General features: G+C 67.2%; 56 protein-coding genes (1 of these 56 only partly in view). 17 read left to right on the top strand and 39 right to left on the bottom strand.

Translation table 11 applies throughout. The features are described from left to right. Together cysE and WS95_RS32335 are read right to left on the bottom strand one after the other, a co-directional pair. Positions 1-762: the 5' portion of a serine O-acetyltransferase gene (cysE, locus tag WS95_RS32340; protein WP_034207718.1), read on the bottom strand. Its footprint begins 12 nt before the window's first position; only the first 762 of its 774 coding nucleotides appear in the window; it begins with the start codon at positions 760-762; the stop codon falls past the left edge of the window. A 306-nt stretch (positions 763-1,068) separates the two neighbouring features. Beyond that, a complete protein-coding gene (locus WS95_RS32335; RefSeq protein ID WP_059782922.1) occupies positions 1,069-1,893 on the bottom strand; it encodes an RNA methyltransferase in 825 nt (274 codons plus the stop codon). 281 nt (positions 1,894-2,174) lie between these two features. Here WS95_RS32335 and WS95_RS32330 point away from each other — a divergent pair, with 281 nt between their 5' ends. Together WS95_RS32330 and WS95_RS32325 are read left to right on the top strand one after the other, a co-directional pair. Then, positions 2,175-2,978 (top strand): inositol monophosphatase family protein, encoded by an 804-nt coding sequence (locus tag WS95_RS32330; RefSeq protein ID WP_059608913.1) that lies wholly within the window; start codon positions 2,175-2,177, stop codon positions 2,976-2,978. A 304-nt stretch (positions 2,979-3,282) separates the two neighbouring features. Then, entirely contained in the window at positions 3,283-4,905 is a 1,623-nt protein-coding gene (locus tag WS95_RS32325; protein WP_059782927.1) for an NAD(P)/FAD-dependent oxidoreductase, read from the top strand. Positions 4,906-5,020: 115 nt separating this feature from the next. Here WS95_RS32325 and WS95_RS32320 read toward each other — a convergent pair whose 3' ends face one another. Both WS95_RS32320 and WS95_RS32315 read right to left on the bottom strand, forming a co-directional pair. Next, on the bottom strand, positions 5,021-5,656 hold the full coding sequence (locus tag WS95_RS32320; RefSeq protein WP_059828292.1) for a methyltransferase family protein: 636 nt from the start codon (positions 5,654-5,656) through the stop codon (positions 5,021-5,023). A 442-nt stretch (positions 5,657-6,098) separates the two neighbouring features. Beyond that, a complete protein-coding gene (locus tag WS95_RS32315; protein ID WP_034207723.1) occupies positions 6,099-6,425 on the bottom strand; it encodes an EthD family reductase in 327 nt (108 codons plus the stop codon). 385 nt (positions 6,426-6,810) lie between these two features. Here WS95_RS32315 and WS95_RS32310 point away from each other — a divergent pair, with 385 nt between their 5' ends. The 3 genes from WS95_RS32310 (at position 6,811) to WS95_RS32300 (ending at position 11,341) form a co-directional block, all read left to right on the top strand. Then, complete coding sequence (locus tag WS95_RS32310) at positions 6,811-7,302, top strand: hypothetical protein (RefSeq protein WP_059782930.1); 492 nt, start codon at positions 6,811-6,813, stop codon at positions 7,300-7,302. Positions 7,303-7,419: 117 nt separating this feature from the next. Then, positions 7,420-10,077 carry a DNA mismatch repair protein MutS gene (gene mutS, locus WS95_RS32305; protein WP_059828290.1) on the top strand — a complete coding sequence of 886 codons (2,658 nt, stop codon included), beginning with the start codon at positions 7,420-7,422 and terminating at the stop codon, positions 10,075-10,077. Next, a complete protein-coding gene (locus tag WS95_RS32300; RefSeq protein WP_179950250.1) occupies positions 10,058-11,341 on the top strand; it encodes a hypothetical protein in 1,284 nt (427 codons plus the stop codon). Before mutS ends, WS95_RS32300 begins: the two co-directional genes overlap by 20 nt. Here the strand turns inward: WS95_RS32300 and WS95_RS32295 are convergent. After that, entirely contained in the window at positions 11,321-11,863 is a 543-nt protein-coding gene (locus WS95_RS32295; protein WP_034207726.1) for an FKBP-type peptidyl-prolyl cis-trans isomerase, read from the bottom strand. The genes WS95_RS32300 and WS95_RS32295 overlap by 21 nt on opposite strands. 32 nt (positions 11,864-11,895) lie before the next feature. On the opposite strand from WS95_RS32295, the gene WS95_RS32290 reads away from it, so the two are divergent. Both WS95_RS32290 and WS95_RS36175 read left to right on the top strand, forming a co-directional pair. Next, positions 11,896-13,116, top strand: a complete 1,221-nt coding sequence (locus tag WS95_RS32290; RefSeq protein ID WP_059828288.1) for a cupin domain-containing protein — start codon at positions 11,896-11,898, stop codon at positions 13,114-13,116. 56 nt (positions 13,117-13,172) lie between these two features. Continuing rightward, entirely contained in the window at positions 13,173-13,418 is a 246-nt protein-coding gene (locus tag WS95_RS36175; RefSeq protein WP_011657350.1) for a hypothetical protein, read from the top strand. Here WS95_RS36175 and WS95_RS35450 read toward each other — a convergent pair whose 3' ends face one another. The 11 genes from WS95_RS35450 to WS95_RS32240 form a co-directional block, all read right to left on the bottom strand. Further along, positions 13,419-13,622 (bottom strand): hypothetical protein, encoded by a 204-nt coding sequence (locus tag WS95_RS35450; protein ID WP_006487056.1) that lies wholly within the window; start codon positions 13,620-13,622, stop codon positions 13,419-13,421. Between the two features lie 102 nt (positions 13,623-13,724). Then, the gene (locus WS95_RS32285) at positions 13,725-14,501 is read right to left on the bottom strand and encodes an MBL fold metallo-hydrolase (protein WP_059828287.1); all 777 of its coding nucleotides are present in this window, start codon (positions 14,499-14,501) and stop codon (positions 13,725-13,727) included. Between the two features lie 4 nt (positions 14,502-14,505). Beyond that, complete coding sequence (gene bamC, locus WS95_RS32280) at positions 14,506-15,651, bottom strand: outer membrane protein assembly factor BamC (protein WP_059782934.1); 1,146 nt, start codon at positions 15,649-15,651, stop codon at positions 14,506-14,508. 111 nt (positions 15,652-15,762) lie between these two features. Continuing rightward, complete coding sequence (gene dapA, locus WS95_RS32275) at positions 15,763-16,668, bottom strand: 4-hydroxy-tetrahydrodipicolinate synthase (protein ID WP_034207730.1); 906 nt, start codon at positions 16,666-16,668, stop codon at positions 15,763-15,765. Between the two features lie 46 nt (positions 16,669-16,714). Then, positions 16,715-17,317: a class I SAM-dependent methyltransferase gene (locus WS95_RS32270; RefSeq protein ID WP_059828285.1), complete on the bottom strand. Its 603-nt coding sequence runs from the start codon at positions 17,315-17,317 to the stop codon at positions 16,715-16,717. Between the two features lie 34 nt (positions 17,318-17,351). Beyond that, positions 17,352-18,554, bottom strand: coding sequence for a tryptophan--tRNA ligase (locus tag WS95_RS32265; protein WP_006487046.1), 1,203 nt, complete (start codon positions 18,552-18,554; stop codon positions 17,352-17,354). 8 nt (positions 18,555-18,562) lie between these two features. After that, complete coding sequence (locus WS95_RS32260; RefSeq protein ID WP_034207732.1) at positions 18,563-19,225, bottom strand: site-2 protease family protein; 663 nt, start codon at positions 19,223-19,225, stop codon at positions 18,563-18,565. Between the two features lie 47 nt (positions 19,226-19,272). Further along, a complete protein-coding gene (locus WS95_RS32255) occupies positions 19,273-19,905 on the bottom strand; it encodes an L-threonylcarbamoyladenylate synthase (RefSeq protein ID WP_006478414.1) in 633 nt (210 codons plus the stop codon). A 70-nt stretch (positions 19,906-19,975) separates the two neighbouring features. After that, positions 19,976-20,806: a 3',5'-nucleoside bisphosphate phosphatase gene (locus tag WS95_RS32250; RefSeq protein ID WP_034207938.1), complete on the bottom strand. Its 831-nt coding sequence runs from the start codon at positions 20,804-20,806 to the stop codon at positions 19,976-19,978. A gap of 82 nt (positions 20,807-20,888) precedes the next feature. Further along, positions 20,889-21,779, bottom strand: a complete 891-nt coding sequence (locus tag WS95_RS32245; protein WP_059828283.1) for an alpha/beta fold hydrolase — start codon at positions 21,777-21,779, stop codon at positions 20,889-20,891. A 180-nt stretch (positions 21,780-21,959) separates the two neighbouring features. Further along, positions 21,960-22,817, bottom strand: a complete 858-nt coding sequence (locus tag WS95_RS32240; protein WP_059828281.1) for a ferritin-like domain-containing protein — start codon at positions 22,815-22,817, stop codon at positions 21,960-21,962. A 143-nt stretch (positions 22,818-22,960) separates the two neighbouring features. On the opposite strand from WS95_RS32240, the gene WS95_RS32235 reads away from it, so the two are divergent. The 3 genes from WS95_RS32235 to WS95_RS32225 all read left to right on the top strand — a co-directional run bounded on the left by WS95_RS32235 (position 22,961) and on the right by WS95_RS32225 (position 24,964). Next, positions 22,961-23,485, top strand: coding sequence for a gamma carbonic anhydrase family protein (locus WS95_RS32235; protein WP_034207734.1), 525 nt, complete (start codon positions 22,961-22,963; stop codon positions 23,483-23,485). Positions 23,486-23,510: 25 nt separating this feature from the next. After that, a complete protein-coding gene (gene hslO / locus WS95_RS32230; RefSeq protein WP_059828279.1) occupies positions 23,511-24,461 on the top strand; it encodes an Hsp33 family molecular chaperone HslO in 951 nt (316 codons plus the stop codon). A 137-nt stretch (positions 24,462-24,598) separates the two neighbouring features. After that, a complete protein-coding gene (locus tag WS95_RS32225) occupies positions 24,599-24,964 on the top strand; it encodes a hypothetical protein (protein ID WP_034207736.1) in 366 nt (121 codons plus the stop codon). A 90-nt stretch (positions 24,965-25,054) separates the two neighbouring features. Here WS95_RS32225 and ftsB read toward each other — a convergent pair whose 3' ends face one another. The 9 genes from ftsB to WS95_RS32180 all read right to left on the bottom strand — a co-directional run bounded on the left by ftsB (position 25,055) and on the right by WS95_RS32180 (position 36,090). Next, positions 25,055-25,480 carry a cell division protein FtsB gene (gene ftsB / locus WS95_RS32220; RefSeq protein ID WP_034207737.1) on the bottom strand — a complete coding sequence of 142 codons (426 nt, stop codon included), beginning with the start codon at positions 25,478-25,480 and terminating at the stop codon, positions 25,055-25,057. Between the two features lie 81 nt (positions 25,481-25,561). Then, positions 25,562-26,845, bottom strand: coding sequence for a phosphopyruvate hydratase (eno, locus tag WS95_RS32215; RefSeq protein WP_006478406.1), 1,284 nt, complete (start codon positions 26,843-26,845; stop codon positions 25,562-25,564). A 106-nt stretch (positions 26,846-26,951) separates the two neighbouring features. Next, on the bottom strand, positions 26,952-27,806 hold the full coding sequence (gene kdsA / locus WS95_RS32210; RefSeq protein WP_047898480.1) for a 3-deoxy-8-phosphooctulonate synthase: 855 nt from the start codon (positions 27,804-27,806) through the stop codon (positions 26,952-26,954). Further along, complete coding sequence (locus WS95_RS32205) at positions 27,803-29,461, bottom strand: CTP synthase (protein WP_034207739.1); 1,659 nt, start codon at positions 29,459-29,461, stop codon at positions 27,803-27,805. Before WS95_RS32205 ends, kdsA begins: the two co-directional genes overlap by 4 nt. Before the next feature lie 180 nt (positions 29,462-29,641). Continuing rightward, positions 29,642-30,487 (bottom strand): alpha/beta fold hydrolase, encoded by an 846-nt coding sequence (locus WS95_RS32200; protein WP_059828277.1) that lies wholly within the window; start codon positions 30,485-30,487, stop codon positions 29,642-29,644. Between the two features lie 190 nt (positions 30,488-30,677). Continuing rightward, entirely contained in the window at positions 30,678-33,167 is a 2,490-nt protein-coding gene (locus tag WS95_RS32195; RefSeq protein ID WP_059828275.1) for a DNA internalization-related competence protein ComEC/Rec2, read from the bottom strand. Positions 33,168-33,224: 57 nt separating this feature from the next. Further along, a complete protein-coding gene (locus WS95_RS32190) occupies positions 33,225-34,013 on the bottom strand; it encodes a TatD family hydrolase (RefSeq protein ID WP_034207742.1) in 789 nt (262 codons plus the stop codon). Between the two features lie 66 nt (positions 34,014-34,079). Further along, a complete protein-coding gene (lolD, locus tag WS95_RS32185; RefSeq protein WP_179950249.1) occupies positions 34,080-34,844 on the bottom strand; it encodes a lipoprotein-releasing ABC transporter ATP-binding protein LolD in 765 nt (254 codons plus the stop codon). Then, positions 34,837-36,090 (bottom strand): lipoprotein-releasing ABC transporter permease subunit, encoded by a 1,254-nt coding sequence (locus WS95_RS32180; RefSeq protein WP_059828273.1) that lies wholly within the window; start codon positions 36,088-36,090, stop codon positions 34,837-34,839. The genes lolD and WS95_RS32180 overlap by 8 nt, the downstream gene beginning before the upstream one ends. Positions 36,091-36,238: 148 nt before the next feature. Here WS95_RS32180 and WS95_RS32175 point away from each other — a divergent pair, with 148 nt between their 5' ends. The 5 genes from WS95_RS32175 to WS95_RS32160 all read left to right on the top strand — a co-directional run bounded on the left by WS95_RS32175 (position 36,239) and on the right by WS95_RS32160 (position 42,960). Further along, positions 36,239-37,315, top strand: a complete 1,077-nt coding sequence (locus WS95_RS32175; RefSeq protein ID WP_034207745.1) for a hypothetical protein — start codon at positions 36,239-36,241, stop codon at positions 37,313-37,315. Between the two features lie 14 nt (positions 37,316-37,329). Continuing rightward, positions 37,330-39,027, top strand: coding sequence for a single-stranded-DNA-specific exonuclease RecJ (gene recJ / locus WS95_RS32170; protein WP_059828271.1), 1,698 nt, complete (start codon positions 37,330-37,332; stop codon positions 39,025-39,027). A 153-nt stretch (positions 39,028-39,180) separates the two neighbouring features. After that, a protein-coding gene (prfB, locus tag WS95_RS34510) for a peptide chain release factor 2 (protein ID WP_108041952.1) occupies positions 39,181-40,285 on the top strand; the annotation gives its coding sequence in 2 pieces (ribosomal slippage) (positions 39,181-39,261 and positions 39,263-40,285; 1,104 coding nt in all). 73 nt (positions 40,286-40,358) lie between these two features. Next, positions 40,359-41,885, top strand: a complete 1,527-nt coding sequence (gene lysS, locus WS95_RS32165; RefSeq protein ID WP_059828269.1) for a lysine--tRNA ligase — start codon at positions 40,359-40,361, stop codon at positions 41,883-41,885. Positions 41,886-42,231: 346 nt separating this feature from the next. Beyond that, positions 42,232-42,960 carry a glycine zipper 2TM domain-containing protein gene (locus tag WS95_RS32160; RefSeq protein ID WP_034207748.1) on the top strand — a complete coding sequence of 243 codons (729 nt, stop codon included), beginning with the start codon at positions 42,232-42,234 and terminating at the stop codon, positions 42,958-42,960. Positions 42,961-43,107: 147 nt separating this feature from the next. Here the strand turns inward: WS95_RS32160 and iscX are convergent, their stop codons facing one another. The 12 genes from iscX to WS95_RS32100 form a co-directional block, all read right to left on the bottom strand. Further along, positions 43,108-43,317 carry a Fe-S cluster assembly protein IscX gene (iscX, locus tag WS95_RS32155; RefSeq protein ID WP_034207749.1) on the bottom strand — a complete coding sequence of 70 codons (210 nt, stop codon included), beginning with the start codon at positions 43,315-43,317 and terminating at the stop codon, positions 43,108-43,110. Between the two features lie 19 nt (positions 43,318-43,336). Next, complete coding sequence (gene fdx / locus WS95_RS32150; RefSeq protein ID WP_040144570.1) at positions 43,337-43,678, bottom strand: ISC system 2Fe-2S type ferredoxin; 342 nt, start codon at positions 43,676-43,678, stop codon at positions 43,337-43,339. An 88-nt stretch (positions 43,679-43,766) separates the two neighbouring features. After that, a complete protein-coding gene (hscA, locus tag WS95_RS32145) occupies positions 43,767-45,635 on the bottom strand; it encodes a Fe-S protein assembly chaperone HscA (RefSeq protein WP_059828268.1) in 1,869 nt (622 codons plus the stop codon). Positions 45,636-45,689: 54 nt separating this feature from the next. After that, positions 45,690-46,217, bottom strand: a complete 528-nt coding sequence (gene hscB / locus WS95_RS32140) for a Fe-S protein assembly co-chaperone HscB (protein WP_011549462.1) — start codon at positions 46,215-46,217, stop codon at positions 45,690-45,692. A 96-nt stretch (positions 46,218-46,313) separates the two neighbouring features. Then, complete coding sequence (gene iscA, locus WS95_RS32135) at positions 46,314-46,637, bottom strand: iron-sulfur cluster assembly protein IscA (protein WP_011885413.1); 324 nt, start codon at positions 46,635-46,637, stop codon at positions 46,314-46,316. Between the two features lie 67 nt (positions 46,638-46,704). Beyond that, positions 46,705-47,112: a Fe-S cluster assembly scaffold IscU gene (iscU, locus tag WS95_RS32130; protein WP_059510856.1), complete on the bottom strand. Its 408-nt coding sequence runs from the start codon at positions 47,110-47,112 to the stop codon at positions 46,705-46,707. A gap of 67 nt (positions 47,113-47,179) precedes the next feature. Continuing rightward, positions 47,180-48,403, bottom strand: a complete 1,224-nt coding sequence (locus WS95_RS32125; RefSeq protein WP_059505759.1) for an IscS subfamily cysteine desulfurase — start codon at positions 48,401-48,403, stop codon at positions 47,180-47,182. A 64-nt stretch (positions 48,404-48,467) separates the two neighbouring features. Next, positions 48,468-49,007 carry a Fe-S cluster assembly transcriptional regulator IscR gene (gene iscR, locus WS95_RS32120; protein WP_009691731.1) on the bottom strand — a complete coding sequence of 180 codons (540 nt, stop codon included), beginning with the start codon at positions 49,005-49,007 and terminating at the stop codon, positions 48,468-48,470. Positions 49,008-49,121: 114 nt separating this feature from the next. After that, positions 49,122-49,604, bottom strand: a complete 483-nt coding sequence (locus tag WS95_RS32115) for a low molecular weight protein-tyrosine-phosphatase (RefSeq protein ID WP_034207754.1) — start codon at positions 49,602-49,604, stop codon at positions 49,122-49,124. 101 nt (positions 49,605-49,705) lie between these two features. Further along, positions 49,706-49,933 (bottom strand): hypothetical protein, encoded by a 228-nt coding sequence (locus WS95_RS32110; RefSeq protein WP_034207755.1) that lies wholly within the window; start codon positions 49,931-49,933, stop codon positions 49,706-49,708. Positions 49,934-50,061: 128 nt separating this feature from the next. Beyond that, entirely contained in the window at positions 50,062-51,474 is a 1,413-nt protein-coding gene (locus WS95_RS32105) for a lactate utilization protein B (protein ID WP_059828266.1), read from the bottom strand. Between the two features lie 35 nt (positions 51,475-51,509). Continuing rightward, positions 51,510-52,232, bottom strand: coding sequence for a (Fe-S)-binding protein (locus WS95_RS32100; protein ID WP_034207757.1), 723 nt, complete (start codon positions 52,230-52,232; stop codon positions 51,510-51,512). A 183-nt stretch (positions 52,233-52,415) separates the two neighbouring features. Here WS95_RS32100 and WS95_RS32095 point away from each other — a divergent pair, with 183 nt between their 5' ends. Next, complete coding sequence (locus WS95_RS32095) at positions 52,416-53,225, top strand: IclR family transcriptional regulator (protein WP_034207758.1); 810 nt, start codon at positions 52,416-52,418, stop codon at positions 53,223-53,225. 120 nt (positions 53,226-53,345) lie between these two features. Here WS95_RS32095 and pbpG read toward each other — a convergent pair whose 3' ends face one another. Both pbpG and WS95_RS35985 read right to left on the bottom strand, forming a co-directional pair. Next, positions 53,346-54,512 (bottom strand): D-alanyl-D-alanine endopeptidase, encoded by a 1,167-nt coding sequence (pbpG, locus tag WS95_RS32090; protein ID WP_034207759.1) that lies wholly within the window; start codon positions 54,510-54,512, stop codon positions 53,346-53,348. 232 nt (positions 54,513-54,744) lie between these two features. Then, a complete protein-coding gene (locus tag WS95_RS35985) occupies positions 54,745-54,879 on the bottom strand; it encodes a hypothetical protein (protein WP_257127825.1) in 135 nt (44 codons plus the stop codon). 287 nt (positions 54,880-55,166) lie between these two features. Here WS95_RS35985 and WS95_RS32085 point away from each other — a divergent pair, with 287 nt between their 5' ends. After that, complete coding sequence (locus tag WS95_RS32085) at positions 55,167-55,733, top strand: phasin family protein (RefSeq protein WP_006481973.1); 567 nt, start codon at positions 55,167-55,169, stop codon at positions 55,731-55,733. Positions 55,734-55,971: the final 238 nt, after the last annotated feature.

Genomic DNA, 55,971 nt, shown 5'->3' with positions numbered 1-55,971 from the left:
TTCGACCGTCCTGCCTTCCAGCACCGCGGACAGCCTGCGCAGGTCGAGGCCCGCCGCGTCGGCGCCCTGCAGCGTTTCCAGATGCGTGCCGAGCCGCTCGAGCGCCGCGACGATCTCGTCGACGCGGCGGCTTTCCTTCGCCGCGTGATCGATCAGCCCGTGAATCGCGAGCGACATCGGATCGTCGGCGTTCGGCGTGATCCCGTATGCGCAAAATGCCGCGCGTTCGGGTTGCGGCTTCGGCTGCGCCGGCATCACGATGCGCGCCGGATTGCCGACCGCCGTACCGCCCGCCGGCACCGGCTTGACGACCACCGCGTTCGAGCCGATCTTCGCGCCCGCGCCGACCGTGAACCCGCCGAGCACCTTCGCGCCCGCACCGACGATCACGCCGGCCTCGAGCGTCGGATGGCGTTTCGCGCCGCGCGTGAGCGACGTGCCGCCCAGCGTCACGCCCTGATAGATCGTGCAGTCGTCGCCGACGATCGCCGTCTCGCCGATCACGACGCCCATGCCGTGATCGATGAACACGCGCCGGCCGATCGTCGCGCCGGGGTGGATCTCGATCCCGGTCAGGAATCGACCGGCCTGCGACGCGAATCGCGCGAGCCAGTAGCGTTTCGCGCGCCAGCATGCATGCGCGAAACGGTGCAGCACGAGCGCATGCAGCCCCGGATAACAGGTCAGCACTTCCCACGCACTGCGAGCGGCGGGATCCCGCTCGCGAATCGTTGCAATGTCTTCGCGCAGTCTCGTGAACATGATGTGATCAGGGAAAAGGCCGGCGCGCATCGCCGGCAATGCCGGCCGTTATCGCGCCGGGTCATTTGCTTATGACGTCCGGCGATTGTAGGGCCAGTCGCGGCGGGCCGCACGCGGCCGCGCGTTCACCCCGCGGCCGGCACGGGTATTCGGCCGGTACGCGTGCTGCGGCGGGGTTTCCGCGGAGGGTCGATCGGGAGAAACAGCGGGTTCGGCGTGGCCGGTCGGTCGCTGCATGGCCTGTCCGGCCACACGCCGCCTTCATCGGCGAACTCCCCCGCGCCTGACAATCGGAGCGCGGGCCCCTTACGCGTCGCCGCCCGGCTTGCCCGATTTCAGCAGGATGTGCTTCGCGACACCGCGCAGGATGTTGACCTCCTCGCGCTCGAGGCCCGTGCGCGCGAACAGGCGCCGCAGCCGCGGCATCAGCTTCTTCGGGTTGCGCGGATCGAGGAAGTCGAGCGCGATCAGTGCGTTCTCGAGGTGCACGTACATCCGCTCGATTTCGTCGCTCTGCGCGAGCGTGCCGGCTTCGGCCTGCGGCTGCGCCGACGGCTCGCTCGCCTGCTCGAGAAACGCGACGCGCAACTCGTACGCGAGCACCTGCACGGCCTGCGCGAGATTCAGCGAACTGTAGGCCGGGTTGGCCGGAATGTGCGCGAGCGCGCTGCACTGCTCGACATGCTCGTTCGCAAGGCCGGTGCGCTCGTTGCCGAACACGAGCGCGATGTCGCCCGCGCCGACCTGCGCACTCGCCTGCGCGGCGGCCGCGCGCGGCGCAAGGCGCGGCGGTCCGTATTCGCGCGTGCGCGCAGTCAGCGCGATCGACCAGTGAACGCCGGACAGCGCTTCACCGAGCGTCGGCACGACGTGCGCGGACGCCAGGACGTCGTCCGCGCCGCTGGCCATCGCGATCGCCTCGGGGTCGCGCTGCACGTGCGGCACGCGCGGCGCGACCAGCACGAGGCGCGAGAAGCCCATCGTCTTCAGCGCGCGGGCGGCCGCCCCGACGTTGCCGGGATGGCTCGGCTCGACGAGCACGAAACGGGTGGACGTGAAGCCGCCGGTCGGCGGCGAGGACGAGGCCGCGCCCGATTCGGACGGCGCGGCGGGGTTCTGCGAGGTTTCCACTACGATACGACTCGGTTCATCAGAATGGCCGTATGGTATCGCCATCGCTCCCGCAAACCCACTCGTCCGGACGGCCAGTGGGGGTTTCCCCGCATGCCGGTCGCCTGAAAGCGCCGAAAATCGGGTAAAATCATGCTTTTACGCGTTGCGTTGCGCGCAGCGCGGGTCGTACCCCGCTCTTTGTCAATTCGCGTCTCACCTCGCCCCGGCACGCTTGCGCCGTGCCGGGCGGTTGTCCCACTTCGTGGCGGCCCGTGCCGCCGGCTACAGGATCCAGGCTCATGCATCCCATGCTCAATATTGCTGTCAAGGCTGCGCGCCGCGCCGGACAGATCATCAATCGCGCGTCCCTCGATCTCGACCTGATCGAGATCCGCAAGAAGCAACAGAACGACTTCGTCACCGAAGTGGACAAGGCCGCCGAAGACGCGATCATCGAGACGCTGAAGACCGCCTACCCCGACCACGCGATCCTCGCGGAGGAATCGGGCGAATCGGAGAACGAATCCGAATTCAAGTGGATCATCGATCCGCTCGACGGCACGACCAACTTCATCCACGGCTTCCCGTACTACTGCGTATCGATCGCGCTCGAGCACAAGGGCGTCGTCACGCAGGCCGTCGTCTACGATCCGAACAAGAACGACCTGTTCACGGCCACCCGCGGCCGCGGCGCGTACCTGAACGACCGCCGCATCCGCGTCGGCCGCCGCGACCGCCTGTCGGACGCGCTGGTCGGCACGGGCTTCCCGTTCCGCGAGAAGGACGGCCTCGACGCCTACGCGCGCCTCTTCACCGAGATGACGCAGGCCTGCACGGGCCTGCGCCGCCCGGGCGCGGCGGCGCTCGACCTCGCGAACGTCGCGGCCGGCCGCCTCGACGCGTTCTTCGAGCAAGGCATCAACGTGTGGGACATGGCGGCAGGCAGCCTGCTGATCACCGAGGCCGGCGGCCTCGTCGGCAACTACACGGGCGACGCCGATTTCCTGCATCGCCACGAGATCGTCGCCGCGAACCCGAAGATCTACGCGCAGATGATCCCGATCCTGAACCGCTACAGCCGCGTGCATCCGGCAGCGGAATGAGCCCGGGCCGCGCCCGCGTGGCGCGGCTTTCGCGCAAACCGCTCGCGCGGCATCGTCACGATGGCGCGCCGATCGCCCCAAGTGCGGGACAATCTTCCGTGCACACGGGTCGCTTCGTGCGCCTATCCTGAAGTTGCTCGCGTTGCCCGTGCGGGTCGGCGTACCGCCGCTCGCACCGCTCGTCCGGCAACGACAGCGCATGGTTTGCGTCCGGCATGCCCGCACGGCGAACAACGCCGCCGGCGTGCCGGCCCCGCCTGTATCAACACCGCCACGGCGCCGTGGCAATCGCATCCGAGTCCCCATGTTACGGCTAAGCGAAATCAAACTCCCTCTCGACCACCCCGACAGCGCGCTCGAGGCCGCGATTCGCGCGCGCCTCGCGGAGCTCGGCGTGGCGGCAGACGGACTGCTCCGTTACACCGTGTTCCGCCGCGCGCACGACGCACGCAAGCGCGCCGACATCAAGCTCACGTACATAGTCGACGTCGAAGTCGCCGACGAGGCGGCCGCGCTCGAGCGCATCGCCGGCAAGCCGCATTGCGGCGTGACGCCCGACATGACGTATCACTTCGTCACGAAGGCGCCCGAGCACGCCGATTTCCTGCGCCCGGTCGTCATCGGCATGGGGCCGTGCGGGCTGTTCGCGGGGCTGATCCTCGCGCAGATGGGCTTCCGTCCCATCATTCTCGAACGCGGCAAGGCCGTGCGCGAGCGCACCAAGGACACCTTCGGCCTGTGGCGCAAGAGCGTGCTCAACCCCGAATCCAACGTGCAGTTCGGCGAAGGCGGCGCGGGGACGTTCTCCGACGGCAAGCTGTACAGCCAGATCAAGGATCCGAACCACTATGGCCGCAAGGTGCTGGACGAATTCGTCAAGGCCGGCGCACCCGAGGACATCCTGTATCTGAGCCGGCCGCACATCGGCACGTTCCGACTCGTCAGCATGGTGGAAAAAATGCGCGCGTCGATCCACGAACTCGGCGGCGAAGTGCGTTTCGAAACCCGCGTCGACGACATCGACATCGACCAGGGCAAGGTGCGCGCGCTCAAGCTGTCGAACGGGGAAACGCTGCGGTGCGACCGCGTGGTGCTGGCCGTGGGCCACAGCGCGCGCGACACGTTCCAGATGCTGCACGACCGCGGCGTCTACATCGAAGCCAAGCCGTTCTCGCTCGGTTTTCGCATCGAACATCCGCAGGGGCTGATCGATCGCAGCCGCTTCGGCAAGTTCGCGGGCCACAAGCAGCTCGGCGCGGCCGACTACAAGGTGGTCCACCACGCAAGCAACGGGCGCGCCGTCTACAGCTTCTGCATGTGCCCGGGCGGCACGGTGGTCGCCGCGACCTCGGAGCCCGGCCGCGTGGTCACCAACGGGATGAGCCAGTATTCCCGCGCCGAGCGCAATGCGAATGCGGGCATCGTCGTCGGCATCACGCCGGACGACTATCCGGGCGGTCCGCTCGCCGGCATCGCGTTCCAGCGCAAATGGGAAGAACGCGCATTCGAACTCGGCGGCGGCGATTACCGCGCGCCGGGCCAATTGGTCGGCGATTTCATCGCGGGCCGGCCGTCGACGTCGCTGGGCACCGTGGAACCGTCGTACAAGCCCGGCGTGAATCCGACCGATCTCAGCACCGCGCTGCCGGACTACGCGATCGAAGCGATCCGCGAAGCGCTGCCCGAGATCGACAAGAAGATCGCCGGCTTCGCGATGCACGATGCCGTGCTCACCGGCGTGGAAACGCGCACGTCGTCGCCGATCCGGATTCGGCGCAAGGACGACTACCAGAGCTTGAACGTCGAAGGCCTGTATCCGGCCGGCGAAGGCGCCGGCTATGCGGGCGGCATCTATTCGGCAGCGATCGACGGGATCGAGGTCGCGCAGGCAGTGGCGCTCAGCCTGACGTCGGCGCACGCGTCCTGATCTGCGATACGGGGCCGGCGCGCGAAGGTCCGTGACCCGAGCGCGCCGGCTTTCGCGTGTCCGCCGCGCCCATGCGCGATCGGCGCCCGGCCGTCGTGCGCTTTCGGTGTTCCCGTCAAAACACGCCCGGAATCAACCGGTACCGCACCTTCGTCTTGTACGCACGATAATCGGCGTCTTCCGACAACACCCGCTCCTCCATGACGATTCGCGCGATCTGCAGCAGCATCCAGATGCCGATCGTGAGCAGGTTTCGGGTACTGAAATTCGCAAGCAGGAAGCCGATTTCGGACAACAGGTAACCGGCATAGATCGGATGACGCATGAACCGGTACGCCCCGGTCGAAACGACCCCGCGATTCGCCGGCAGCAGACCGAACGAGCGCCCCAGCGACAGCTTCGCGAACAGTTGCCACGCAATCCCGGAAATTTGCCAGACGCCGCCTGCCCATTCCGGAATCAGTTGCGTACTGGCGTTCAGCTGATAGGCAAGGCAGTAGAACGAACCGCCCAGCGCCACGATCACCGCGACGGGATGCCAGTCGCGCCGCTTCGGCAGTTTCGCGAAAGCCGACATTCCGACCGTCAGTCCCGCGGAAACCAGCAGCAGGATCAGCGTGATCCGGCTCGGGTTCAATCGCCACTGCATATAAATCAGATAAGCGAATGCGCCCAGCACGGTCACCGAAGACACGCGAGCGCCAAGCTCGATCGGATCGATCCGCTCCGACTTGCACGCGACCGCGGTCATGGGCGACACCGGCGTACTTTGCGCGCACGCTCCCCCGACATCCTGTACGGCCTGCTTCATGTTCGTGCCCCGTTAATCTATTGTATTTTTATACATCGACGTTTCAGCGTAGCACGCCGATCTCGTCGACACGGGCCCAAGTTTCAGTTTTGCGACGCGAATCGGTGTAAGTCCCGAGCGTATCGGCCAGCAGAAAGACGGATGGGCCGGATGACGCAGTTTGCCAAACGTTTCGCAGGTCATGGCGTTTCCGGACGGATCCGATTCTCCCCGCTCGCCCGCAATACGCCGGCTTGCATCCCCGACGAAATGAGGGCCGGTCAAGGCGACGTACCGGTGGCCATGACGGAAACCGGACATCGGCACCGCGGGGCGAGGCGCGGCGTGGCCAGGCCGCGTACGTCGCGCGCGCATGCAATGCCTGACGATATCGGAACCTGGATCAGGTTTCCGAACGCTCCACGACCACCTCGCTGATCTGCAGCACGGGGCGTATATCCGTGTAATTGGCAATGTCGGCCATGATCTCCTGCGCATGCGGATCGCGGGCCGCCTGGAAAGCTTCGAAGGAAGTACAGACGAAGTCGCACTTGGCCACGTACACGGGATCCATGCCTGGAGCGCCACCGGCGATTCCCTTGTCCACCGTGTAGTACAGGCATGCGGCGCCGAGGCGCTGTTTCACCATCGGCATATGCCGCTCGCGATAGTAAGCATGATCGAATCGCGCGCCTGCGGCGTACGGGTACATGACACTGACTTTGATCATCGGGTTCTCCTGTTGCTCCAAGGTAATCGACGCGGCGGCGCCCGCGAGACGAAATCGAGTCGCCGATACGGGGCGTTGGGGAAAGTCTTTCGGAATCGGCGCACGCATTGGTCTGATTGTAGGCACCGGTGAACCCATCTTGCCAGTTTGGTGGCGCGGGGTATCCAGCGATGCGGGAGCGGTCCGGCGACGTCGGACGCTTTGCTTTGTGGGCTGGCAGTCGAGTGGGCACGTCTCTCACATGGCAGCCGATCGCCATCGCCGACAACCGACCGAATGGCGAACTGCGAGCGGTCCCGTTTGGACCGCTGGTAAACTCGTGCGGTCGAAAGCAACTTTCCCGGTCATATGAGCGCTCGGCTCTGACCTATCCGCCCCCACTATCATGCTTACCGCCTTCGAACTCGCTGGTTTTATTGCGGCTCATGCCGTCTGGTGTGTCTCCGACGCAGATGGCCTTACCCCCATCGCGGCATTTCAGACCGACGACGGTCAACGGAAAATCGAGCGGCTGGTGTTCGACGATGCAGCCGAGGCAGTCGCGCAAGGTCGAAAGCGTCTCGACTGCGATCCGTCCAACGCAAGCGACGGCGTACTGGCGTACGACGGCCGGCTCGCGACTCCCGATGGCAAAAAGCTCGATGCGATCGTTCTGGAAGCGCGGTCCTACGCTTTCCCGTCGGCAAGGGCGGCCATTGCGGTCGCATACACGCCGAAGAGCACCGGCGACTTCCGCGTACACAAACCCAAACTCGTCTTGTGGGACAAGTGTGACGACTTCGATATGCGCGCCGCCATCGAGTCGTTCTTCAAAGGCGTTGCCTCGCACGAGCGGGGCGCGAAGGTCTGGAACGACGCGCTGGACGAGAGCAAGTAGGCATCGCCCGCTGCCGCTCGCCATCGCTTGCACCTGGCCAAACGGCGAACTTCGCGCGTGGACGTCGAAGCCACTGGTAAACTCGGGCAACCCAAGCAACAACTTCATGCCTGACCTATGACCACGCTGTCGCCCGAGGCCTTTGCCGGCCACACTCCGATGATGCAGCAGTACCTGCGCATCAAGGCCGATCATCCGGACACGCTCGTCTTCTACCGGATGGGCGACTTCTACGAGCTGTTCTTCGAGGATGCGGAAAAAGCGGCGCGCCTGCTCGACCTGACCCTCACGCAGCGCGGCGCGTCGGCCGGCACGCCGATCAAGATGGCCGGCGTCCCGCATCACGCGGTCGAGCAGTATCTCGCGAAGCTCGTGAAGATGGGCGAATCGGTCGCGATCTGCGAGCAGATCGGCGATCCGGCCACGTCGAAGGGGCCGGTCGAGCGCAAGGTCGTACGCGTCGTCACACCCGGCACGCTGACCGATGCCGCGCTGCTGTCCGACAAGAACGACGTCTACCTGCTCGCGATGTGCACCGGCCACAACAAGCGCGGCGTCGCGGTCAATATCGGCCTTGCGTGGCTGAACCTCGCGAGCGGCGCATTGCGGCTCGCCGAAATCGAGCCCGAGCAGCTTGCCGCCGCGCTCGAACGCATCCGGCCGGCCGAAATCCTGACGCCGGACGGTGCAACCGACGCCATTCCCGCCGGCGCGGGCGCAAGCAAGCGCGTGCCGGCCTGGCACTTCGACATCGCGTCGGGCACGCAGCGCCTGTGCGACCAGCTCGACGTCGCGAGCCTCGACGGTTTCGGCGCGCATTCGCTGACGAGCGCGTGCGGCGCGGCCGGCGCGCTGCTGCTCTACGCAGCGGCCACACAAGGCCAGCAACTGCGGCACGTGCGCAGCCTGAAGGTCGAGAACGAAACCGAATACATCGGTCTCGATCCGGCCACGCGCCGCAACCTCGAACTCACCGAGACGCTGCGCGGCACCGAGTCGCCCACGCTGTATTCGCTGCTCGACACCTGCTGCACGACGATGGGCAGCCGCCTGCTGCGCCACTGGCTGCATCACCCGCCGCGCGCGTCGGTTGCCGCGCAGTCGCGCCAACAGGCGATCGGCGCGCTGCTCGATGCACCAGCCAACGCGAGCCTCGATGCGCTGCGCAGCGCGCTGCGCCAGATCGCCGACGTCGAACGGATCACCGGGCGTCTCGCGCTGCTGTCGGCGCGTCCGCGCGACCTGTCGAGCCTGCGCGATACGTTCGCCGCGCTGCCGGCGCTGCGCGAGCGCATCAGCGCGATCGTCGCGAACGCGGATGCGCTCGCTCGCATCGACGCGGCGCTCGCGCCGCCCGCCGAATGCCTCGACCTGCTGACGAGCGCGATCGCCACCGAGCCGGCCGCGATGGTGCGCGACGGCGGCGTGATCGCGCGCGGCTACGATGCCGAGCTCGACGAGCTGCGCGACATTTCGGAGAACTGCGGGCAGTTCCTGATCGATCTCGAAGCGCGCGAGCGCGCGCGCACCGGCATCGCGAACCTGCGCGTCGAATACAACAAGGTGCACGGCTTCTACATCGAGGTCACGCGCGGCCAGACCGACAAGGTGCCCGACGATTACCGCCGCCGCCAGACGCTGAAGAACGCCGAGCGCTACATCACGCCGGAACTGAAAACCTTCGAGGACAAGGCGCTGTCCGCACAGGAGCGCGCGTTGGCGCGCGAGCGTGCGCTGTACGACTCGGTGTTGCAGGCGCTGCTGCCGTTCATCCCCGAGTGCCAGCGCGTCGCATCGGCCCTCGCCGAACTCGACCTGCTGGCCGCCTTCGCCGAACGCGCGCGTGCGCTCGACTGGGTCGCCCCGACCTTCACCGACGAGATCGGCATTGAAATCGAACAGGGTCGCCATCCGGTCGTCGAAGCGCAGGTCGAGCAGTTCATCGCGAACGACTGCCGGTTCGGCGCCGATCGCAAGCTGCTGCTGATCACCGGGCCGAACATGGGCGGTAAGTCCACGTTCATGCGGCAGACCGCGCTGATCGCGCTGATGGCGTACGTCGGCAGCTACGTGCCGGCGAAATCGGCGTGCTTCGGCCCGATCGACCGAATCTTCACGCGCATCGGCGCGGCCGACGATCTCGCGGGCGGCCGCTCGACGTTCATGGTCGAGATGACCGAAGCCGCGGCGATCCTCAACGACGCGACGCCGCAAAGCCTCGTGCTGATGGACGAGATCGGCCGCGGCACGTCGACCTTCGACGGCCTCGCGCTCGCCTGGGCCATCGCACGCCACCTGCTGGCGCACAACGCGTGCTACACGCTGTTCGCGACGCACTACTTCGAGCTGACGCAACTGCCGGCCGAATTCCCGCAGGCGGCCAACGTCCATCTGTCGGCCGTCGAACACGGCCACGGGATCGTATTCCTGCATGCGGTCAACGAAGGCCCGGCGAACCAGAGCTACGGCCTTCAGGTCGCGCAGCTCGCGGGCGTCCCGGCGCCCGTGATCCGCGCCGCGCGCAAGCACCTCGCGTATCTCGAACAGCAGTCGGCATCCCAGCACACGCCGCAACTCGATCTCTTCAGCGCGCCGCCGGCAGCCATCGACGATCTCGAATGCGCGGACGCGCCCGCGCTGCCCGCCGCGCCGCATCCGGCGCTCGACAAGCTGCGCGACATCGATCCCGACGATCTCAAGCCGCGCGAGGCGCTCGACCTGCTGTACGAATTGCGCACGCTGGTCCGGTCGTACGATGCCGACGGGCACGCGTAAGCGCATTCCGCGGGGCCTGCCGGCCCGCGCTGCCGCCGCGCTCGCCGCGACACTGCTTGCGCTGGCGCAGGCCGGCGCGCTGGCCGCGCCGCCCAAGCACAGCGCCGCACCCCACTCGTTCGCGGTGGTGTCGGGCGTCATCAACGGGCCGGCGGACGAACCGGCCGCGCAGCGGCTGCTCGATGCGATCGCACGCGAGCGCAATCTCGCGTTCGTGGTCTACGCGGGCGATCTCAAAGGCCCGAAGGAAGCATGCCGCGACACGCTGTATTCGCAGCGCGGCGCGATCCTGGATTCTGCGCGCGTGCCGCTCGTGTTCATTCCCGGCCACGACGACTGGATCGCGTGCAACACCGCGGCCGGCGGCGGCTACGATCCGGTCGAGCGGCTCGATTTCGTGCGACAGACGCTGCTCGCCGAGTCGGCGCTGCCCGACCCCGGTGCGCTGCAGATAACGAGGGAAAGCGAAGTCGCACGGTTCCGGCCATATCGCGAGAACGCACGCTGGATGCGCGACGACATCGTCTACGTCGCACTCAATGCGCCCGCGCCGAACAATCATTATTTGACGGCGGGCGGCCGCAACGGCGAATTCGAGGACCGCATCATCGCGAACGGCTTCTGGATCGACCACGCCGCCGAATATGCGAAGCGGCGCGAAGCCCGCGCGATGGTCGTGATTTTCGAGGGCGATCCGCAGTTCGAACGCTACGAACGCTCGGAGCGCTTCGCGTGGCTGCGTTTCAACCGGCCGCGCGTGCGCGACGGCTTCCGTGAATTGAAACGAACGCTGGTGAAGGCGGCGGCGACGTTCCGCGGCCCGATACTGGTGATGCACGCGAGCGGCGAACCGCTGGCGAACGGCTTTCTGATCGACCGTCCGCTGCATGCCGACGACGGTGAGCTGGTAGGAAACGTGACGCGCGTCGCGATCGGACCGCGCCATCCGGCGAATCAATGGGTCAAGGTGACCGTATCGCCGGCGCGACAGACGATCTTCAACGTGAGCCTGCAGGAGGTGCCGAAGAACCTGCCGGTGCCGCCCACGCTGCCGCTCGTGCCGCGCGACGACGTGCCGCTGCCGCAGATGCCGGAAATCCCCGCACTGCCGGCGCTGCCCGACGCGTCGTCGGTCGCGCCGCCGTTGCAGGGCGACGGCGCCGCACCGGGCGCCGCACCGGGCGGCGCGTCGTGGCCGGCACCGCCCGCCGCATCAGGGCCGGCGCCGGGCCTGCCGGCAAGCTCAGTGCAGCGTACGCCCTGACGGCGCTTCGCCGTCCTCGTCGTCGTCCTCGTCGACGATCTCGAGCCCTTCCGCGCCATGCGCGTGCTCGTGCTCGATTTCGTCTTCGGTGGCTTCGCGAACGTCCTTCACGGTCAGCGCGAAACGCAGCGCCATGCCCGCCAGCGGGTGATTGCCGTCGAGCACGACCTTGTCTTCGGCGATATCGGTGACCGTATAGATCAGCGAGTCGACTTCCTCGTCGGCGTCTTCCGGCGTGCCTTCGAACTGCATGCCCACTTCGAGCGGCTCGGGAAAACGATCGCGCGGCTCGATCTTCACGAGCTCGGGATCGTAGTCGCCGAACGCGTCCTCCGGCTCGAGCTGGATCTGCGCCTGGTAGCCCGCCTCGTGCCCGTCGAGCTGTTCCTCGATCTTGGGGAACGTGCCATCATAGCCGCCGTGCAGATAGACCATCGGCTCGTCGCTTTCCTCGATCAGATTGCCCTGTGCGTCCGACAGCTTGTAAGTGACCGATACGACGGTGTTTTTTGCGATTTTCATCCAATTCTCCCAAGTACAAGTCCCATTATACGATGCGCAACCGGTCTCAAGCCGAACCGCGGGATGCCGCTGCCGCCCCGCTCGGCGCGCCGCCCTCCGATCTTCCCACGCCGCTGCTCGGCGGCCTCACGCCGGCGCAATTCATGCGCGGCTACTGGCAGAAAAAGCCGCTGCTGATCCGCCGGGCAATTCCCGGCGTCGCGTCGCCGGTCACGCGCGACGCATTGTTCGAGCTCGCCGCCGACTATGACGCGGAATCGCGATTGATCACCCATTTTCGTAACAAGTGGCAACTGGCGCACGGTCCGTTCGAGCCCGACTCGCTGCCTGCGGTCACGCGCAAATCCTGGACCTTGCTCGTGCAGGGGCTCGATCTGCACGTCGACGCGGCCCGCGCGCTGCTCGACCGCTTCCGCTTCATCCCTGACGCGCGGCTGGACGATCTGATGATCTCGTATGCGACGGACGGCGGCGGCGTCGGCCCGCACTTCGATTCATATGACGTATTCCTGCTGCAGGTCGAAGGCCGGCGCCGCTGGCGGGTCGGCGCGCAGAAGGATCTGTCGCTGCAGCCGGACGTGCCGCTGAAGATTCTCGAAAACTTCGAGCCGAGCGACGAATGGGTGCTGGAGCCCGGCGACATGCTGTACCTGCCGCCGCACATCGCGCACGACGGCGTCGCCGAAGGCGAGTGCATGACTTGCTCGATCGGCTTCCGGGCCCCGTCCGCCGGCGAGCTGGGCGCCCAGTTCCTGTACTACCTCGCGGAGCGCGGCGGCCTGCGCGACGCGCGCGGCGACGACCTCTACCGCGATCCGAAGCAGCCGGCCGTCGACGCGCCCGCGCAATTGCCGCCGGCCATGATTGACCGTGTCGCCGAGATCGTCGACGCGATCCGCTGGCGCAAGCGCGACGTCGCCGAATTCCTCGGCTGCTACCTGAGCGAGCCGAAACCGAGCGTCGTTTTCGACCCGCCCGAGCGTCCGCTGTCCGAGGCCGCGTTCGTCACGCAAGCGTCACGCCGTGGCGTGCGTCTCGACAGAAGGGCTGCATTGATGTATAACGCGCGCTCGTACTTCATTAATGGCGAGGAGGGGCCGCTCGAGCAAGCCGATGAATGGCTGCCCGAATTGGCCAATCGACGCCAGATGGAGGCGAAACGGTTTGTAACACTATCCCGGGTTCCGTCGATGACAGCTTTGTTGCACGAGTGGTATCGTGCGGGCTGGATACGGGTCGGAAGCCGGAATTAGTGTGAGTCGCCCCGTATGCCCGTACAGATCAAATTCTGTATGGGAAAGACAACGTATTGACCCCGCATTTGTCGACGGTCGATAGGAAAGTGCATATAATTTCCGCCCAAGCCGTAGGGAAGATTCACGCTCTAGAAGTGCGTCTCCACCAGCGGCCCAGGTCGGTGTTGGAGCACATTACCGGTATTGTTTCGCGCTGTTGCTTACCTTTAACCATAAAAGGACGTGATCATGAAGAAATCCCTCCTCGTAGCTTCCCTGTTGGCTGCTGTTGCACTGGCTGCTTGCAACAAGAGCGCTGATCAAGCTGCTTCGTCGGCTGCAAGCGACGCGGCTGCTGCTGCTTCGTCGGCTGCTTCGGCAGTTGCTGGTGCTGCGAGCGACGCTTCGGCTGCTGCTTCGTCGGCAACGGCTGCTGCGAGCGACGCTGCTGCTGCAGTGGCGTCGGCTGCTTCGGCAGCGACGGCTGCTCCGGCTTCGGGCGCAAGCCAGTAAGCCTTCAGCATCAGCTGAAAAAAACCGGCCCGAGGGCCGGTTTTTTTACGTCTGCCGCTTTCGAATCGAGCGCCCGGCAGCCGCTTGAAGCTGCCGCATCAACCCCTGCCCGCTCACACGAGCATCAGCCAGTCGAAGCCCGCGTCCTGCGAGGCCACGATCACGTCCTCCCCGTCCGTCCCCAGTACACCGCCAAACGCCTGGCGAGCCAGTTCCGGCAGGTTGTTCTGCTGGCTCAGATGGGCCGCGACCAGATGCTGGAGACGGCTGCGTTCGAGCGACGCGAGGATGTCCGCCGCCGCGGCGTTGCTCAGGTGGCCGTGGTTGCCGCCGATCCGCGCCTTCAACGACTGCGGATAGCGGCTGGCGGCCAGCATCGCGGTATCGTGGTTGGATTCGAGCACCAGCGCGTCACAGCCGCTCAGGACGGCCGTGATGTGCGGCGTGGCCATCCCGACGTCCGTCAGCACGCCAAGCCGGCGGCTTCCGTCCGTGAAGACGAACTGGAGCGGTTCCCGCGCATCGTGGGGGACTGTATAGGGCATCACGGCCAGGTCGCGTATCGCGGCCGTCTCGTCGCCCCACAGCACGTGGAGATCGACATCGGCCTCGTCCGCGCCGACCGCGCGCGCGGTGCCCCAGCTCATGTAGAGCGGCAGCGACGCACGGCGTGCGAGCGTCAGCGCACTGCCGACGTGGTCGCTGTGTTCATGGGTAATGAGGATCGCATCGAGATCGGCGATGCAGAGATTCAGTCGGCCGAGCCGGCGCTCGACCTCCTTGGCGGAAAAGCCGCAGTCGAGCAGCACGCGGGTGGTCGTCGTGCCGCTCGTGGCCTCGACGACCAGCGCGTTGCCTTCGCTGCCGCTTCCGAGGCTGGCGAATCGCACGCGCTCAGTTCAGTTGCGCGTGCAGCAGCGAGATGAGCCGCTGCGCGTCCGACGAGTTGTCGATCTGGCCATCCGCGCCGACCACGGCGACCTGCGTACCGCCATTGCCCTGCGCGCGCACGTTGATCAGATATTCCTTGCCGGGCTTGGCCGCCGACGGGCCGCCGTAGAACAGCTTGCCGAACAGACCGTCACGCTTGAGCTCTTCCATCGAGTTCGCGTAGCGCACGGTGTAGACCCCCTTCTCGCGGTCGCGATTGTCGACCGTGAAGTTGGTCCGGTCGAGCGCCAGGCCCACGCGCAGCCACGCGCGGTCGAACGACTCGGCCAGTTGCAGCGTCGCTGCACCGCCACTCGTGTCGGCGACCTGCGCCGGCGCCGTCGCGGGGCGCGCATCGGTCAGCAACTGCTTCGCCTGCGCGTCGGTCAGGCCGAACTTCTGCATCAGCTTCGACAGGAACACGGCTTCGAGCACCGGGTTGCGCGGACGCTCTTCCCAGCGCGACGACGTGCCGCCCTGCGGGCCGACCATCATTTCTTCCATCGCGCTGTGCGTGATCGAGATGTCGGTGTTGCCGTCCGACGTCCGGTTCACCAGCGTGCGGAAGCGGTCGCGCGTCCCCGACGAATAGGCGAAATCGATGACCTTGCCGATCGTGCGACGGAACCAGTCGTCCGGAATGTTCGCGCGGTTCTCGGCCCAGTCGGTGGCCATGATGCCCGTCGACGGCGCATCGGTCTTCAGCGAGAAGCCGTTCTCCTGCCAGAACTCCTTCAAGATCGGCCACAGCTGCTCGGGCGTCCGGCCGTCGACGACGAGCCAGCGGCGATCGCCGTCGCGCTCGATGTGCATGCCGAGCGGATCCTGCGCGCTCGGGATGCCGTCGGTCGCGTTGCCGGCCTGCGTCGTGGCCCGCGGCGGCAGCGTGCCGAGCCCGGCATTGGTCGGCGGCGCGACGAACTGCTGCGTCGTCGGCACCGGCTTCAGGTCGCTCGGCACCGCGAGCGGCGGCGCCGAGCCGGTGTTCTTGTAGTTGACCCGGTCAGGGGCCAGGTAGTCGTTCAGCGTATCGCAGCCGGCGAGCGCGCCCAGCGCCAGCGCCATCACCGACAACTGGACGGCACGAGAGGAAAAGGCGAAACGTTTCATGAAATCCTTCGTCTTGCTAGAACGCTCGTCAGGAGCGGCGCCGGACGGAGCCGGCCGGTGCGGGTTGATCAGGGGTCGAGCCGGCGGCCGCAGGACGCGGCCGCCTCGGCATCAGGCGAGAACGCCGGCCTCGACGAGGGCCGAACGCACGGCATCGTGGCAGCGCTCGTCGAGCGCCGTGAGCGGCAGCCGAATGCCGCCCTGCATCTTGCCCATCGCCTGCAGCGCCCACTTCACCGGGATCGGGTTCGCTTCGATGAACAGGTTCTTGTGCAGCGACAGCAGCTTCATGTGCAGCGTACGGGCCGTCTGCACGTCGCCGGCCAGCGCCGCGCGGCACAGCTCGCTCATCGCGCGCGGCGCGACGTTCGCGGTCACCGAGATGTTGCCGTGGCCGCCGAGCAGCATCAGCGCGATCGCGGTCGGATCGTCGCCGCTGTAGATCGCGAAATGCTTCGGCGCGGCCTTGATCAGGTGGGCGGCGCGATCGATGTTGCCGGTCGCTTCCTTCACGCCGATGATGCCCGGCACCTGCGCGAGGCGCAGCGTCGTCTCGTGCGCCATGTCCGCGACCGTCCGGCCCGGCACGTTGTACAGGATCACCGGCAGGTCGACCGCTTCGGCGATCGTCCGGAAGTGGCGGTACATGCCTTCCTGCGTCGGCTTGTTGTAGTACGGCACGACCTGCAGCGTCGCGTCCGCGCCGACCGCCTTCGCGTGCTTCGTCAGCTCGATCGCCTCCGCGGTCGAGTTGCCGCCCGCGCCCGCGATGATCGGGATGCGCTTGCCCGCATGCTCGACCGCCGTGCGGATCATCAGGATGTGCTCTTCGACGTTGAGCGTTGCCGACTCGCCGCTCGTACCGACGACGACGAGTGCATCGGTGCCTTCCGCGATGTGCCAGTCGATCAGTTTGCGAAACGCCGGCAGGTCGAGACTGCCGTCTTCGAGCATCGGGGTGACGATCGCGGGGATGCTGCCGCGGATTTGAATGCCGTCTTGGGTGCCGTTAGCCATGAAACGCGATTGATTGTGTACCGGTAAACATTGAGATTGTAGCGGATTAGCCGGGCAGTTCGTAACGTGGAATTCCCGCCCCCGCCTTTGGGGTCGCGCCCTCGCGCACTGCGCAAAGACGCTGGACGAACGCCTCGCGCGGCGCGGCGACGAAACCGTCCTCGTACGCGACCGCCCGCAGATGGCCGTGCACGGCGTCCAGCAACTCGCCCGGGGCGAGCAGGAACGCGGGGTTGGACGGCTTTCCGACCGTTTCGTTTCCTTGCGCGAAGGTTTCGTAGATCAGCACGCCGCCCGGCGCCACGGCAGCGAGCAGATGGGGCCAGAGCGGGCGATGCAGATAGTTCGTGACGATCACGGCCGCGAACCGCTCGCCGGCCGGCAGCGGCCATGGCGCGCCTTCGAGATCGGCCGCGCGAGCGGCGACGCCGGGAATCGCGCGCAACGCGGCCAGCGCGGCCGGATCGCGGTCGAGCGCGACGACCGGATGCCCGCGCGACGCGAACCAGCGCGCATGGCGGCCGCCGCCCGCCGCGACGTCGAGCACCGCCCCGCCGGCCGGCACGAGCCGCGCCCATTGCGCAACCCAGCGCGACGGCTCGGCCTGGCCGACGTGGCCGCCCGCGGCGGCGATGACGGACTCGCTCATGCGCCGGCGATGACGGACTCGCTCATGCGCCGGATCAGTTGTACGACAGGCCCATCGCGTCGCGCACGTCGCGCATCGTTTCCGTCGCGTACTTGCGCGCCTTGTCGCAACCGTCCGCGACGATCGCGCGCAACAGCGACGGATCGTCCATGTACTTCTGCGCACGCTCGAGCATCGGCTGCTGTTCGCGCAGGATGCCTTCGACGACCGGCTGCTTGCAGTCGAGACAGCCGATGCCCGCCGAGCGGCAGCCCTTCTGCACCCATTCGTGCGTCGCTTCGTCCGTATAGACCTGGTGAAGCTGCCACACCGGGCACTTGTCGGGATCGCCCGGATCGGTGCGGCGCACGCGCGCGGGATCGGTCGGCATCGTGCGGACCTTCTTCGTGATCGTCTCGGCGTCTTCACGCAGGCCGATCGTGTTGCCGTACGACTTGGACATCTTCTGCCCGTCGAGGCCCGGCATCCGCGACGCTTCGGTCAGCAGCGCCTGCGGCTCGACCAGGATGATCTTGCGTGCGCCTTCGAGATAGCCGAACAGGCGCTCGCGGTCGCTCATCGACAGGCTTTGCGATTCCTGCAGCATCGCGCGCGCCTGTTCGAGCGCCTCGTCGTCGCCTTCCTGCTGATACGCGTTACGCAACTCGTGATAGAGCTTCGCGCGCTTGCCGCCGAGCTTCTTCGCGGCTTCGAGCGCCTTCTCCTCGAAACCGGGCTCGCGGCCGTACAGGTAGTTGAAGCGGCGCGCGATCTCGCGCGTCATCTCGACGTGCGGCACCTGGTCCTCGCCGACCGGCACGAGCGAGCCGCGATACAGCAGGATGTCGGCGGCCATCAGCACCGGATAGCCGAGGAAGCCGTAGGTGGACAGATCCTTGTCCTTCAGCTTCTCCATCTGCTCCTTGTAGGTCGGCACGCGTTCGAGCCAGCCGAGCGGCGTGCTCATGCCGAGCAGCAGCGCGAGTTCCGCATGCTCGGGCACCTTGCTCTGGATGAACAGCGTCGCCTGCGCCGGGTCGATGCCCGACGCGAGCCAGTCGATCAGCACGTCCCACACGTTCTTCTCGATGACCTCGGGCGTCTCGTAGTGCGTCGTCAGCGCATGCCAGTCGACGACGCAGAAGAAGCACGGGTACTCGGACTGCAGCTTCACCCAGTTTTTCAGCACGCCGTGGTAATGACCGAGGTGCAGCGACCCGGTGGGTCGCATGCCGGAGAAAATACGTTCTGGGAACATGATTGTCGTTAGAAAAGCGAGGCGAAGGGAGACAGGACGGCGCTCAGGACGGCGTAACCGACGTTGACGAGCGGACGCAGCCAGAAATTCGTCAGCACGCCCGTCGTGACGAGCACGAGGACGATGATGAAACCGTACGGCTCGATGCGCGACAGCGCGATCGATTGCCTGGTCGGCAGCAGCGCCGCCAGGATGCGACCGCCGTCGAGCGGCGGCAGCGGGAACAGGTTCAGCACGCCGAGCACGAGGTTCGCGCTGACGCCGGCGAACGCCATCCGCGTGAAGAACGGCTCGTCGATGCCGACGGCCGGCAGCACGAGGGTCAGCAGGCCCCAGACCAGCGCCTGCACGAAGTTGCAGGCCGGCCCCGCGAGCGCGACCCACAGGCTGCCCCAGCGCGGATTGCGCAGGTTGCCGAACGACACCGGCACCGGCTTCGCATAGCCGAACAGGAACGCGCCGCCGGTCAGGAAGTACATCGCGAGCGGAATCGCGATCGTGCCGAGCGGGTCGATGTGGCGCATCGGATTGAACGACACGCGTCCCATCGCGTAGGCGGTGTTGTCGCCGAGCAGGCGCGCGGCGTAACCATGCGCGGCCTCGTGCAGCGTGATCGCGAAGATCACGGGCAGCGCGTAGACGGCGATGGTCTGTATCAGGGAAGCATCCATATCGCGTTATTGTAACAAGCGCACTCGCGCAAAAATGGCACGACACGTCATGCGGCCGAGAGCCCGAACGGTTCGAGCGCGCCGCGCCCCGCGCGGACGAGTTCGGGCGCATCGCCGGTCAGGTCGATCACCGTCGACGGTTCGCGCGGACACGCACCGCCGTCGATCACGAGGTCGACCTGCTTCTCGAGCCGCGTGCGGATTTCCTCGGGATCGTTCAGCGGTTCGTCGTCCGGCGGCAGGATCAGCGTCGTGCCGAGCAGCGGCTGGCCAAGCGACTCCAGCAACGCGAGCGTGATCGCGTGATCGGGCACGCGCAACCCGATCGTCTTGCGCGACGGGTGCGACAGCCGGCGCGGCACCTCCTTCGTCGCCTGCAGAATGAACACGTACGGGCCCGGCGTCACCGACTTGATCTGCCGATACTGGCGGTTGTCGACCATCGCGAAGTTGGCGAGCTCCGACAGGTCGCGCACGAGCAGCGACAGATGCTGCTTCTCGTCGAGGCCACGAATCCGGCGCACGCGCTCGACCGCATCCTTGTCGTCGAGATGGCACGCGAGCGCATAGCTCGAATCGGTCGGCATCGCGATCACGCCGCCCTTGCTGACGATCTCCACCGCCTGCTTGATCAGGCGCGGCTGCGGATTATCCGGATGAATCCTGAAGAACTGGGACATGGGGACACGTAAAGAGGGAGAAGTCGGATGCGCATCGGCGGCAACGCAGGCGGCCCGAAGCCGCCCTGCGTCAGAGCCAGCGCTCCCAGACCGGCGTCAGGTCGGGCGGCAACGGCGGCAGGCCGCCGAGCTCGATGCGGCCCTCGCCCGGCGCGTGGAAATCCGAGCCGCGCGACACCTCGAAGCCGAAGCGGCGCGCGACGTCCGCGTATTCGCGGTACTGGTCGGGCGTGTGACTGCCCGTCACGACCTCGATCGCGCGACCGCCGAGATCGATGAACTCGCCGAAGAACGCGTCGAATTCGACCGGCGTATAGCGATAGCGGCCCGGATGCGCGACCACCGCTTCGCCGCCCGCCGCACGGATCCAGCCGACCGCGTCGGACAAGGACGCCCAGCGATGCGGGACGAAGCCGGGCTTGCCGTCGCCGAGCAGGCGGTCGAACACGTCGGTCGTCGATTCGGCGTGGCCGTTCTCGACGAGAAAGCGCGCGAAGTGCGTGCGCGAGATCAGATCGGGATTCGATACGTATTTCAGCGCGCCTTCGTACGCGCCGGGTATGCCGAGCGTCGCGAGCTGCTCCGCGATCGCCAGCGCGCGCGCCGCGCGGCCGTGGCGGGTGCGGTACAGGCCGTCGACCAGCGCCGGATGGGCGGGATCGATGTGCAGACCGACGATGTGCACGGTGCGCGAAGCCCACGTGACCGAAATCTCCACGCCGCTCAGATAGCGCATGCCGAGCGCTTCCGCCTCGCTGCGCGCCGCCGCCTGACCGCCGATCTCGTCGTGGTCGGTCAGTGCCCACAGGGTCACGCCGCCCGCATGCGCGCGGCGCGCGACGTCGGCAGGCGACAGCAACCCGTCAGAAACATTGGAATGGCAGTGGAGATCGGCGTTCATCGTCGGCATGGCAGGTAAGGCCTCATTCTACTGCAACGCGGCAATTGCGCCGCCCGCCTGCCGTGCCGGCGCCGCCACGCGCCTACGCGCAGAACGCCTCGATCAGCGACGCGATCTGCTCGGGCTGGTCGTGATGCACCATGTGGCCGGCATCCTCGACGAGCTTCTCGCGCCAGTCGGGGAACGCGTCGAAGCGCGCCTTGAATTCGGGCAGCGGGATGTCGCCGGCGAGGTGCGCGAGCGTCGGCGAATTGACGGCCTCGACGTGCAGCACCTTCGCGCGCACCTGCTTCCAGATGGCCATCACTTCGTCGAGCCGGTACAACAGCGGGCCCGGCATCTTGTGCGCCGGGTCGGCCAGCAGGTGGTAGAGGCCGTCGTCGCCGCGTTTCGACCAGTGCGCGGCGAGAAACGCGGCGCGGCGCGGGTCGAGCCGCGGATTGGTCTTGATCAGGCGCGCCGCCACGTCGTCGAGGGACGCGTACGGCCGCAGCGCGGGCGGCTCGCGCAGCTCGTCGAGCCAGCCGCGCAGCCGGCGCGGCGCCTGTTCGGCGCGGGCCGGCGCAAGCCCGAACCCCTCGAGGTCGACCACGCGCCGCACCCGTTCCGGCCGCGCGCCGGCATACAGACACACGACGTTCGCGCCCATGCTGTGTCCGACCAGATTGACCTCGCCGGTCGGCGCATAGCGGTCGACGAGCGCATCGAGATCGCCCAGGTACTCGTGGAACCAGTAATGGCCGCCGCCCTGCCGCGCGACCGGCCAGTCGGACAGCCCGAAGCCGCGCGCGTCGGGCGCGATCACCTGCCAGTCGCCCGCGAGCGCGTCGACGACGAACTGGAACGACGCCGCGACGTCCATCCAGCCGTGCAGCATGAACAGCGTCGGCGCATCGGGCCGGCCCCAGCGCCGCACATGCAGCTGGACGCCGCGCACCGTGACGAAATCGGAAACAGAACTCGAGGCACTCATCGCAGCCGCCAAAAAAGAATGGTCGTTCGATTATAGCGGCGACAGTCCGGTCCCGGCGGCCGGCAATCGAAGTACCGCTCTAGTGGCAAGGTCGTCCCGGGGCCTGCCGGCAGCATGCCGTCGATCGGCCGTGCGAGCCGGCCGGCAGCCACCAAGGACGCACCCGAACGCGTGGTCCGGCTAAGGCGCGGGACGTCCGTCCGCCGCGTCCTGCGCGGCCAGTTCGTCGAGTTCGGCTTGCTCGAAGCCCGCGTCGCGGCGCGCATCGAAATTGAACGGGCCGCGCAGCCGCGGCGCGTGGTATTGCTCGGCGAGCTGCCGATAAGTCGGTACGGGATCGCGGCCGGCTGCGTCGCACAAATGGCGGAACCAGCGGTTGCCGATCGCGACGTGGCCGATTTCGTCGCGCAGGATCACGTCCAGGATCGCGGCCGACGCATCGTCGCCCGCCTGCACGAGCCGCGCGCGGATCGGCGGCGACGCATCGAGCCCGCGGGCCTCGAGCGTGCGCGGCACGAGCGCCATGCGCGCCAGCACATCGTCCTTGGTCCGCTCGCACATCTCCCACAGCCCGTTGTGCGCGGGAAAATTGCCGTATGCGTGTCCGAATGCCGCGAGCCGGTCGGACAGCAGCGTGAAGTGGTAGGCCTCCTCGGCCGCGACCTTCAGCCAGTCCGCATAGAACGCGTCCGGCAGGCCCGCGAAGCGCCAGACCGCATCGAGCGCCAGGTTGATCGCGTTGAACTCGATATGGGCGAGCGCGTGCAGCAGCACGGCGCGCCCTTCCGGCGACCGCATGCTGCGCCGCTCGAGCTGGCGCGGCTCGACGAGCGGCGGCCGCGCCGGGCGGCCGGGCAGACCGGCCGGTTCGCGCAGTCGAAGCGACGGGGCGATCGCGGCCTGCCCAGCCCGCAGCGCATCGTGCAGCGCGCGCACCTGCGCGGCCTTGGCCGCCGGCTCGGCGACACACAGCGCATCGAGCGCCATGCTGCGCACGCAGGCCGGCACCTGGCCGAAAGAAGAAGACACGATGCTCATAAACAGGGACACCTTGCGTACGCGTCGGGGGAGCACAGGCACGCGACGGTTTACAATATGCGTTTGTTCCGCGGCGCCACGCGCCGGGCAAACCGGACGCGCCATTCTACCGGCGCCCATCATCGAAGAGACAAGGAGACTCCGTGACGATCTACAAGCTGGGCGAGACGGCCCCGACGATCCACGAAAGCGTATTCGTCGCCGATACGGCGGCCATCATCGGCAAGGTCGTGCTCGAGGAAAACGCGAGCGTGTGGTTCGGCGCGACGATTCGCGGCGACAACGAGCCGATTACGGTCGGCGCCGGCAGCAACGTCCAGGAAGGCGCGGTCCTGCATACCGACCCGGGCTTTCCGCTGACGATTGCCGAGAACGTGACGATCGGGCACCAGGCCATGCTGCACGGCTGCACGATCGGCGAAGGTTCGCTGATCGGGATTCAGGCGGTGGTCTTGAATGGAGCGGTCATCGGCCGCAACTGTCTGGTCGGTGCCGGCGCGGTCGTGACGGAAGGCAAGACGTTCCCGGACAACTCGCTGATTCTCGGCGCACCGGCGAAAGTCGTGCGCGAGCTGTCGGCCGAAGACGTCGCGCGGCTGCGTGCGAACGCGAAGACGTATGTCGAGCGACGCGCGCATTTCAAGGAGCAACTCGTGCGGATCGGGTGATTCGCACGGATTTCAAGGAAGAAGAGTGAGCGACCAGTTACAGAAATTCATGTTCAATGCGGCGCCCGTGCGCGGCGAGATCGTTTCGCTGCGCAACACGTGGCAGGAAGTACTCACCCGCCGCGACTACCCTGCCCCCGTGCGCACGGTGCTCGGCGAGATGATGGCCGCGTGCGCGCTGCTGTCCGCGAACCTGAAATTTCACGGCACCCTGATCATGCAGATCTTCGGCGACGGGCCGGTCCAGATGCTGGTCGTCCAGTGCGGGTCCGATCTGTCGATGCGGGCCACCGCGAAGTTCTCGGGCGACGCCGCGCAGACGATCGGCGACGACACGCGTTTCGCGGCGCTCGTCAACGCGAGCGGCCACGGCCGCTGCGTGATCACGCTCGATCCGGCCGACAAACTGCCCGGCCAGCAGCCGTACCAGGGCATCGTGCCGCTGAACGGCGTCGACGGCCCGCTCGAATCGGTGTCGCAGGTACTCGAGCACTACATGCATCACTCGGAGCAGCTCGACACGCGGCTGTGGCTCGCGGCCGATCGCGACCGCGCGGTCGGCATGCTGCTGCAGAAGCTGCCGGGCGACGGCGGCATCGTGCCGCGCAACGCCGAAACCGATATCGACACGTGGGAGCGCGTGTGCACGCTCGGCGGCACGCTGTCCGCGAAGGAACTGCTCGAGGTCGAACCGGAAGTGGTGTTCCGCCGGCTGTTCTGGCAGGAAAACGTGCAGCACTTCGAACCGGCCGGCACGCGCTTCCAGTGCTCGTGCTCGCGCGAGAAGGTCGGCGCGATGCTGCGCATGCTCGGTCGCGAAGAAGTCGACAGCGTGATCGTCGAGCGCGGCCACGTCGAGATCCACTGCGAGTTCTGCAACCAGCGCTACGAGTTCGATCCGGTCGACGTCGCGCAGCTGTTCGCGGCGCCCGGCGTCGAAACCGGCATCGCACCCGCGACCGACCAGCGTCACTGAGCCGCGCGCCCGTGCCCGCCACCGGCGCGGCACGGGCGCATAATGACGCACGAGCGCCGCATGCGCGGCTCCGGCGCCGGAGGCCCGGCCTTCGGTGCCAGCCGCTTTCCACGGTCGGCGCGCCGCAGGAGAAACACATGAATCGCCCCCGCCCCTTTGGCACCCTCCGCAGCATTGTCGTGGCGAGTACGACCGCCGGCACGCTCGCGCTTGCCGGCTGCGCGATGCCGCCGCCGAGTTCCACGATCCTGAGCCGCCTGCCCGAACCGAGCGCGTCGGGTGGCCAGCCGCCGGTGCTGTCGAGCGCCGAACGCAAGCGTTATGACGAGATCGACCAGCAGGTCCTGCGCGAGCAGAACAGCGCGATGGCGGCCGAAGCGGCCGCACGCGCGTGGGCCTATTACTCGCCGCCGCCCGTGACGGTCTACGGCGGATACTACGGCGGTTGGGGCAATCGCTGGGGCACGGGCATCGGTTACGGCTATCCGGGCTGGTGGTGGTGAGCACGCATCGCCCCGACCGATTGAAAACTGGCAGGAAATAAAAAAGCGCGGCATTTCCCGCGCTTTTTCAATGCATCCAACGTATCGCGCTCAGTGATGCGCCGCCTTGCCCTTGTCGCCGCCATGATGGCGCGACGGCTTCGCGATCGACTGCGGATTCGGCACGACCCGCACGGGCGCCGCGGAGACGGCGCCGCGCGTCGACGTATTCGACGGCGTGTTGTTCGGCGGCCCCGCAGGCGCATTCGGCGACACGAACTGCACGAATACTTCGCCGTCCTTCACCATGCCCATCTCGTAGCGCGCACGCTCCTCGATCGCCGCGGTGCCGCTCTGCAGATCCTGCACTTCGCCGGCGGTGCGCTCGTTGCGCAGCTTCTCGTCCGCGTTCTTCTGGAGCTGGTCGTCGAGCTGCTGACGCAATTCGTGCACCCGCAGCCAGCCGCCGTGTCCCCACCATAGGGGGTACTGAATGAGCGCCAGCAAGGCAATCAGGACGACAGTGACAAGCCGCATGTAAGAGACGCAGATATAAGAAGCGCCGCTCCGCGCACAGGCACAGAGCGGCGTCGAGATGACGAACCCGATAGTAGCGCGTTAGCGCAGGTTATAGAAAGCCGATTTGCCCGGGTAGCTCGCGATGTCGCCGAGATCTTCCTCGATACGCAGCAACTGGTTGTACTTCGAGATGCGGTCGCTGCGCGACAGCGAACCCGTCTTGATCTGACCGGCGTTCAGGCCGACCGCGATGTCCGCGATCGTCGAATCTTCCGTTTCGCCCGAGCGGTGCGAGATCACGGCCGTGTAGCCCGCGCGCTTCGCCATTTCGATCGCCGCGAACGTTTCGGTCAGCGTACCGATCTGGTTGATCTTGATGAGGATCGAGTTCGCGATGCCCTTCTCGATGCCCTCCTTCAGGATGCGCGTGTTCGTGACGAACAGGTCGTCGCCGACGAGTTGCACCTTCTTGCCGAGGCGGTCGGTCAGCAGCTTCCAGCCGTCCCAGTCGCTTTCGTGCATGCCGTCCTCGATCGACACGATCGGGAACTTGTCGGCGAGCGTCGCGAGGTAGTCGGTGAATTCGGCCGACGACAGTTGCAGGCCTTCGCCCGCGAGCTGGTACTTGCCGTCGTGGTAGAACTCGGATGCCGCGCAGTCGAGCGCGAGCAGCACGTCTTCGCCCGCACGGTAGCCGGCCTTCTCGATCGCCTGCAGGATCGTCGACAGGCACTCGTCGTTGCTGCCGAAGTTCGGTGCGAAACCGCCTTCGTCGCCGACCGCCGTGCTCATGCCGCGGTCGCTCAGGATCTTCTTCAGCGCGTGGAACACTTCCGCGCCGCAACGCAGCGCTTCACGGAACGTCGGCTGGCTGACCGGAACGATCATGAATTCCTGGATGTCCAGGCTGTTGTTCGCGTGCGCGCCGCCGTTGACGATGTTCATCATCGGCACCGGCAGTTGCATCGCGCCCGACCCGCCGAAGTAGCGGTACAGCGGCAGGCCGGCTTCTTCGGCGGCGGCCTTCGCGACGGCCATCGACACGGCCAGCATCGCGTTCGCGCCCAGGCGCGACTTGTTGTCGGTGCCGTCCAGCTCGAGCAGCGTCTTGTCGAGGAACGCCTGTTCCGACGCGTCGAGGCCCATGATGGCTTCGGAGATTTCGGTGTTGATGTGCTCGACCGCCTTCAGCACGCCCTTGCCGTTGTAGCGGCCGGCTTCGCCGTCGCGCAGTTCGATCGCTTCACGCGAGCCGGTGGACGCGCCCGACGGCACCGCCGCGCGGCCCATCGTGCCCGATTCGAGCAGCACGTCGCATTCGACGGTGGGGTTGCCGCGCGAATCCAGAATCTCGCGGCCGATGATATCTACGATTGCACTCATGGGTTTCCTCTGAGAATGACGATGGATTCTTCAAACTGCGACGGCGGGCGCGCCGGAACCGCTTTCGCTACAGACGCGCAAAGCCGTCGCAAGGTTCATTCGATCTTTAATTGAAATCGTTTTCCAGGAACGGGTTGCGCTTCACCGCCTGGTCGAGCGTGACGAGCGTCTCCAGCAACGCACCCATCCGGTTCAGCGGCACCGCGTTCGGGCCATCGGACTTCGCCTCGGCCGGATTCGGATGCGTTTCCATGAAGAGGCCCGCGACGCCCGTCGCGACCGCCGCACGTGCGAGCACCGGCACGAATTCGCGCTGGCCGCCCGAGCTCGTGCCCTGCCCGCCCGGCAACTGCACCGAGTGGGTCGCATCGAACACGACCGGCGCGTTCGTCTCGCGCATGATCGCGAGCGAACGCATGTCCGACACGAGATTGTTGTAGCCGAACGAGACGCCGCGCTCGCACGCCATGAAGCGGTCTTCCGACAGACCGGCTTCACGCGCTGCGTCGCGCGCCTTGTCGATCACGTTCTTCATGTCGTGCGGCGCGAGGAACTGGCCCTTCTTGATGTTGACAGGCTTGCCCGAGCGCGCGCACGCATGGATGAAATCGGTCTGACGGCACAGGAACGCCGGCGTCTGCAGCACGTCGACGACCGACGCGACCTGCTCGATCTCGTCGATCGAATGCACGTCCGTCAGCACCGGCAGGCCGAGCTGGCGTTTCACCTCGGACAGGATCCGCAGGCCCTCGTCCATTCCGAGGCCGCGAAACGATTTGCCCGAGCTGCGGTTTGCCTTGTCGTAGGACGACTTGTAGATGAACGGAACGTTCAGCTTCTCGCAGATCTCCTTCAGGCGGCCGGCCGTGTCGATCGTCATTTGCTCCGATTCGACGACGCAGGTACCCGCGATCAGGAAGAAAGGCTTGTCGAGACCGACCTCGAAATCGCACAGCTTCATGCTTGCACTCCGCGCGCTTGCTTGTTGGCGAGCGCGGCTTCGACGAACGACTTGAACAGCGGATGGCCATCACGCGGCGTGGACGTGAATTCCGGGTGGAACTGGACGCCGACGAACCACGGGTGCATCGAGCGCGGCAGCTCCATCATTTCCGGCAGATCCTCGCTCGGGGTACGGGCGCTGATGATAAGGCCGCCGGCTTCGAGCTGGGGCACGAAGCGGTTATTGACTTCATAACGGTGGCGATGGCGCTCGTTCACGTCCTTGCCGTAGATTTCTTCCGCCATCGTGCCCGGCTTGATCGGGCAGCGCTGCGAACCCAGGCGCATCGTGCCGCCGAGGTCGGATTCCTCGGTGCGCGTCTCGACCTTGCCTTCGCGGTCGTACCATTCGGTGATCAGCGCGACCACGCGCTCCGGCGTGTCCGGATCGAATTCCGTGCTGTTCGCCTGCTTCAGGCCGACGACGTCGCGCGCGAATTCGATCACCGCGAGCTGCATGCCGAGGCAGATGCCGAGGTACGGCACCTTCGACTCGCGCGCATAGCGGACCGCCGCGATCTTGCCTTCCGTGCCGCGACGGCCGAAGCCGCCCGGCACCAGCACGGCGTCGAGGTGCTTCAGGCTGTCGACGCCGTTCGTCTCGAGCTCTTCCGAATCGATGTACTCGATGTTGACCTTGGTCGACGTGTGGATCGACGCATGGCGCAGCGCCTCGATCAGCGACTTGTACGACTCGGTCAGGTCGACGTACTTGCCGACCATGCCGATCGTCACTTCGTGCTGCGGGTTCTCGAGCTTTTCGACGAGCGTCGACCACATGCTCAGGTCGGCGTCCTTCGGCGACAGCTTCAGCTCTTCGCAGATGATCCGGTCGAGGCCCTGGTCGTGCAGCATCTGCGGAATCTTGTAGATGCTGTCGGCGTCCCACACCGAGATCACCGCGTCTTCGGGCACGTTCGAGAACATCGAGATCTTCTTCGATTCGTCGTCGGGGATGCGGCGATCCGCACGGCACAGCAGCACGTGCGGCAGGATGCCGATCTCGCGCAGCTTCTGCACGCTGTGCTGGGTCGGCTTCGTCTTCAGCTCGCCGGCCGTCGCGACGTACGGCACGAGCGTCAGGTGCACGAAGCACGCGCTGTTGCGGCCGAGGCGCAGGCTCATCTGGCGCGCGGCCTCGAGGAACGGCAGCGACTCGATGTCGCCGACCGTGCCGCCGATCTCGACGATCGCGACGTCCGGCTCGCCGCAGGTGGCCGATGCCGCCCCGCGCTCGATGAACGCCTGGATTTCGTTCGTGATGTGCGGAATCACCTGCACGGTCTTGCCGAGATAGTCGCCGCGGCGCTCCTTGCGGATCACCGATTCGTAGATCTGGCCGGTCGTGAAGTTGTTGGCCTTGCGCATCTTCGTGCTAATGAAGCGCTCATAGTGGCCGAGGTCGAGGTCGGTCTCCGCTCCGTCTTCCGTCACGAACACTTCGCCGTGCTGGAACGGGCTCATCGTGCCGGGGTCGACGTTGATGTAGGGATCGAGTTTGAGGAGGGTGACTTTCAGACCGCGCGATTCGAGGATCGCGGCGAGAGAGGCGGCGGCAATACCCTTGCCGAGGGAAGAAACTACGCCGCCGGTGACGAAAACATATTTGGTCATCGCTGGATGCTCGCGGGAAAAACGGATTATACCGTAAAGCCCGCCCTTCTCTCAGCAATTGACGCGATGATCGCGCCCTTTCGTGCCGACCCGCGCCAACCGTGCGCGACGGCGCGAACCGGCCGGCCCGCCGGCGCCGCGCGCATGCGCCGGCGGTCGTTCCGTCCGCCGGACCCAGCGTCAGGCGCGCCTCGCGATCGGCGCGCCGGCCTGCGAAGCGCAACCCTCTTCCGCCTTCAGCGAATTCAGCATCCGCTGCAATGCGCGGGCGGTCTCGATCGGCCGCTCCATCGGGAACAGGTGGCTCCCTTCGATCCATTCGATGCGCCCGCGCGTCGCGCGGCGCGTCGCGTCGAGCCCGACCTGCCGGACCTCGCGCGAGCGCGTGCCGGCGAGAAAGCCGAGCGGCACTGGCGCGCCGTGCGCGAGCCGCGGGCCGAGCGTGTGCGGCAGCGTCCTGTAGATCAGGTACTCGACCTGACGGTCGAACGCCAGCGCGCGTTCGCCGTCGGCGCCGGCCTGCGGGATCCCGTGGTCGATATAGTCGGCGAGCATCCGTTCGTCCCAGCGCGCGAACGCGGGCTTCTCCCGAAAGTGCCGCCAGACTTCGTCGCGGCTCGTCCAGCGTGTGCGCCGGTTGCGCGTGGCCGCGGCCGGCGACAGCCGCTCGTCGAGCCCCGCCCACTGGCTCGCGCGCAGCGCGCCGGCACGCCAGCCCGCGATGATCGGCGAATCGATCATCACGACGCCGCGCACCCACTGCGGCTTCTTCAGCGCGGCCATCAACGACAGGTAGCCGCCGAGCGAATGGCCGACGAGCCAGACCGGGCGCTCGTAGCTGCTGCCGATGTCGTCGAGCAGTTGCTCGACGAGATGCGGCCAGTCGCGCGTCACGGGGTAGCGGCGGTCGTGACCGATCCGTTCGATGTAGCGCAGCTCGTAGTCGTCGGCCAGTTCGGCGAAGATCGTCCGGTATGTCGACGCCGGGAAGCCGTTCGCATGCGAGAAGTGGAGGATGTCCTTCAAATGCCGATGTCTCCTTTGTCGACGGGAGCGGGTGCTTCGGCACGCGCTCCCGTCCCATGCTTCGCGATCGACGGAAGCGGGCGCTTCGGCGCTTGCGCCGATCCCGTGCTTCGTATTCTGTCGGAACCGTGCTTCGGCACGCTACGCTGGCCCCGCGCCTTCCGTCCGGACAAGCCGGCCTTCGCCGCGCTTACCGGTCCATCCAGTACCGGCGCCGTTCGTCGCGATAGCGCGCGAAGGCAAACCCGGCGCCCGCCGGCGCGACGTCGAACCGCACGGCGCCGTCGCGATCGGTACGCGGCAGCGGAATCCCGCGCGCCTCGTAGCGGGCGAGCACGGTCCGGTGCGGATGCCCGAAACGATTGCGATAGCCTACAGGAAATACCGCGACGCGCGGCCCGACCGAATCGAGGAAAGGCTCGACCGACGACGTGCGGCTGCCGTGGTGCGGCACGACCAGGATCTGCGCGGCCAGCGCGTCGCGCGCATCGGCCACCAGCCGGCGCTCGGCGGCGGCCTCGATGTCGCCCGTCAGCAGTGCCGACGTGCCGCCCGCATCGATGCGCAGCACACACGATTGGCCGTTCGACGAACCCGTGCCCACCCCGCCCGGCGGCCACAGCATCGTGAAGACGACGCCGTCCCAGGTCCACCGCTGCCCGGCCGCGCACGGCAGCCGATCGGCCACGCCCGCCGCCTGCGCATCGCGCCACAGCCGGTGCCGCGGCGCAATGCCGGCCAGCAACTGGCGCACGTCGGCGGCCGCATAAACGGCCGCTGCGCCGCCCGCATGATCGGCATCCGCATGACTGAGCACGAGCGAATCGATCGTCGCGATGCCGCGCGCCCGCAACGCCGGCGCGACGATCCGCGTACCGGCGTGGGACGACTCCGCACCCGGCCCCGCATCGAACAGCAAGGCCCGCCGCGCCGTTTCGACCAGTACCGCCGCGCCCTGCCCGACGTCGAGCACGGTCAGCCGGAAGCCGCCCGCCGGCGGCGCATCCGGCGCCGGCGCGACGAGCGGCAGCCACGTCAGCGGCGCCGCCCAGCGCAGCGGCCAGCCGCGCGGCATCAGCGCCCACGCGACACCCACGCATGCCAGCACCAGCACCGGCCAGTCGGGCATGCGCAGCCAGAACACGCCGGCCGGCCAATCGGCCAGGTGCCCGAGCAGCGTCATCATCGGCGCGAGCGCCGCATGCGCAAGCCGAAAGGCAGCCGCGTCGAGCGGCAGCGGCAACGCGATGCCGGCCAGCACGACCGGCGTCACGACCGAGCTGACCCACGGAATCGCGAACGCATTGGCGAACGGCCCCGACAGGGAAATCTGCGCGAACCATGCGGCGGTGAGCGGCGCGAGCCCGATCGTCACCGCGTACTGCACGCGCGTCGCCTCGGCGACGCGGCGCCGGCAGCGCGTCGCCCACGCACGCAACCGGCTCCGCGAGCCGGTCGCGCCGCTCTCCGCGCCCGCTTCGTCGAGCTCGTCGGCCTCGCGCACCGCGCGCCAGCCGGCGACGGCCAGCAGGATCACCGCGACCGCACCGAACGACAGCCAGAACCCGGCCGACAGCACGGCCCACGGGTCGGCGAGCAGCACGCCGCCGAGCGCCACGCACAGCACCGCCGACGTCGGCACGCTGCGGCCGGCCAGATACGCGATGCCGCCGCCCGCGATCATCCACCACGCGCGCTGTGCCGGCACGTTGAAGCCGGCGAGCGCGGCGTAGCCGGCCGCCGCAGCCAGCGCGGCGAGCGCGGCCGCGTACGGCGCCGGCAGCACGAGCGTCGCGGCCCGTCCGCGCCGGCGCACGCGGCGCCAGACCATCGAGACGAGCCAGCCGGCGATCGCGCCGACCAGCCCGACATGGAGACCGGAAATCGCGACCAGATGGCTCGTGCCCGTGTTGCGCAGCACGCGCCAATCGTCGTCGCCGATGCCCGACTGGTCGCCGATCGCCAGCGCGGCGACGATGCCGCGATGCGCCGCATCGGTACCGAGCCCCTCGCCGATGCGTGCCCGCAGCATGTCGCGCACCCGATCGATCGATGCACGCCAGCCCGATGCGCGCGCATCGAGCAATACCGCCCGACGCGGCGCACTGACATAGCCGATCGCGCGAATGCCCGCGGCGAGCCACGCCGCCTCGCTGTCGCGCACGCCGGGATTGGCCTCGGCATGCGGACGCTTGAGACGCACGACGAAACGCCAGCGCTGGGCCGCACGCAAATCGGGAAGCGCATCGCGTGTCGCGGATGCGCCATACGCGCGCCACGACAACCGGATCAACGGCGGAAAACGGGTGAGCCCCGCATCGTTCGATTCGACCGCGAACAGCAGCCGCGCACTTGTCTCGTCGACGACGGGCAGCCCGCGGATCACGCCCGTGACGACGATGTCGCGCCCTTCCCACTCGACGGGCAGACTGTCGCGCAGCCGCCATTCGGCCCGCGCGGCCGCATAGCCGAATCCCGCGACGCAGGCCGCGACCGCGCACAACATCCATCCGCCTACGACGACCGCACGCGTGCGCCGACGACGCGCGCACCACGCGCCCAGCGCCGCGCAGCCCGCGAGCACGGCTGCTCCGATCGTCCATGCGATCGCCCCCGGCAACGCCGCCTGCCGCTGCAGCACGACGACGCCGAGCGCGAACGCGATCCACCACACGCGCATTCCGCCTCCTCGTCGACCCGGCGCCGCCCCTGCCCATGCGGCGCCTTCCGGCAACGATTATGCGGACGAAAGCGCGAGTCGCGGCAGCGCGGCGAGCGCGTTAGCCGAAGTGCATAGGGACAATTCGCCGGCATCGAGCCCGCGCAGTTCGGCGAGCACGCCGCCGATGCGCGGCACCTGGTCGGGCGTATTGCGGGATTTGTATGCCCATTCGGGCGCGATGTCGGGCGCGTCGGTCTCGACGACGAGCGCGTCGAGCGGCAATTCGGCGGCGAGCCGGCGGATCTGCCGCGCGCGCGTGAAGGTCACGTTGCCGCCGAAGCCGAGATGCAGCCCCTGCGCAAGATACGCGTCGGCCTGCTGGAAACTGCCGTTGAACGCATGCGCGATGCCGCGCCGTACGCCGAAACGGCGCAGCCCGGCCAGCACGCGGTCCTGCGACTTGCGCACGTGGCAGAGCACCGGCAGATCGAATTCCCGCGCCAGCCTGAGCTGGCCCTGGTAGAAGAACTGCTGCCGGTCTTCGTCGAGGCCCGGCACGAAATAGTCGAGCCCGATCTCGCCGATCGCGACGAAACGCGGATCGTCGAGACTCGCCTCGATCTCCATGCGCAGCCGGTCGAGATCCGCGTCGCGCGCTTGCGGCGTATACATCGGATGGATGCCGAGCGCGTACACCGCGCCCGGCGTGCGGTGCGCGAGTTCGCGCACCGTCGTGAAGTTGTCGCGCCCGATGCTCGGGATCACGATGCGCGACACGCCGGCCGCGCGCGCAGCCTGCGCGACCGCGTCGCGGTCGGCGTCGAACTCGGCGGCATCGAGATGGCAGTGCGTGTCGATCCACATGGCAGCGGTCCTGCGCCGTTGCGCCGTGCCGGACGAGCCGGCGACCGGCCGCACGCGCGTTGCTTCTTACGCCGGCAGCGCCGGCTCCTCGTGCAGCACCCCGTCGCGCAGCCGCATGATGCGGTCGCAGCGCGCGGCGAGATCGGGATCGTGCGTGACGATCACGAAACTCGTTTCGAGCGTCTCGGACAGCTCGAGCATCAGGTTGAACACCGTGTCGGCCGTCGTGCCGTCGAGGTTGCCGGTCGGCTCGTCGGCGAGCACGCACGCCGGCTTCGTGACCAGTGCGCGCGCAATCGCGACACGCTGCCGCTCGCCGCCCGACAGCTCGCCCGGCCGGTGCTTCGCACGCGGGCCGAGACCGACGCGTTCGAGCATCGCCTGTGCCTGCGCGCGCGCGTCCTCGGTCGTCATCCGGCGGATGCGCAGCGGCATCGCGACGTTGTCGAGCGCCGTGAACTCGGGCAGCAGATGATGGAACTGGTAGACGAAGCCGAGCGCGCGGTTGCGCAGCTCGTTGCGCTCGCGCTCGGCGAGTTGCGTAAACGGCTTGCCGAGCAGCGACACTTCGCCGGCGCTCGGCTCGTCGAGCCCGCCCAGCACGTGCAGCAGCGTGCTCTTGCCGGAGCCCGACGCGCCGACGACCGCGAGTTTCTCGCCGCGCCGCACCGTCAGCTCGGTGTTGTTGAGCACCTGCACGTTGAAGCCGCCCTGCACGAACGCCTTCGTGATCCCGCGCGCCTGAAGCACGTATTCCTGCATACCTGCCGAATCCTGTCTGTTGTGTTGTCGTTGTCGTGAATCCGCGAATGCGGTCGCGCGGTCATTCATAGCGGAGCGCCTCCGCGGGCTTCACCTTCGCGCCGCGCCAGCTCGGATAGAGCGTGGCGACGGCCGACAGCGCGAACGCGATCAACCCGATCCGGATCACGTCGCTCGCGACGAGTTCGGACGGCAGTTCGCTGATGAAGTACACGGACGGCGGCAGGAACTGCACGCCGAACAGGTGCTCGATCATCGGGATCAGCCACGGGATGCTCCATGCGATCAGGCAGCCGAGCGCGACGCCGGACGCGGTGCCGACGAAGCCGATCGTCACGCCCTGCACGACGAAGATCTTCATGATCGACCCCGGCTGCGCGCCGAGCGTGCGCAGGATCGCGATGTCGGCCTGCTTGTTGGTCACCGTCATCACGAGCGACGACACGAGGTTGAACGCGGCCACCGCGATGATCAGCGTGAGGATGATGAACATCATCCGCTTCTCGATCTGCACGGCCGAGAACCAGGTCTTGTTCTGCTGGGTCCAGTCGCGAATGTACAGGCTGCCCGACAGCGTATGCGACAGCTCGACCGCGACCTGCGGCGCCTTCTGCATGTCGGTGAGCCGCAGCCGCACGCCGGTCGGCGCGCTCATCCGGAACAACGCCTCGGCGTCGCGGATGTTGATCATCGCGAGCGTGCTGTCGTATTCGTAGTGGCCCGATTCGAACACGCCGACGACCGTGAACTGCTTCAGGCGCGGCATCATGCCGGCCGGCGTGATCGACCCTTCGGGTGCGACGAGCGTGACCTTGTCGCCGACCGTCACGCCGAGGTTGCCGGCGAGCGCGTCGCCGAGCACGATGCCGAACTGGCCCGGCACGAGCGCGCCGAGCTGGCCTGCCTTCATGTCCTTGCCGATGTCCGACACCTGCGGTTCGAGCGCCGGCTCGATCCCGCGCAGCATCACGCCGCTCACCGAGTCCTGGCGCGTGAGCAGCGCCTGCGCGTCGACGTACGGCGCCGCGCCGATCACCGACGGATTGCGGCGCGCTTCCTGCGCGGTCAGTTGCCAGTCGGGCATCGAACCCGTCGGCGAGAACACCTCGACGTGCGCGAGCACCGACAGCATGCGGTCGCGCACTTCCTTCTGGAAGCCGTTCATCACCGACAGCACGACGATCAGCGCCGCGACGCCGAGCGCGATCCCGAGCATCGAGACGAGCGCGATGAAGGAAATGAAGCCGTTGCCGGTCGTGCGTTTGCCGGCGCGCGTGTAGCGCCAGCCGATTTGCCATTCGTACGGAAGTTTCAAGCGAATCCTTTCTGCTGGTTACGGCGGGGATGGCGGCCCGCGGCCGGACCGCCATCCGGCGGCAGCCGCCCGGGCGCGAGCGAAAAAACGGTCGCCGGACGCGAACGGGCCGTCGGCCGGCCCGATCACGCGCGCAGTTTGCCATACAATGCGCACCATCATGCACGACCGACGCCTCCATTTTCTCGTTCCGTTCGCGCTGCCGTCGGCGGCCGATGCGGCCTCGTCCCTGCACACGCTGGACAGCCCCGCGCTCCAAAAGTTGCTCGCCCGCGCGAGCCTCGTCGAGCGCGTGGCCGGCGAGGACTTCCAGCGCACGCTGCCGCACGAACGCTGGCTGGCAAGCCGGTTCGGCGCCACGCAAGGCAACGCCGCGGACGAGGCGCCGCTCGCGCCCTACATGCTGCTGGCCGACGGCGGCGATCCCGGCGCGCATGCATGGGCGTGCGTCGAGCCCGTGCACGTCGAAATCGCGCACGATCACCTGGTGCTCGTCGATCCGGCCGCCCTCGCGCTCGACGACGGCGACGCAGCCGCGCTGCTCGCGGTCGCGCGGCCGCTGATCGAGGAGCTGGGCGTGCGGCTCGAAGCGCCGAACCCGGCGCGCTGGTATCTGTCGAGCGACCAGCTCGCGCGCCTCGCCGGCGCCGCGCCGCTGCGCGCCAGCGGCCGCAACATCGAGATCTGGCTGCCCCACGAGGCACATACGGGCGAGCGCTCTCGGATGTGGATGAAACTGCAGAACGAAGTACAGATGGCGTGGTTCCAGCATCCAGTGAACGAAGCCCGCGAGGCCCGCGGGCTGCCAGCCGTCAATTCGATCTGGTTCCATGCACAGGGCACGCTGAAGCCGGTCGGCAAGCCGTTCGCGCGCGTGCTGTCCGCGTCGCCCGCCGCACTCGGCCTCGCACGCGCCGCGCAATCCGAAGCCGGCCGCCCGCCCGCGACGTTCGGCGCCCTGCCGGCCGCCGATGGCGCGACGCTCGTCGAGCTGCCGGCGCTGACCACCCCGTTCATCGAGCAGGACTGGGCGCGCTGGCACGACGGGCTCGCCGCGCTCGAGCGCGACTGGTTCGCGCCGGCGCTCGCCGCGCTGCAGAACGGCGAGTTGGCGGCCGTCGATTTCACGCTGTGCGGCGACACGAGCTCCGTGACGCTGCATGCGACCCGCGGCGATCTGCGCAAGTTCTGGCGCCGCCGCGCGCTCGCCTCCCTGTTCGAATAACAACGCCAACCCGTATGACCCGGATCGTTACCCGCCCCGTCGCGCCCGCCGACGCCGAAGCGCTTGCGCGCCACGGCCTGCACCCCGTCCTCGCGCGCCTGTACGCGTCGCGCGGCGTGCAGTCGCCCGTCGACATCGAGACCGCGCTCGCGCGCCTCGTGCCGCCCACCGAGCTGAAAGGCTGCGCCGATGCGGCGGTGCTGCTCGCCGACGCGATCGCCGACAAGCGGCGCCTGCTGGTCGTCGCCGACTACGACTGCGACGGCGCGACCGCCTGCGCGGTCGCGGTGCGCGGCCTGCGGATGTTCGGCGCGCAGATCGACTACCTGGTGCCGAACCGCTTCGAATACGGCTACGGCCTCACGCCCGAGATCGTCGAGCTCGCGGCCGCGCGCAAGCCCGACCTGCTGATCACCGTCGACAACGGGATCGCGAGCGTCGCCGGCGTCGAAGCCGCGAACGCGCGCGGCATCGACGTGCTCGTGACGGATCACCACCTGCCCGGCGACGCGCTGCCCGCCGCGCGCGCGATCGTCAACCCGAACCAGCCGGGCTGCGCGTTCCCGAGCAAGCACCTCGCCGGCGTCGGCGTGATGTTCTACGTGCTGCTCGCGCTGCGCGCCGAGCTGCGCCGCCGCGGCGCGTTCGCGAGCAAGGAAGCCGAGCCGCGCCTCGACGGCCTGCTCGACCTCGTCGCGCTCGGCACCGTAGCCGACGTCGTGCGGCTCGACGGCAACAACCGCGTGCTCGTCGCGCAGGGGCTGCAGCGCATCCGCAACGGCCGCATGCAGCCGGGCGTCGCCGCGCTGTTCCGCGCCGCCGCGCGCGACGCGCGCACCGCGTCGGGCTTCGACCTCGGCTTCGGCCTCGGCCCGCGCCTGAACGCCGCCGGACGGCTGTCCGACATGTCGCTCGGCATCGAATGCCTGATCACCGACGACATCGGCCGCGCGTGGGACCTCGCGCAGCAGCTCGACGCGATGAACCGCGAGCGCCGCGAAATCGAGGCCGGCATGCAGCAGCAGGCGCTCGCCGATCTCGCCGACGTCGATCCGGCCGACGCGTGCACGATCACGCTGTTCAATCCCGCGTGGCACCAGGGCGTGATCGGCATCGTCGCCGGCCGGCTCAAGGAAAAATTCCACCGCCCGTCGTTCACGTTCGCGCATGCCGACGACGAAGGCAAGCGGGTCAAGGGGTCCGGCCGGTCGATCGCGGGCTTTCACCTGCGCGACGCGCTCGACCTCGTCTCGAAACGCGAACCGGACCTGATCGTCGCGTTCGGCGGCCATGCGATGGCGGCCGGCCTCACGCTCGACACCGAAAACGTGCCGCGCTTCGCGGCCGCGTTCGAAGCCGTCGCGCGCGAATGGCTGTCCGACGACGCGCTCGCCCGCGTGATCGAGACCGACGGCGAACTCGAGGACGCGTACTTCACGCCGCAGTTCGTCGGCCTGCTCGACGAGGCCGTCTGGGGACAAGGGTTTCCGGCCCCGCTTTTCTCGGGGGAATTCGACGTCGTGTCGCAGTCGCTCGTGAAGGAAAAGCACCTGAAGCTGCAGCTTGCGCGCGGCCGCCAGCGCTTCAATGCGATCTGGTTCAACCACACCGAGCCGCTGCCGGCGAGCGCGCTGGTCGCGTACCGGCTCGTCGCCGATACGTGGAACGGCGTCACGCGCGTCCAGTTGGTCGTCGAACACGCGGCCGGTTGAGCACGCCGCCCGGCCCGCGACGCGCCGCCGCACACGTGCGCGCCGCGCCGGACGGGGCCGTCGACACGCGTGCAGGCACCGTTTGCGTCACCGGGCAACCCTGCCGATCGGCTATAATTCCGCTTTTTTACGAAGCCGGAACAGCGAACGATCATGGAAGCGGAACGTCTCAACGCGATCGAAAGCTCCCTGCTCGACCTGCGCAATCGCGCGGGCGAGCTTCGGGGGTATCTTTGACTACGACGCCAAAGCTGCGCGTCTGACCGAAGTCAACAAGGAACTCGAAGACCCGAACGTCTGGAACGATTCGAAGAACGCCCAGGCGCTCGGCCGCGAGAAGAAGCTGCTCGAAGGCGTCGTCATGACGCTCACCGCGCTCGATAGCGACCTGCGCGATGCGCTCGACCTGTTCGAGCTGGCACGCGAGGAAGGCGACGAGGATACGCTGCTCGCGTCGGAGGAAGACGCCGCGAAGCTCGAAGCGCGCGTCGGCGACATCGAGTTCCGCCGGATGTTCTCGAACCCGGCCGATCCGAACAACTGCTTCATCGACATCCAGGCCGGCGCCGGCGGCACCGAGGCATGCGACTGGGCGTCGATGCTGCTGCGCCAGTACCTGCGCTACTGCGAACGCAAGGGCTTCAAGGCCGAGGTACTCGAAGAGTCCGACGGCGACGTCGCCGGCATCAAGAACGCGACGGTCAAGGTCACGGGCGAATACGCATACGGCTTCCTGCGTACCGAAACGGGCATCCACCGCCTCGTGCGCAAGTCGCCGTTCGACTCGTCGGGCGGCCGCCACACGTCGTTCTCGTCGGTGTTCGTCTATCCGGAAATCGACGACTCGATCGAAGTCGAGATCAACCCGGCGGACCTGCGCATCGACACGTACCGCGCGTCGGGCGCGGGTGGCCAGCACATCAACAAGACCGACTCCGCGGTGCGGATCACGCACATGCCGACGGGGATCGTCGTGCAGTGCCAGAACGACCGCTCGCAGCACCGCAACCGCGCCGAAGCGATGGCGATGCTGAAGTCGCGCCTGTACGAAGTCGAAATGCGCAAGCGCCAGGCCGAGCAGGACAAGCTCGAATCGAGCAAGACCGATGTGGGCTGGGGCCACCAGATCCGCTCGTACGTGCTCGACCAGAGCCGCGTGAAGGACCTGCGCACGAACGTCGAAATGAGCAACACGCGGGCGGTGCTCGACGGCGACCTCGACGACTTCATCAGCGCGAGCCTCAAACAGGGCGTGTAAGCGCCGCGGCGCGGCCTGCCCGCGCCGCCCTTTCCGTTCGCGTTGCCGCACCCCACTCCGAATTCCGACCATCATGACCGAATCGACCCAAACGCAGCCCGCCGTCACGGCGGACGACAACCAGATCATCGCCGAGCGCCGCGAGAAGCTGCGCGCGTTGCGCGAGCAAGGCGTCGCCTATCCGAACGACTTCCGGCCCGAGCATCACGCAGCCGACCTGCAGGCCAAATTCGCCGATTCGGACAAGGCCGCGCTCGAAGCGAACCCGGTCGAGGTGTCGGTGGCCGGCCGCATGATGCTCAAGCGCGTGATGGGCAAGGCGAGCTTCGCGACGGTGCAGGACGGGTCGGGCCAGATCCAGTTCTTCGTGACGCCGAACGACGTCGGCGCCGACACCTACGACGCGTTCAAGAAGTGGGACCTCGGCGACATCGTCGCCGCGCGCGGCGTGCTGTTCCGCACCAACAAGGGCGAGCTGTCGGTCCAGTGCAAGGAGCTGCGCCTGCTGTCGAAGGCGCTGCGGCCGCTGCCGGACAAGTTCCACGGCCTGTCCGACCAGGAAATGCGCTACCGTCAGCGCTACGTCGACCTGATCGTCACGCCGGAAACGCGCGACACGTTCCGCGCCCGCACGAAGACGATCGCGTCGATCCGCAAGTTCATGGACAACGCCGACTTCATGGAAGTCGAGACGCCGATGTTGCACCCGATCCCGGGCGGCGCGGCCGCGAAGCCGTTCGTCACGCATCACAATGCGCTCGACATGCAGATGTTCCTGCGCATCGCGCCGGAGCTGTACCTGAAGCGCCTGATCGTCGGCGGCTTCGAGCGCGTGTTCGAAATCAACCGCAATTTCCGGAACGAAGGCGTGTCGCCGCGTCACAACCCGGAATTCACGATGATGGAGTTCTACGCCGCGTACACCGACTACCGTTGGCTGATGGACTTCACCGAGCAACTGATCCGCCAGGCGGCGATCGACGCGCTCGGCACCGCGACGATCCAGTACCAGGGCCGCGAGCTCGACCTCGCGAAGCCGTTCCATCGCCTGACGATCACCCAGGCCATCCAGAAGTACGCACCGAACTACACCGACGGCCAGCTGTCGGACGACGCGTTCCTGCGTACCGAACTGAAGCGCCTGGGCGTCGACGTGTCGCAGCCGGCGTTCCTGAACGCCGGCGTCGGCGCGCTGCAGCTCGCGCTGTTCGAGGAAACGGCCGAAGCGCAGCTGTGGGAACCGACGTTCATCATCGACTATCCGGTCGAGGTGTCGCCGCTCGCGCGCGCATCGGATACGGTGCCGGGCATCACCGAGCGTTTCGAGCTTTTCATGACCGGCCGCGAGATCGCGAACGGCTTCTCGGAGCTGAACGACCCGGAAGACCAGGCCGCGCGCTTCAAGAAGCAGGTCGAGCAAAAGGATGCAGGCGACGAGGAAGCGATGTTCTTCGACGCCGATTACATCCGCGCGCTCGAATACGGGATGCCTCCGACGGGCGGCTGCGGGATCGGCATCGACCGTCTCGTGATGCTGCTGACCGACAGCCCGACGATCCGCGACGTGCTGCTGTTCCCGCATCTGCGCCGCGAAGACTGACGCCGTGCCCCCGTATGCGCCGCGCCACGCGGTGCATACGGAGCGGCTTTGTAACCGCGCGTAAATCCTGCCCGCCGGCGTTCGCCGGCTTTCGCTCCTCCCCCGTTTTACTCCCCCGTCGCACCGGCCTTCTCCGGGTTTTCCCGATGGCGCCCGCCGCACCCGTGCTGCAATTCGTTACACCTTGATACGGCGCACCGCTTGGCCGTGGACGACACTCCTGTTGCGTCACCACGCATGACCACGGGACCAGAACGAGGCGCCGGAACGCCAAGTCTGCTCGCTCCCGAGCGTGGGATCCTGCTTCGGCGCAGTGTGCCGATCCGGATCGACATTGGAGAACAAAATGGACAACCAGAATCAGACCACGCCGCAAAAGCAACGCCTCCACCCGCTCATCGCCACCGCGGCCGGCGCCGTCATCGTCGCCAGCCTCGCGGCGACGGCAGCGATCACGGGCGTATTCCCGAAGGCCAGCAGCAGCAATGAACAGAACGGCCAGACCCAGGCCGCGCTGATCGCGTCGCAACCGGCCGTCGACACGGCCGCGGCTGCCAGCGCCGCACTGGCCGCGCAAGCGCAGCGACAGGCAGCAGAACAGGCCGCCGCCCAGCAGAAGGCCGCCGTCGCGCAAGCCGAACCGAAGCCGGCGCCGCGCCCGGCTGCGCCGCATCGCCATCACACGGCCGCCCCGCAGCCGCCGCAATACGCGCAGCAGCCGTCGGCGCCCGCGCAAACCTACTGCCAGAGCTGCGGCACGGTCGTCGCGATCACGCAGACGCGCACGCCGGGCCAGAGCTCCGGGATCGGTGCGGTCGGCGGCGCGGCCGCCGGCGGCCTGCTCGGCAACCAGTTCGGTCACGGCAACGGCCGCACCGCGATGACGATCATCGGCGCGCTCGGCGGCGGTCTCGCCGGCAACCAGGTCGAGAAGCAGGTGCGCGCGGAAACGGACTATCAAGTGCAAGTGCAGATGGAAAGCGGCGCAACGCGCACGTTCACGTACCACAACCCGCCGCCGTTCGGTCAGGGCCAGCGCGTGCGGATCGAGAACGGCACGCTGGTCGGCGCGTAAGCACCTGCGCGTCATCGCCGACGCCCCCGCCCGCGCATCGTGCGCGGGCAGTCCGCCCAAAACGAAAACGGCTCGCGAGCAAACGCTCACGAGCCGTTTTTCATGGGCGCGGCGTGCGCCGTTGCAGCGCATGCCGTGACCGGTCGGTCAGTCTTCGTCGTCGAAATCCGATTCGTCGATCCAGTGCGCCTGGATCGCCTCGAGGATCTTCTCGCCGGAGTGCGCGGGATCGTCGGCGAAGCCGTCGAGTTCGAGCACCCACTGGCGCAGATCGACGAAGTTGATTCGCTGCGGGTCGATGTCCGGGTACTTTTCCGCCAGCGCAATGGCTATTTCACGCGAATCGGTCCATTTCATCGCCTGCCTCCGGTTCCTGTCAGTGATTTTCCTTCGCGTGGTTGATCGAGTACTTCGGAATCTCGACCACCAGGTCCGAATCTTCCTTCACGATCGCCTGGCACGACAGGCGCGACGTCGGCTCGAGACCCCACGCCTTGTCGAGCAGATCGTCTTCGTCCTCTTCGGACGGCTCGAGATCGTTGAAACCCTCGCGAATCACCACGTGGCACGTCGTGCACGCGCACGACTTCTCGCACGCATGTTCGATCTCGATCCCGTTGTCGAGCAGGTTGTCGCAAATACTCTTGCCGGGCGTCGCGTCGATCACTGCGCCGTCCGGGCACAGTTCGACGTGAGGCAGCACCACCAGTTGAGGCATGTCCGTTCCGTCAGTCAGGGTGCGGCGGCTGGCGCCGCACGGTTCAATATCGCGCGGGCCGTCGCCGGCCCGCGTGCAGGTCGTTCGTTCAGATCTCGTCGAGGCGCCGGCCCGACAGCGCGCGCTTGATGCTCTTGTCCATCCGGCGCGCGGCGAATTCGTCGGTGCCGTCGGCGAGCGTCTTCGTCGCCGTTTCGATCGCGTCCGCATCGTCGCCCTGCGCGACCGTGCGCAGCGCCGCGACGAGCGTGTCGATCTGCGCGCGTTCAGCGTCGTCGAGCAGCTCGCCGTCGACGGCCAGCGCCGCCTGCGTCGCCTCGATCATCCGCTCGGCCTCGACCTGCGCTTCGCGCAGCGCGCGTGCGCGCATGTCGATCTCGGCGGTCTTGAAGCTGTCCTCGAGCATCTTCGCGATGTCGTCGTCGGCAAGGCCGTACGACGGCTTCACGACGACCGACGCTTCGACGCCCGAATGCTGCTCGCGCGCGAACACCGACAGCAGTCCGTCCGCATCCACCTGGTACGTCACGCGGATGCGCGCCGCCCCGGCCGTCATCGGCGGAATGCCGCGCAGCTCGAAGCGCGCGAGCGACCGGCAGTCGGCGACGAGCTCGCGCTCGCCCTGCACGACGTGAATCGCCATCGCGGTCTGGCCGTCCTTGAAGGTCGTGAATTCCTGCGCACGCGCGATCGGAATCGTCGAGTTGCGCGGAATGATCTTCTCGACGAGGCCGCCCATCGTCTCGACACCGAGCGACAGCGGAATCACGTCGAGCAGCAACCAGTCGTCGCCGGTGCCGCGATTGCCCGCGAGCAGGTCGGCCTGGATCGCCGCGCCGAGCGCGACGACCTGATCCGGATCGAGGTTCACGAGCGGCGGCTGGCCGAAATACCTGGCAACCGCATCGCGGATCACCGGCATGCGCGTCGCGCCGCCGACGAGCACGACACCCTTGATGTCGGCCGGCGTGACCTGCGCATCGCGCAGCGCCTTGCGGGTCGGCCCGAGCGTGCGCTGCACGAGCGGCTCGACGAGCGACGCGAACGTGTCGTGCGAAATCGTCTGCACCAAATGCGCACCGTTCGACAGCGTCACGTCGAGCGCTGCCTGCGGCGCGGACGACAGCGCCTCCTTCAGCCCCCGCACGCGATCGAGCAGCAGGCGCACGTCTTCGGGCGCGAGCGTCTTCGCGTCGATACCGGCCTGCGCGATCACGTGATCGAACAACGCGTGATCGAAATCGTCGCCGCCGAGCGCCGAGTCGCCGCCCGCCGCCAGCACTTCGAACACGCCCTTCGTCAGCTTCAGGATCGACAGGTCGAACGTGCCGCCGCCGAGGTCGTACACCGCGTAAAGGCCTTCGGCCGCGTTGTCGAGACCATAGGCGATCGCCGCGGCGGTCGGTTCGTTCAGCAGGCGCAGCACGTTGAGGCCCGCGAGACGCGCGGCATCCTTGGTCGCCTGGCGCTGCGCGTCGTCGAAGTACGCGGGCACCGTGATCACCGCGCCGACCAGCTCGTCGCCGAGCGAATCCTCGGCGCGATAACGCAGCGTCGCGAGAATTTCGGCCGATACTTCGACCGGGCTCTTCACGCCGTCGACCGTGCGGATCTGCACCATGCCCGGCGCATCGACGAATTCGTACGGCGCGTTCGCCGCGCCTTCGACTTCGGCCTTGCCGCGGCCCATGAAGCGCTTGACCGACACGATCGTGTTGCGCGGATCGGTCGCGGCCTGCTCCTTCGCTTCGTGGCCGATGCGGCGGCCGCCCTTCTCGAGGTAACGGACCACCGACGGCAGCAGCACGCGGCCCGCTTCGTCCGGCAGTACTTCAGGCACGCTGTTGCGCACGGCGGCGACGAGCGAGTTCGTCGTGCCGAGATCGATCCCGACGGCTAGCCGCCGCTGATGCGGCGCCGGCGCCATGCCCGGTTCGGAAATTTGCAGTAAAGCCATCTTGGTTCGTTCGGGCGCTCGGCCCGTTTGCTGCGCGTGCCGCAAGGCACGCGGTTAAGTTTCGAGGCGCTCGATCTGCGCGCCCACTTCCGACGCGACCCGTTCGATGAACATCAGCTGACGCACGGCTTCCGCGGCGGCCTGATCGGCACCGCTGTCGAGCAACGTGCCGAGGCGCTCGACGCGCACGCGCTTCTCGTCGCGCAACTCGGCGAGCAATGCGTCGAGCGCGTCGACGTTGCGGGCGGCCGCGGCATCCTCGATGCCCTCGCGCCACTCCATCTGCTGCATCAGGAATGCAGGCTCCATCGCGGTGTTGTTTTCCGCGCCGATGTCGACGCCGCGCAGCGACAGCAGATAGGACGCGCGCTTCAGCGGATCGCGCAGCGTGCGGTACGCCTCGTTCGCGCGGGTGGCCCATTGCATCGCGATGCGCTTTTGCGCGTCGCCGGCCGCCGCGAAGCGGTCCGGGTGCACCTGCGTCTGCACCGTCCGGTAGGCGGCGTCGAGCGCCGCCTCGTCGAGCGCGAATTGCGCCGGCAGGTGAAACAGATCGAAATGGCTGTCTTTCAGCGAAACCATCGTCGCGTTGAATTCCGGTTCGTCGCGCGGCAAACGCCGCACATTAAAAAGGCGGCCCGTGCCGCCTCTTGCCCGCATCGCGCGGAGGGAGCCGCGTCACACGCGGAACGATTCCCCGCACCCGCACTCGTCCTTCACGTTCGGGTTGTTGAACTTGAATCCTTCGTTCAGGCCTTCGCGGGCGAAGTCGAGCTCGGTGCCGTCGATATAGGCGAGGCTTTTCGGATCGACGACCACCTTCACGCCATGGCTCTCGAACACCTGATCCTCGGGAGCGAGCTCGTCGACATACTCGAGCTTGTACGCGAGCCCCGAGCACCCGGTCGTGCGAACGCCAAGCCGCAGTCCCACCCCCTTGCCGCGACGGACGAGGTATTTCTGGACGTGCTGTGCTGCTTTTTCGGTCAGTGTAATTGCCATGATGTCCTTGCCGCGGCGTGCCGCCGGGGCCCGCCGCGTTTCCTTCCCTAACCGCTCTCGATGCCGCTCAGGCTGCTGCCTGATCGCTTTCCTTGGTGTCGTGGCGCTTCTTGTAGTCGGCCACGGCTGCCTTGATCGCGTCTTCCGCGAGGATCGAGCAGTGAATCTTCACCGGCGGCAGCGCGAGTTCCTCGGCGATCTGCGTGTTCTTGATCGACAGGGCCTCGTCGAGCGTCTTGCCCTTCACCCATTCGGTGACGAGCGAGCTCGATGCGATCGCCGAACCGCAACCGTAGGTCTTGAACTTCGCGTCTTCGATCACGCCGTCCGCGCCGACGCGGATCTGCAACTTCATCACGTCGCCGCAGGCCGGCGCGCCGACCATGCCCGTGCCGACCGCGTCGTCGTCCTTCGCGAACGAACCGACGTTGCGCGGGTTTTCGTAGTGATCCAGAACCTTGTTGCTGTAAGACATGACTCAGACTCCTTGACTCGTTACGTCTGCGTGCGTCAATCCGCGCGCGGTTGCATTCAATGCGGTATCAGTGTGCGGCCCATTCGATCGTCGACAGATCGATGCCTTCCTGGTGCATCTCCCAGAGCGGCGACAGTTCGCGCAGCTTCGCGATCTTGCTGTTCAGCAGATCGATCACGAAGTCGACTTCCTGCTCCGTCGTGAAGCGGCCGACCGTGAAGCGGATCGAGCTGTGCGCGAGCTCGTCGTTGCGGCCGAGCGCGCGCAGCACGTACGACGGCTCGAGCGACGCCGACGTGCACGCGGAGCCCGACGACACCGCGACGTCCTTGATCGCCATGATCAGCGACTCGCCTTCGACGAAGTTGAAGCTGATGTTCAGGTTGTGCGGGACACGGTGATCCATGTCGCCGTTCACGTAGGTTTCCTCGATCTGCGACAGGCCGCGCAGCAGCTTGTCGCGCAGCATGCGGATACGCTCGTTCTCGGTCGCCATTTCCTCGCGCGCGATGCGGAACGCTTCGCCCATGCCGACGATCTGATGCGTCGGCAGCGTGCCCGAGCGCATGCCGCGCTCGTGACCGCCGCCGTGCATCTGCGCTTCGATGCGCACGCGCGGCTTGCGACGCACGTACAACGCGCCGATGCCCTTCGGGCCGTACGTCTTGTGCGCCGAGAACGACATCAGGTCGACCTTCAGCTTCGCGAGGTCGATCCCGACCTTGCCGGTCGACTGCGCGGCATCGACGTGGAACACGATGCCCTTCTCGCGGCAGATCTCGCCGATCGTCTCGATGTCCTGGATCACGCCGATCTCGTTGTTCACGTGCATCACCGACACGAGGATCGTGTCCGGGCGCAGCGCGGCCTTGAACACGTCGAGGTCGATCAGCCCGTCTTCCTTCACGTCGAGGTAGGTGACTTCGAAACCGTCCCGCTCGAGCTCGCGGCACGTGTCGAGCACGGCCTTGTGCTCGGTCTTCACCGTGACGATGTGCTTGCCCTTGCCCTTGTAGAAGTTCGCGGCGCCCTTGATCGCGAGGTTGTCCGACTCCGTGGCGCCCGACGTCCAGATGATTTCGCGCGGATCGGCGTTCACGAGTGCCGCCACCTGCTCGCGCGCTTCCTCGACTGCACGCTCCGCGTCCCAGCCATAGGCATGGCTACGCGACGCCGGGTTGCCGAACTGCTCGCGCAGGTACGGCACCATCTTGTCGACCACGCGCGGATCGACCGGCGTCGTCGCGCTGTAATCCATATAGATGGGCAGGTGGAGAGTCTCTTGGGTCATCTGTCGCTCCGGGTATTCTGTGCAGGGACTATGTGCGTTATGGGGTATGGCGGCGCCTTCGCGCTCACGAACTCGCGATGTTGAACACCGAATTGGGGCCGAGCGGCATCGTGCGCACGGGCTCGGCCGGTGCGGCGACGGGCTCCGGCGTGCGACGGTCGCGCAGCACCGCCGGGGCGCCCTCGCGTGCGCGCTGCTGATCGACGAGATCCTGCAGCGACACCGAATCGAGGTATTCGACCATTTTCTGGTTCAGCGTCGACCACAGCTCGTGCGTCATGCAATGGCCGTCGGGCTGCTTCGAGCCGTCGCACGTGCCTTTGCCGCCGCACTGCGTGGCGTCGAGCGGTTCATCGACCGCGATGATGATGTCGGCAACGGTGACGTCCTGCGCGCGACGCGCGAGGTTGTAGCCGCCGCCCGGGCCGCGCACGGATTCGACGATTTCATGCCTGCGCAGCTTGCCGAACAGCTGTTCGAGATACGAGAGCGAAATCCGCTGGCGCTGGCTGATGCCTGCAAGCGTCACCGGGCCCTGCTCCTGGCGCAGCGCCAAGTCAATCATCGCCGTGACGGCGAAACGGCCTTTGGTGGTGAGTCTCATGGTGTCTAGGGGACTGCAATCTTGACGATTTTGGTCAAGTATAAATATTTGACGTTTTTAGTCAAGTATCCACGTCTTTGAAAGGGTATTCGCAAACCGCTGAATATTGCGCGGTCAGCGCGCCGTACGTGCGCGGAGCGTCTCCAGCAGGCCCGCGCAGGCGCGCTCGACCTGATCGAGCACCCGCTCGAAGCCCTGCGCGCCGCCGAAATACGGATCCGCCACTTCGGTTTCGGTCGCGCCCGGCGCGAACTCCATCAGCAGGCGCACCTTGTCGCGATGCTGCGGCGGGCAACGGCGGCGCAGTTCGGCGAGATTCGCTTCGTCCATCGCGAGCAGCAGGTCGAACCGCTCGAAATCCGCCGCGCTCACCTGTCGCGCGCGCAGCGCCGACAGATCGTAGCCGCGGCTCCGGGCGGCCGCCTGCGCCCGCGAATCGGGCGGCTCGCCCACGTGCCAGTCGCCGGTGCCGGCCGAATCGATCGCGATCCGGTCGGCCAACGCGGCCGCGTCGACCTGATGACGCATCACGCCCTCCGCGGTGGGCGAACGGCAGATGTTGCCGAGACAGACGAAACAGATCGCAACGCGGGTCATCGCACTATCGGAAAGCCGCGGCGGACCGCGTGGGTGAAGAACACGACATTATACAAAGGGGGCCGAAATCGCGCCGTCGCGCGAAGCGACGGCGCCCTGCCTTACAGCGCCTTCGGCGCAGCAAGCGCAATGTCGCCGGACGCTGCCGGCAGCGGCTGCGCCGCGTCGCCGACCAGCCCGAACGACACCGCGCGCGCCAGTTCGGCGGACGCCTGGTGAACCGCGAGCGGGCCGCGCGACGGCGCACCGTCCATCGCATGCAGATAGGCAACCGCTGCCAGCGGAACCACGATTGCCAGCGGCCAGTACATCGATATTGTCTTTTTCATGATGCGGACCTCCTTGACCTCGTACCCCGAAACCCGATTCCGGGGACTACAGACGAGATTCTATAGATCGCATCTATCGAGATAAATATGCAAATAGCGAACGCACTGTTGCCGCCCGCTGAACAGTGTCAGCCGAGGTGGCTTTGCGACGCCGCGTACAGCTCGCGGAACGTCCGCCCGATCGGTGTCGGCATGTCGCGCGTATCCATCCAGCCGCCCATCATCGGCAGGCGCCGCAGCGTGCCGGCATCGCCGCCCAGCCGCTCGAGAATGCGCACCGCGAGCTTCGTCGTCAGCGCATACAGCATCGGCCGCCGTGCGACGAAGCCCCACGCGGCGAGCGCCGCCCGCTCGCGCCACGGCCGCAGGTGGCGCTCGACCTGCTTCTCGCGCAGCGTGCGCAACAGGTGCGACAACGGAATCCCGGCCGGGCATACGCTGTCGCATTCGCCGCACAGCGTCGCCGCCTGCGGCAGGTCGAGCGCGCGGTCGAGCCCGACGTAGCTCGGCGTCAGCACCGATCCCATCGGGCCCGGATAGACCCAGCCGTACGCATGACCGCCGACCTTCTGGTACACCGGGCAATGGTTCATGCACGCGCCGCAGCGGATGCAGCGCAGCATCTCCTGGAATTCGCCGCCGATCAGGCCGGTGCGGCCGCCGTCGACGAGCACCACGTAGTTGTGCTCGGGGCCGTCCTCGTCGCCCGGCCCGCGCGGCCCGGTCAGCAGCGAGAAATAGTTCGACGTCTTCTGCCCCGTCGCGGAACGCGGCAGCAGCCGCATCGCGGTCGCGAGATCCTCGAGCGTGGGCAACACCTTCTCGATGCCCGTCACCGCGACGTGCACGCGCGGCATGACCGTGCACATGCCTTCGTTCCCTTCGTTCGTCACGATCGCGACCGAGCCCGTTTCCGCGATCACGAAGTTGCCGCCGGTCACGCCCATGTCGGCCGACATGAAATGCGGGCGCAGCACCTCGCGTGCCTCGCGCGTCATGTCCGGAATCTCGGTGAGCCGCTCGCGCTGGTGCGTACGCGCGAACAGATCGGCGATCTCGTCCTTGTCCTTGTGCACGACGGGCGCAATGATGTGGCTGGGCGGCTCGTTGTCGTTGATCTGCAGGATGTATTCGCCGAGGTCCGTCTCGATCGACTGCACGCCCATCTCGGCGAGCACCGCGTTCAGGCGCATTTCCTCGGACACCATCGACTTGGTCTTGATGACCTTCTTCACGTCGTGCCGGCGTGCGATGTCGGCCACGAGCCGGGCGGCGTCCGCGGTCGTTTCGGCGAACAGCACCGTCGTGCCGCGCCGCGTCGCCTCGCGCTCGAACGCCTCGAGCCACACGTCGAGATTCTCCAGCGCACGGTTGCGGCGCGCCTTGAGGGCAGCGCGCGTGGCCGGGAAGTCGATCAGGGTCATCGCATCGGCGCGCGCGGACACGAACTTCGTCGACAGCTTCTTCAGGTTCTGCTGCAGGCGCTGGTCGGCCAGCTTCTGGCCGGCGCGCGCCTTGAAATGCATCGATTGGACTTGCATCGCGGTATCGGGGGAAATGTGAGCGGAACCGGGCGTCAGACGTCGCCCGCCAGCACCTGCGCGACGTGCAGCACGCGCGTGTCGCGGTCGCCGGTGCGACGCAACCGCCCTTCGATGTTCAGCATGCAGCCGAGATCGCCGAGCACGACGGCGCCCGCGCCGGACCCGCGCACGTTCGCGCATTTTTCGTCCGCGATGGCCGCCGAGATGTCGCCGTATTTCACCGCGAACGTGCCGCCGAAGCCGCAGCAATGCTCGCAGTCCTTCATCTCGGTGACGGTCACGCCGCGCTGCGCGAGCAGCGCGCGCGGCTGCGCCTTCACGCCGAGCTCGCGCAGGCCCGAGCACGCGTCGTGATAGGTGACCGGCCCGGTGAATTCACCCGGCGCGAGCGACACCTTCGCGACGTTCGCGAGGAAATCGGTCAGTTCGTGGACTTTCTGCTGGAACCGCACGTAGCGCCCCATCAGTTCGGGATCGTCGCGGAACAGGTCGCCGTAGTGCGCGCGGATCATCCCGCCGCACGAGCCCGACGGCGCGACGACGTAATCGAACTGCTCGAACTCGCGCAGCGTCTTTTCCGCGAGGTCGCGCGCGAGCGCGCGGTCGCCCGAGTTGTAGGCCGGCTGGCCGCAGCACGTTTGCGTGGGCGGCACGATCACTTCGTAGCCGGCGTCGCGAATCAGCTTGAGCGCCGAAAAACCGATTTCGGGGCGCATCAGGTCGACCAGGCAGGTCACGAACAAACCGACTCGCATACGTGCTCCTTCGAGAAAACGGCCCTCATTATCCGACGTTTGGCCGGCAAGACCAACGCCGGCCCGCGCGCAAGCCCGCCACGCGCGAAGCGAGGACTTCCTCGAACGGCGTTCGCTTTTTTCACGATACGAGATACAATCGATCCAACACCGCTTGACGCGTCAACCGATTCCTCCCCCGACATGAGCCAACCCACCCCGGATTCCAAAACGTCGATCCAGGTGATCGAACGCATGATGCGGTTGCTGGACGCGCTCGCCGCGCACAGCGACCCTGTCAGCCTGAAGGAACTCGCGCAGCGCACCGAGCTGCATCCGTCGACCGCGCACCGCATCCTCAACGACATGGTGACGTGCCGCCTCGTCGACCGCTCCGATCCCGGCACCTACCGCCTCGGCATGCGGCTGCTCGAGCTGGGCAATCTCGTGAAGGCGCGCCTGTCGGTGCGCGACGCGGCGCTGATGCCGATGCGCGAGTTGCACCGCCTCACCGGGCAGACCGTGAACCTGTCGGTACGCCAGGGCGACGAGATCGTCTACATCGAGCGCGCGTACTCGGAGCGCTCGGGGATGCAGGTCGTCCGCGCGATCGGCGGCCGCGCACCGCTGCACCTCACGTCGGTCGGCAAGCTGTTCCTCGCGGCCGACGAAACGTCGCGCGTGCGCGCCTATGCGACGCGCACGGGGCTGTCCGGCCATACCCAGAACAGCATCACCGATATCGCGAAGCTCGAGCGCGAACTGACCCTCGTCCGCCAGCAATCGTGCGCGCGCGACAACGAGGAGCTCGAACTCGGCGTGCGCTGTATCGCGGCCGGCATCTACGACGATTCGGGCAAGCTCGTCGCGGGTCTGTCGCTGTCGGCACCGGCCGACCGCCTGCAGGATGCGTGGCTCGGCCAGTTGAGCCGGACGGCGCTCACCATCTCGGAATCGCTCGGCTACCGGCCGGCGCCCGCGAAGGACATGGACGGGCTGCAGCGGCAGGCGTAAGCCGCGGCATCGACCCGGTTCCGACTCCGGTTTCACCGGACAAAAAAAGCCCCGCGATTGCGGGGCTTCTTCGTTGCGGCGACCGGTACGGCGGCGAACCGCCGCACACGATCAGGTACCTCAGGTACCGCCGCTCGGCGTGTTGGCCGCCGTCAGGCGTTCGCCGCCGCCGGCATCGAGCCAGTTGCGCAGGCGCGACGCGTCGGCGAAGCGCGAGTACTTGCCGAACGAATCGAGCAAGACCATCACCATCGGCCGGCCGTGGATCGTCGCCTGCATCACGAGGCATTCGCCCGCTTCGTTGATGAAGCCCGTCTTCTGCAGGCCGATGTCCCACGAACCGTTGCCGCGGATCAGCGCGTTGGTGCTGTTGTAGACCAGATTGCGCTTGCCCGTGTACACCTCGTAAGTGCGATCGGTCGAGAACTGGCGGATCAACGGGTACTGGTACGCCGCATTGACCATCTTCACGAGGTCGCGCGCGCTCGACACGTTCGAGCTCGACAGGCCGGTCGAATTCTCGAAGTGCGTATCGGTCATGCCGAGCGACTTCGCCTTCGCGTTCATCGCCGCGATGAACGCCGGACGGCCGCCCGGGTAGTAACGCGACAGCGCGGCGGCCGCGCGGTTTTCCGACGCCATCAGCGCGATGTGCAGCATGTCCTCGCGCGACAGCACCGAGCCGACCGACAGGCGCGAGCCCGTGCCCTTCTCGTAGTCGCGGTCTTCGTCGGTGACTTCGAGCTGGTCGGTCATCGGCGACTTCGAGTCGAGCACGACCATGGCCGTCATCAGCTTCGAGATCGACGCGATCGGCACGACCGCGTGCGAATTCTTGTCGAACAGCGGCTCGCCGGAATTCTGGTCGACGACGTACGCGACGCTCGAGCGCAGCGCGAGCGCATCGGGCGTGTCGTGCAGGCCGAACGCCTGGCCGACCGTCGGCCGGCGCGGCTGGAACGCGACCTTGCGCACCGCGCCGCGATGGCCGCCATGCAGGCTATTCGCCGCGAGCGTCACGCGCTTTCGCGACGCTTTCGCGCGCGGCGCATCGGCCTCGGCGACCTTCGCGGATTTGTCGGCGCTCGCCTTGGCCGACTTCTTCTTCGCTGACGAAGCAGGAGCGACGGCTTTTTTCTTGGCGGCTTGGGTCTTCGCAGTGGCGGCGAAGGCGTCGGCAGGCAGGACGGACGCGGTGGTCGCCAACAACGCGACTGCGACCGACACAGCGGTGCCGAGCGTCATGCTCTGCAACAATCTGCGCGGTGAAAACGATTCGGCTTTCATTGGGGTCTGGACAAAGCGGGCGGGAGGTTTCCGCAAGTGTAGTTAAAGCTGAAAAAAAGAGCAATATTAGGCACTTACCGATCGTCTTTAAACCGGAATGTAAGAGTCGGCCAACCTCCGGCCAATCGACCCTTGCGCTCCCATCGAAAAAATCGATGAGATGCCCTGCCCGACAGCGCCCGTCTCCCGATTACCACACGGTTAATTGAGATAACGTCACTTCGGAGGCGATTTAAAGCGGGGAAAGTACGTATCCGGTGCTCGGCATGCCAAAGGCGCCGGTCTCGACCGTGGCGGCGGCACGTCGCCACGGCACGCGCATCGAAACGGCGCGTTTTTCGACAGGAACAGAAGGATAACGTTCCATGGGCCTGTCAGGTTTACCTGCGCGTGATCATGGTGCGGCGCGCTTGCCCCATCGCCGTGCGCACCATGTGGGAACGCGCCTGAAACCGATTCCGAACACGCGCGATAACTCGTTGTTTTATCGATAATTTGTCGCGATTGTGCAACGCACAAAAAAGACTTGACATCCGTTTTCTCTGCCCTAAAATAGGCCTCATTGCTGCGTTGCACAAAGCACGCATCGCCGAAGTTCCCCAGTGTAGTGCCCTTTATCCTGCGATCGACGCGATCGCTTTTCAGGAGCCTGACATGTCCTTGCTGACCCCCGAGCAAATCGCCGCCGCCCAGAAAGCCAACCTCGAAAGCCTGTTCGGTCTGACGACCAAGGCGTTCGAAGGCGTCGAGAAGCTGATCGAACTCAACCTGCAGGTCGTGAAGTCGACGCTGGCCGAGGGCCAGGAGAACGCACAGCGTCTGCTGTCGGTGAAGGACGCGCAGGAACTGATCGCGCTGCAGGCGAGCCTGTCGCAGCCGGTCGCGGAAAAGGTGCTGTCGTACGGCCGTCACCTGTACGAAATCGCATCGTCGACGCAAGCCGAGTTCGCGAAGGTCGCCGAAGCGCAATTCGAAGAGCAGAACAAGAAGGTCCAGGCACTCGTCGACAACGTCGCGAAGAACGCCCCGGCCGGTTCGGAAACGGCTGTCGCCGCGCTGAAGTCGGCACTGAACGCCGCGAACACCACGTACGAAACGGTTCAGAAGGCCACGAAGCAAGCGGTCGAAATCGCCGAAACGAACTTCAACGCCGCTGCTGCCGTCGCCACGAAGGCTGCAACCGCCGCTGCCGCACGTCGTTCGAGCAAGCCGGCCGCGTAAGCGTCCCCTGCTCCTGAAAGAGCCGCGCCCAGCGCGGCTTTTTCGTTTCCGGCGCCAAAGCGCGCGCGGGCGCAAACTGCCCGCCCCGATCGAGTCTGTCGCGTGCTGCGCAATCGGGATAGGGGCGGTCAGGCAGCCTGACCGATCCCCTCCCACACCACCCGGCATGCGGGTCCGCACCGGGCGGTTCGAGCAGTTGAGGTCATGAGAGTCGAGGCACGCCCAGACGGTCGAAGTG

The sequence above is a fragment of the Burkholderia sp. MSMB1826 genome (genome assembly GCF_001526325.1).
Classification (GTDB): Bacteria; Pseudomonadota; Gammaproteobacteria; order Burkholderiales; family Burkholderiaceae; genus Burkholderia.
The sequence above is the reverse complement of the archived record's forward strand: the minus strand, read 5'-3'. Positions and strand labels throughout refer to the sequence as shown.

Coding starts and splice junctions, on each gene's coding strand:
- WS95_RS32330 (WP_059608913.1), top strand. CDS start 2,175: ATGCATCCCATGCTCAATATTGCTGTCAAGGCTGCGCGCCGCGCCGGA.
- WS95_RS32325 (WP_059782927.1), top strand. CDS start 3,283: ATGTTACGGCTAAGCGAAATCAAACTCCCTCTCGACCACCCCGACAGC.
- WS95_RS32320 (WP_059828292.1), bottom strand. CDS start 5,656: ATGACCGCGGTCGCGTGCAAGTCGGAGCGGATCGATCCGATCGAGCTT.
- WS95_RS32315 (WP_034207723.1), bottom strand. CDS start 6,425: ATGATCAAAGTCAGTGTCATGTACCCGTACGCCGCAGGCGCGCGATTC.
- WS95_RS32310 (WP_059782930.1), top strand. CDS start 6,811: ATGCTTACCGCCTTCGAACTCGCTGGTTTTATTGCGGCTCATGCCGTC.
- mutS (WP_059828290.1), top strand. CDS start 7,420: ATGACCACGCTGTCGCCCGAGGCCTTTGCCGGCCACACTCCGATGATG.
- WS95_RS32300 (WP_179950250.1), top strand. CDS start 10,058: ATGCCGACGGGCACGCGTAAGCGCATTCCGCGGGGCCTGCCGGCCCGC.
- WS95_RS32295 (WP_034207726.1), bottom strand. CDS start 11,863: ATGAAAATCGCAAAAAACACCGTCGTATCGGTCACTTACAAGCTGTCG.
- WS95_RS32290 (WP_059828288.1), top strand. CDS start 11,896: ATGCGCAACCGGTCTCAAGCCGAACCGCGGGATGCCGCTGCCGCCCCG.
- WS95_RS35450 (WP_006487056.1), bottom strand. CDS start 13,622: ATGCTGAAGGCTTACTGGCTTGCGCCCGAAGCCGGAGCAGCCGTCGCT.
- bamC (WP_059782934.1), bottom strand. CDS start 15,651: ATGAAACGTTTCGCCTTTTCCTCTCGTGCCGTCCAGTTGTCGGTGATG.
- dapA (WP_034207730.1), bottom strand. CDS start 16,668: ATGGCTAACGGCACCCAAGACGGCATTCAAATCCGCGGCAGCATCCCC.
- WS95_RS32270 (WP_059828285.1), bottom strand. CDS start 17,317: ATGAGCGAGTCCGTCATCGCCGCCGCGGGCGGCCACGTCGGCCAGGCC.
- WS95_RS32265 (WP_006487046.1), bottom strand. CDS start 18,554: ATGTTCCCAGAACGTATTTTCTCCGGCATGCGACCCACCGGGTCGCTG.
- WS95_RS32260 (WP_034207732.1), bottom strand. CDS start 19,225: ATGGATGCTTCCCTGATACAGACCATCGCCGTCTACGCGCTGCCCGTG.
- WS95_RS32255 (WP_006478414.1), bottom strand. CDS start 19,905: ATGTCCCAGTTCTTCAGGATTCATCCGGATAATCCGCAGCCGCGCCTG.
- WS95_RS32250 (WP_034207938.1), bottom strand. CDS start 20,806: ATGAACGCCGATCTCCACTGCCATTCCAATGTTTCTGACGGGTTGCTG.
- WS95_RS32245 (WP_059828283.1), bottom strand. CDS start 21,779: ATGAGTGCCTCGAGTTCTGTTTCCGATTTCGTCACGGTGCGCGGCGTC.
- WS95_RS32240 (WP_059828281.1), bottom strand. CDS start 22,817: ATGAGCATCGTGTCTTCTTCTTTCGGCCAGGTGCCGGCCTGCGTGCGC.
- WS95_RS32225 (WP_034207736.1), top strand. CDS start 24,599: ATGAATCGCCCCCGCCCCTTTGGCACCCTCCGCAGCATTGTCGTGGCG.
- ftsB (WP_034207737.1), bottom strand. CDS start 25,480: ATGCGGCTTGTCACTGTCGTCCTGATTGCCTTGCTGGCGCTCATTCAG.
- eno (WP_006478406.1), bottom strand. CDS start 26,845: ATGAGTGCAATCGTAGATATCATCGGCCGCGAGATTCTGGATTCGCGC.
- kdsA (WP_047898480.1), bottom strand. CDS start 27,806: ATGAAGCTGTGCGATTTCGAGGTCGGTCTCGACAAGCCTTTCTTCCTG.
- WS95_RS32205 (WP_034207739.1), bottom strand. CDS start 29,461: ATGACCAAATATGTTTTCGTCACCGGCGGCGTAGTTTCTTCCCTCGGC.
- WS95_RS32195 (WP_059828275.1), bottom strand. CDS start 33,167: ATGCGCGTGTGGTGGATCGCGTTCGCGCTCGGCGTCGTCGTGCTGCAG.
- WS95_RS32190 (WP_034207742.1), bottom strand. CDS start 34,013: ATGTGGATCGACACGCACTGCCATCTCGATGCCGCCGAGTTCGACGCC.
- lolD (WP_179950249.1), bottom strand. CDS start 34,844: ATGAATGACCGCGCGACCGCATTCGCGGATTCACGACAACGACAACAC.
- WS95_RS32175 (WP_034207745.1), top strand. CDS start 36,239: ATGCGCACCATCATGCACGACCGACGCCTCCATTTTCTCGTTCCGTTC.
- recJ (WP_059828271.1), top strand. CDS start 37,330: ATGACCCGGATCGTTACCCGCCCCGTCGCGCCCGCCGACGCCGAAGCG.
- lysS (WP_059828269.1), top strand. CDS start 40,359: ATGACCGAATCGACCCAAACGCAGCCCGCCGTCACGGCGGACGACAAC.
- WS95_RS32160 (WP_034207748.1), top strand. CDS start 42,232: ATGGACAACCAGAATCAGACCACGCCGCAAAAGCAACGCCTCCACCCG.
- iscX (WP_034207749.1), bottom strand. CDS start 43,317: ATGAAATGGACCGATTCGCGTGAAATAGCCATTGCGCTGGCGGAAAAG.
- fdx (WP_040144570.1), bottom strand. CDS start 43,678: ATGCCTCAACTGGTGGTGCTGCCTCACGTCGAACTGTGCCCGGACGGC.
- hscA (WP_059828268.1), bottom strand. CDS start 45,635: ATGGCTTTACTGCAAATTTCCGAACCGGGCATGGCGCCGGCGCCGCAT.
- hscB (WP_011549462.1), bottom strand. CDS start 46,217: ATGGTTTCGCTGAAAGACAGCCATTTCGATCTGTTTCACCTGCCGGCG.
- iscA (WP_011885413.1), bottom strand. CDS start 46,637: ATGGCAATTACACTGACCGAAAAAGCAGCACAGCACGTCCAGAAATAC.
- iscU (WP_059510856.1), bottom strand. CDS start 47,112: ATGTCTTACAGCAACAAGGTTCTGGATCACTACGAAAACCCGCGCAAC.
- WS95_RS32125 (WP_059505759.1), bottom strand. CDS start 48,403: ATGACCCAAGAGACTCTCCACCTGCCCATCTATATGGATTACAGCGCG.
- iscR (WP_009691731.1), bottom strand. CDS start 49,007: ATGAGACTCACCACCAAAGGCCGTTTCGCCGTCACGGCGATGATTGAC.
- WS95_RS32115 (WP_034207754.1), bottom strand. CDS start 49,604: ATGACCCGCGTTGCGATCTGTTTCGTCTGTCTCGGCAACATCTGCCGT.
- WS95_RS32110 (WP_034207755.1), bottom strand. CDS start 49,933: ATGAAAAAGACAATATCGATGTACTGGCCGCTGGCAATCGTGGTTCCG.
- WS95_RS32105 (WP_059828266.1), bottom strand. CDS start 51,474: ATGCAAGTCCAATCGATGCATTTCAAGGCGCGCGCCGGCCAGAAGCTG.
- WS95_RS32100 (WP_034207757.1), bottom strand. CDS start 52,232: ATGCGAGTCGGTTTGTTCGTGACCTGCCTGGTCGACCTGATGCGCCCC.
- WS95_RS32095 (WP_034207758.1), top strand. CDS start 52,416: ATGAGCCAACCCACCCCGGATTCCAAAACGTCGATCCAGGTGATCGAA.
- pbpG (WP_034207759.1), bottom strand. CDS start 54,512: ATGAAAGCCGAATCGTTTTCACCGCGCAGATTGTTGCAGAGCATGACG.
- WS95_RS35985 (WP_257127825.1), bottom strand. CDS start 54,879: ATGGAACGTTATCCTTCTGTTCCTGTCGAAAAACGCGCCGTTTCGATG.
- WS95_RS32085 (WP_006481973.1), top strand. CDS start 55,167: ATGTCCTTGCTGACCCCCGAGCAAATCGCCGCCGCCCAGAAAGCCAAC.